The organism is Pseudomonas sp. RA_35y_Pfl2_P32, from assembly GCF_963970735.1.
In the GTDB taxonomy this organism is placed as follows: domain Bacteria; phylum Pseudomonadota; class Gammaproteobacteria; order Pseudomonadales; family Pseudomonadaceae; genus Aquipseudomonas.
This window is the reverse complement of record NZ_CAXAQF010000035.1, coordinates 1-40,564: the sequence shown is the minus strand read 5'-3', so window position 1 is coordinate 40,564 and position 40,564 is coordinate 1. Positions and strand designations below refer to the sequence as shown.

Below are 40,564 nucleotides of genomic sequence, written 5' to 3'. Positions count from 1 at the left end.
GAAAGGAGTTTTTACCCAGGTCGATGGCGGCGATAGCTACGTTGTTCATGAGAATGGTCTCCGATGGGCCCCTTGCGAAAGCTTAGTGAGCTATCGCAAGGGGCGGTGGGGGTAACCATTTCATTAGAGATACTCCAACGATAAAAAAGCAGGCCGGCCGGTAGGCCGCCTCGCCCGCCCTTACCACTCAGGCCGACCGGCAGGTCGCCGTGCTCTGGCTCTTGATCTTGATCCACCCGCCCCATCGGCAGGCTGAGCGAAGGTGTCCATCAGGGGGAGGCGCGTAGCGCCGTGCGGCGAAGCCGCACACATCGAGAGGAGGTGCAGCGAAGCAAACCGGAGGCGATGCCCCCGGATGGGCACCGTAGCGAAGGTACCCCGAGCCCTAGCGAGGGGCCGTACGTCAGGGGCAAAGCGTTTTGCTTCCTTTTGGGCGTTTGCAAAAGGGAGTCGCCGTAAGGGCGAAACCATAAGTAGCCGTTACCGCAGCAACGGATACACCCACAAAACCAAGATCAAAAAACCGCAACCTTCAGCCCCCCCAAACTCACCCTAGACCACCGACGACAGCACAAACGAGGTCACGGTGTTTTCCACGCCAGGCAGTGCCGATATCTGGTTCCAGACTTTGTGCACCCGCTCGGGGCTGGCGGCGCCGACGCGGAGCATCAGGTCGAACTCGCCGCTCATGACGTCACACTGGATGACTTCCGGGATGGCCCGTAGCGCCTGCAGCACTTCGGCGCCGCGCATGCGGTCGTAGCGGTAGACAAAAATCACCGCATTGATCTGCGAGGCGCCGGTATGCCCCTCCCCCGTGCGCACCGTGTATCCCTGGATCGCACCGTCACGCTCAAGCCGTTCGATGCGCTGGCGCACGGCATTGCGCGACAGGTTGACCTTGGCCGCCAGCTCCGCATGGGCGGCCCGGGCATTGAGCCGCAGCTCGGCGATGATGCGTTCATCGAGGGGATCGAGAATACGTTTCACCAGGCCTCCCGTGGCAGCGCGCTCAGGCGTTGCTGAAGTGTTGGCAGATCATCCGCCTCGATCCGACACTCCCTGCCGCCACCCTGCTCCACCTTCGGGGCAGGCACCATCGGCAGCACAATCCCCAGTTCACCGAGCAACTGCGCCGACTTGCCGGGCGCGATCTCGCCCAGGGTCACCATCGGCGCCACCAGGCTGCGGCGATAGAGCCGGGCCGCGAGCACGCCGGTGGCCGTGTGAGGATCGATGACGTAGCCGGTGTCGCGGTGCAGCGCGCTGATTTCCTGCACCGTCTCGGCATCGCTGACCGCGTAAGAGTCGATGATCATCCGGGCCTGCAACCAGCATTCGTTGGCCATGCGCATGTCGCCACTGGCCTCGAACCCGGCCATCAGCGCACTCACCGCCTGGCCATCGCGCCCGTACAACGCCCAGAGCAGACGTTCCAGGTTGGAAAAAATCGACAGGTCCATGGCCGGCGACAGGGTTTTGTTGGCGTGCGAGCGGCCATAGTGGTTCTTCAGGAACAACTGGTGCAGGGCGTCATTCTGGTTGGTCGCGACGATAATCTGGGTAATCGGCAGCCCCATCTTCTGTGCAATGTACCCGGCATACACCTGGGCAAAGCTCGCCGCCGGCACGCTGAAACTGATGGGCCGCTGGCCCCCACCCAGTTGCAGCACCCCATGGAAATAGAACACCAGTTGCGCCAGCACACTGACCCAGTTGCTGGAGTTGAAGCTGACCGCCTGCAAGTCGGCGCACGGCCACTGCTGGAATAACCGGCTGACCAGGGTCTGGCACTGGTCAAAGCTGCCGTTGACCGCAAACCGGTGGACCCTGGGCCGGTTCACCGCCTGCAACTGCTGCCACTGCTGCGGCGCCACGCCGGTCTGCGGGTAGAGCAGCACCACGTCGACTTCCGCGCAGTGCTTGAACGCCTCGATGGCCGCCAGCCCGGTGTCGCCATTGGTGGCGCCCAGTACCACGGCCCGGCGCTGGCGCTGGCGCAGGAAGTGCTGCACCAGTTGCGCCTGCAGTTGCGCGGCAAAGTCCTTCGAGGAGCCGGTGGGCCCGTGGAACAGTTCCAGCACCCACTCGTTGCGGTCGACCTGGTGCAGGGGCGCGATGGCCCGATGGCTGAAACCGCGGCAGGCGGCCTTGAGCAACGGCCGCAAATCCGCTTCGGCAATCGCCTCGCCGATAAACGGCTGCAACACCCGCCAGGCCAGTTCGTCATAGGCCAGGGTCGACCAGTTGGCGATGTCCTGCGGGCTGAAGTGCGGAAGGTCGACGGGGACGAACAGCCCCCCATCGTCGGCCAGTCCGGATAACACGACTTTTTCGAAGTCAGCCTCTACGGCTGAACTGCGGGTACTGACATAACGCATGGTTGGCTCCGGCCATTCATTTGTGACGATGTGCCTGCTCCACCAGCCAGGTGGCAAACATGATCGCGTCGGGGTGTTCCTCGGTGCCGGCACCGCGCACCAGGTAGAACGACTCGCTGGCTTCGATGCGCTGGGCGAAGGGTTCCACCAGGCGGCCGTCCTCGAGCATTTCGAGCACCATCGAGGAGCGGGCCAGGGCAATGCCCTGGCCCAGTTCGGCCATGCGCAGGGTGGAAATCAGGGTGTCGAACTGCATGCCGGTGGAAGAATCGACGCTGTCGGCGCCGACCATCTTCAACCAGTAGCCCCACCCTTCTTCGTAGCCCAGCACGTGCAGCAACGGATGCTCGGCGACATCGGCGGGGACCTTGAGCGGCGAGCGCGCCATCAGTGCCGGCGAGCAGACCGGGAACAGGCTGTCCCAGGTCAGGCGCTGCGCCACCAGGCCAGGCCAATGGCCGTGGCCCCAGCGAATTTCCATGTCGTCCTCGCCGTCCAGTTCCTTGACCCAGATGTTGCTGATGTAGCGGATGTCCACATGCGGATGAGCCTGACGGAATCCCACCAGCTTGGGCGCCAGCCAGTGCACGAAAAACGACAGGCTGCCGCGCACCTTGATCGGCCGGCGCGTGTGCTGGCCGAAAATTTCGTTGGTGCCCACCGCCAGCCGGGTGATCGCGTCCTGCACCACGGGCAGGTAGGCCTGCCCTTCCTCGGTCAACCCCAGGCCACGGGGCAAGCGCTTGAACAGCGCCACCCCCAGATGGCTTTCGAGCTGGCGGATCTGCTGGCTGACCGCGCCCTGGGTCAGGAACAACTCGTCGGCGGCGTGGGTGAAGTTCAGGCAGCGGGCAGACACCTCGAAGGCCCGCAACCAGTTCAACGGGGGTAAGGTTTTTTGCTTCATGGCCTGGACCTCTGTGACACCCCCGCACCGAGCGAATCTGCCCAGCCCGTCGACGCTGGCTAGAACGCATCGGACGGTTGTGCCAAGGGGGCAAGCGCCAAGCGGCGCTCACGACTTTTGCGGGTAATGTAATACACGAAGTAGCACCAGGCGATGAAGGGCAGGCCGAAGTACAGGGCCACGCGCTGCTCAGGGTCGAAAGCGATGCCGACACAGGCCAGGCTGCAGCAGACCAACGCTCCCAAAGGCACCCACGGATAACCCCGGACCCGGAACTTGAGGTCGCGGATATCACCGCCGTTGGCCACGTAGTGCCGGCGAAAGGCGATCTGGCTGGCGGCGATGCTCATCCAGACCACCACCACGGCCAGACCGGAAATCGACACCAGGGCCAGGTAGATGGTGTCGGCGGCAAACACGCTGCTGAGCAGGGAAGCGGCGCCCCCGGCCATGCTCACGATGATCGCGTTGAGCGGCGTGCCCATGCGGGTCAGGGCCGAGAATTGCTTGGGCAGGTGCCCCTGGTCGCTGAGGGTCCAGAGCATCCGCGAGGCGGCGTACAACCCGGAATTGGCTGCCGACAGCAAGGCCGTGATGATCACGAAGTTCATGATGTCGGCGGAGTACGGAATGCCGATGTAGGTGAACACCGTGACAAACGGACTCTCCACCAACCCGGCCTGCTCACGGGGCAACAGGGTCGCGAGGACAAAGATGGTGCCGACAAAAAAGATCGCCAGGCGCAGCACGGTGGTGCGGATGGCCCGCGGCACATTGCGTTGCGGGTCCTTGGTTTCGCCGGCGGCGATGCCGATCAACTCGGTGCCGGAGAAGGCAAAGGCCACTGCCAGCAAGGTCATGGCAATCGGCATGAAGCCGGTGGGGAACAAGCCTTCCCGGGTGAAATTGCCCAGGCCGATGCTGTGCACCTGGTCGATGTTCAACAGGCCGAGAATCGCCCCGCCGCCAATCACCAGGAACACCACCACCGTGATCACCTTGATCAGCGACAACCAGAATTCGGTCTCGGCAAACAGGCGCACCGAAACCACGTTGGTCAAAAACACCACCCCGGCAAACAGGGCGCTCCAGATCCACACCGGGGTGTCCGGGAACCAGCGCGTCATGAGGATGCCGGCGGCGGTGAACTCCGAGCCGATGGCCACCGTCCAGGTCAGCCAATAGAGCCAGGCCACCGTGTAGCCGGTGCCCGGGCCGAGGAAGCGCGTGGCGTAGGTGCTGAAGGAGCCGGTTTCCGGCATCTGCACCGCCAGTTCGCCAAGGCACATCATGACCATGTAGACCATCAGCGCGCCGATGATGTACGCAATCACCGCCCCCAGCGGGCCGGCCTGGTTGACGGTGTAGCCGGAGGTGAGGAACAGGCCGGTGCCAATCACGCCGCCCAAGGCCAGCATGACGATGTGGCGGGTCTGCATCTCCTGTTTGAAACCGGAACGCGGGTCGAGTTGTTGTTCTTTTATGGACATGGTTGTTCTCATGAAAGGGGTTAGAGCACGCACTGGCGCCTGCGCTCGGTTGCCCGGCACAGACGCACCCAGGTTTTATTGTTATGGCTCTTCATGAATCCCCACCGGCGGTCTCGCCGTGGGGCGGGTGACGCGCAATCGTCAGCCTGCGACCTCGGCGCAGGACGCAAGGCTGGTCAGGTCTGCCCGGGATGCGGACGGCGCCTCCCGAACGTGCCGGACATAGGCAAACGCCTGCTGCAGATCCGCGAGCAGGTCATCGGTGTCTTCGATGCCGACCGAGACCCGCACCAGCCCTTCGGAGATCCCCAGGGCGAGACGCTCCTCTAGGGTGTTCTCGACGTGACTGGTGGTGCGGGCCGGGCCGTAGATGGTTTCCACCGCCCCCAGGTTGCCCGCGCAATGGGCAAACCGCAGGCGCGGCAGCAGCACTTTGACGGTGTCCATGCCCCCCACCAGCACGAAGCTGACGATGGCGCCAAAGCCGCGCATCTGCGCAGCAGCGACACTGTGGTTCGGGTGGCTGGGCAACCCGGGGTAGTTGACCGACTCCACCAGCGCTTCGGTACACAGGTAGTCCGCCAGGACGCGGGCGCTGTGTTGCTGTTGGCGCATGCGCAGCACCAGGGTCTTGATGCCACGGATGATCAGGTAGGCCGAGAACGGGTCGAGGGACGCGCCGTTGATTTCCCGGTAGTGCCGGACCTGGGCCATCAGGGTTTCGCCGCCGCACACCAGGCCGCCGAGCACGTCGCCATGGCCGCTGAGAAACTTGGTCGCGCTGTGGATCACCACATCCACGCCCAGCGCCAGGGGATTCTGGTTCAAGGGGGTGGCAAAGGTATTGTCGGCCACCACCAGCGCACCGACACGTTTGGCCGCGGCGACCAGACGCTGGATGTCGAGAATTTTCAGGGTCGGGTTGGTCGGGGTTTCCAGGTACAGCACGCGGCAGCCCTTGGCGATTTGCGCTTCGATCTCGGCGTGATCGAAGGTCTCGCACAAGGTCACCTGCACCCCCATGCGCGGCAGGAATTCTTCGAAGATCTTGTTGGTGCCGCCGTAGCTGTCCTTGGTCGACACCACCCGGTCACCGTTGGCCAGGAAGGTGTAGAGCACGCTGCTGATGGCCGCCATGCCGCTGCTGAACGCCACCGCGGACTCGGCCTGTTCCAGCTGGCGGATCTTCGCTTCCAGGGTCTCCACCGTCGGGTTGCTCATACGGCTGTAGATGAAGCCGGGGGCCTTGCCCAACGCCACGTCGTACCAGACATCGATGTCGTCGTAGGCGTAGGCGGCACTGGCGACGATCGGCGTTTGCGTGGCGTTGTAAGGATGCCCGCCCTGCTCCCCGCCCCAGACCGCACGGGTCCCCGCGCCGGCATGGGTGAGTCCTGCGCTGTCAGGTTTTTTATTCATAGAGACTTCTCGCACTAAGGATGGCGAGCGTTCAGCCACTCACCGGGTATGGCGGCCAATATAGGGAAATACGCCGCCCCCGAGAAACGATGGAATCGGTGGCAAAGGGGCGGTTTTTTTAATGGCTGGGCAGGTGCGAACGGCAAAACAAAAACTCAAAGGAGGATGCCCGCGCACCCTCCTTTGAGCCCATGGTCAGCGTGCTCGGAACAAAACGCGGGCGTCAGCGCGCCGGTCTGATGACCTGGTTGCCCAGGCTGCGCTTGCGCCAGTGTGAGAGTTGATAGGCCACGGCCAGCCAAATGAACCAGGCGGGCATCACGCACAGCGCCAGCCGGGTGTCGGGCCGCAGGGCCAGCAATGACAGGACAAAGGCCAGGAACGCCAGGGAAAACCAGGCCATGGGCACCCCACCCGGCATCTTGTACCGGGACTTGGCGTGCAGGTCGGGCCGGGCTTTGCGGTAAGCAATGTAGGACGCCAGGATGGTCGACCAGGTAAAGATCACCAGGATCGCCGACACCGTGGACACGATGGTGAAGGCGGTCATCACCTCAGGGATGATGAACAGCAGCAACACCCCCAGCAACATCAGGAAGGTGGTGAACGCCAGACTGATGAACGGAACGCTGTGCCGGGACAGGCGCCGGAAAATACCCGGGGCATTGCCCAGGTCGGCCAGGCCGAACAGCATGCGGCTGGAGGAGAACACCCCGCTGTTGGCCGACGATGCCGCCGAGGTCAGCACGACAAAGTTGACGATGCCGGCGGCGGCAGGAAAACCGGCGATCAGGAACAGTTCGACAAACGGACTTTTGTTCGGCGACACCTGCTGCCAGGACGTCACGGCGATGATGCAAGCGAGCGCCAGCACGTAGAACAGGATAATCCGCAGCGGGATGGAGTTGATGGCCTTGGGCAGGGTCTTCTCCGGCGACTGGGTCTCCGCCGCGGCGGTGCCAATCAATTCGGTACCGGCAAAGGAAAAAATTGCCATCTGGAAACCGGCGAAAAATCCGAACAGGCCATTGGGAAAGGCCGCCTGCTGGTCCAGCAAGTGCGTCAGGGAGGCTGTCACTCCGGTCGGAGAGACGAAGGAGCTGGCGATCAGTACCACGCTCACGCCGATCAGGGTCACGACGGCAATGATCTTGATGATCGCGAACCAGAACTCCACCTCACCGAACAGCCTGACGGTCAGCACGTTCAAGGCGAAGAGGGTCAGCATCATGCCGACTGCCGGCATCCAGGCCGGAACGTCGGGGAACCAGTATTGAAAGAACCCGCCGACGACGACCGCATCCCCGACTACGGCCACACTCCAGCTCAACCAGTAGGACCAGCCGAGGAAGAAGGCGGCACGAGGACCAAGGTAGGCCCCGGCAAAGTCGGCGAAACTCTTGAAGTTGAGGTTGGATAACAGTAACTCGCCCATGGCGCGCATTACAAAATAAACAAAAAGACCAATGATCATGTAGATCAGGATGATCGAGGTGCCGGACAGCGCAATGATCTTGCCCGAGCCCATGAACAGCCCGGTGCCAATGGCACCGCCCATGGCCATCAGTTGTATATGGCGATTACTGAGCGTGCGCTGCAGTTCCGGCCTTTGAGTTATTCCAGGCGTGGTTGTCTTCATCACAAAACCTCTTGATCTTATGTTTTTGAGTTTTGGCAGAAAGGAAAGGCGTGTTTTTCAGCTCTGAGGCTGGCACCGGCAAGCGTGCTCGGCGCCATGGGTTGGCTGAATGTGCGGGTAACCGACGATCAACGCTGCCGGCTCTCGAAACCATGCAGGACGTTGACCGCATTGATGCCAATTTCATCCACCATGTAGCCGCCCTCCATGACAAAGAGCGTCGGTACACCCACGCTGGCGATCACTTCACCGATGCCGACAAAGTCCTGGCTTTCCAGAAGGAAGTGACTGATAGGGTCGTCCTTGAACGTATCGACCCCCAGGGAGATCACCACTACATCCGGCGAGAAGTTGCGCAGGTTGTTGCAGGCGTGGACCAGGGCAGCCTGATAGCTCTGCCAGGTGGTGTTTTTCGCCAAGGGATAGTTCAGGTTGAAACCTTCACCCGCCCCCACCCCGCGCTCCGAACTGAATCCCGAGTAATAGGGGTAGGAAACCGCCGGCTCTCCGTGCAGGGACGCGAACATCACATCGCTGCGCTCATAGAAGATGTTTTGCGTGCCGTTGCCGTGATGGAAGTCCACGTCCAGCACCGCGACACGTCGGGCGCCTTGGGTCACCGCGTGTTGGGCGGCAATCGCGGCGTTGTTCAAGTAGCAGTAGCCGCCCATGTATTCCCGGGCGGCATGGTGTCCGGGCGGACGACACAAGGCAAAGGCGCTGCGCTGGCCTTCGTCGATCAACGCCAGTGCGGTGAGTGCGATATCGGCGCTGGTCCTGGCGGCGTCCCAGGTGGTGGCGGTAATCGGCGAACCGGCATCCATGGCAAAGAAACCGAGTTTGCCATCGATGAATTCGGGTACCTGCTCATTGGCCAGGTCGCGTACCGGCCAGACCAGGGGCAAGGCATCATGGCTGCGGCCGGTGGCGGTCCACTCGCTCCATGCGGTTTCCAGAAAGGCCACGTAGCGCTCACTGTGGGCGTTGACGTAGCAGGAGCGGTCAAACGGCCGCGGCACGATGATGTCGCCCAGCCCCACATGCTGGACCCGGTCACGCACGGTATCGGCCCGGCTTGGCTGCTCGAAGGAAGGCTTGAGCACCCCGTCTTTCAACTCGGTGCCATGGTGCAATCGATGGGAATCGCTGAAAACAGTAAGCATTGCTACGCATCCGTCAGTGTGATCGTGATACGCATTTTGTTCCGACCCGACCGGGCTTTCTTTGCTTTTAATTCTCGCCAAACTAGAATCTTGGGTAATATTTTTCTGATAAAGCCGCCATGACGAAAATAAAATCCAATCACGTTGTACTCGATGACACCGACCTGGCCATCCTCGCCCTGCTGCAGGAGGACGCGAGCATTTCCAACGCCGAATTGAGTGAACGCCTGTCGTTAAGCCTCACGCCTTGCTGGAGGCGGCGTAAACGCATGGAAGAAGAAGGCGTGATCAAGGACTACCAGGCCAACCTGGATCGGCGGATGCTCGGCCTGGACATCATGGCCTTCGTGCACATTCGTTTTTCCACCCATACCGATCACACCCCGGAAGCCTTCGAAGCGGTGATCATGCAGCTTCCGGAAGTCTTGTCGTGCCACAAGATCACCGGCGACGCCGACTACCTGTTGCAGGTACTGGCCCAGGACCTGGACAGTTACAGTGACTTCGTCGAGAGCGTGCTGAGAAGGCAGCTGGGGATCGCCTCGATCCAGTCGAGCCTGGCCTTGCGCGAGGTCAAGACCACCAGCCGCATCGCGATACCAGGGGCACCGGCCAGCCAGCCGCGGCGCAACAAAATCGAGGCGCCGGCAAAAATACGCTAGAACCCGCTTGCTGAAATCGCCCGCCTTTTATCCGCTCTGCCCGCTTGCACACGCTTGCCCTGCGCGGACAACACAATCAATTGCGCTCCCGCCAGCATGCGGTAGGACGGTGCTTCGTGAACAACCACCAGGCGCAGGCGATGGCGTAGACCCCTACGCCACCTTCACGCTCACACCTGATCCATCGCCTCGACCACGCCCTGGTCCTCCCCCAGAAACCCGCCGCTTTGATGCTGCCAGAGTCGCGCATAGACGCCGTTTTTGCCGAGCAGTTCGGTGTGGGTGCCCTGTTCGATGATGTGCCCGTCATCCATGACGACGAGTCGGTCCATGGCCGCAATCGTCGACAGCCGATGGGCGATGGCGATCACCGTCTTGCCCTGCATCATGTCATCGAGGCTTTCCTGAATGGCCACTTCGACTTCCGAATCCAGTGCGCTGGTGGCCTCGTCCAGCAGCAGGATCGGGGCGTTCTTGAGCATCACCCGGGCAATCGCGACGCGTTGGCGCTGGCCGCCGGACAGCTTGATGCCCCGCTCGCCCACCAGGGTGTCGTAGCCGGTGTGGCCCTGCCGGTCGCTCAGTTGGTTGATGAACCCGTCGGCCTGGGCACTGGCCGCGGCGCTGCGGATCTGCGCATCGGTTGCATCGGGACGGCCGTAGGCGATGTTGTCGCGAATGGAACGGTGCAGCAGGGACGTATCCTGCGTGACCATGCCGATGGAGGCACGCAGGCTGTCTTGCGTCACGTGTGCGATGTTCTGGCCGTCAATGCGAATCTCCCCGCTGTCGACGTCATAGAAGCGCAGCAGCAAGTTGATCAGCGTGGATTTACCCGCGCCAGAGCGGCCAACCAGGCCGATTTTTTCGCCCGGGCGGATGCTCAGGCTCAGGCCATCGAGCACTTGGCGTTCGCCGTTGTAGTTGAAGCTCACCTTGTCGAAGGTGACCGCCCCACCGCGGGTCACCAGCTCGCTGGCACCGGGTGCGTCCTGCACCTGGGTGCCCAGGGTCAGCGTCGCCATGCCATCTTGTACGGTGCCGATGCTCTCGAACAGCGAGGTCATCTGCCACATGACCCAATTCGACATGCCATTGATACGCAGCGCCATGGCAATGATTGCTGCCACGGCGCCTGCGCCGACCTCACCCTGGTGCCATAGCCACAGGGCATAACCACCGGCTGCCATGATCAACGCCACCACCAATGCCTGGTTGACGATCTCGAACTGGCTGACCAGGCGCATCTGGCGAAAACCGGTCTGCTTGAAATCCTCCATCGCTGCACGCGCGAAGTGCGCTTCACGATTGGAGTGGGAGAACAGCTTCACCGTCGTGATGTTGGTGTAGGCGTCCGAGATACGCCCGGTCATCATCGACCGCGCATTGGCCTGTTCCTGCCCGACTTTCCCCAGTCGGGGCACGAAGTACCACATGGCCAGGCCGAACAACACGACCCAGGCAACAAAAGGCAGCATCAGTTTCAGCGCGAAACCGCCGGCCAGCGCGATGATCGCAATCAAGTACACCCCGATCCCGGGTGCGATCTCGATCAGGGTGAACAGCACGTCGCGCACCGCCAGGGCCGTTTGCATCACCTTGGTGGTGACTCGGCCGGAAAACTCATCGGAAAAAAACGACAGGCTTTGCCGCAGCATCAGTCGATGGAAGTCCCAGCGCAGGCGCAACGGCAAATTGATCGCCAAGATCTGGTGCTGCACCATGGTGCGCAACGCCACCAGAGCGACGCTGGTCACCATGACGATGCCCATGCCCCACAACACGCGACTTTCCTGTGCCGCCGCCTCACCGCCTGCCTGCCAGGTCGAGAGCAGGTCCACGACCTGCCCAAGGAAAAAAAACAGCCAGGCTTCGTAGATCGACACACCGGCACTGAGCAGCGCAAGCGCCAGGATGTAACCGCGGGCACCCCGCGTACAGGCCCACAGGAAGCGGGCCAGGCCGTTGGGTGGCGGGGGGACCTCATCAGGAGGAAAAGGGTCGAGCCGGCGTTCAAACGCACCAAGCATGGTGTTCTCCAACATCATCAAGTTGAGGAGATTCTGCCATTGAATGGTTGCCTTGAGGGTTTTGCAAAGTGGAGGCCCGGCGCTCGACTCGTCTTCACCATGACACCTTTAGACCAGCAGGCCCCTGATGGGATGGAAAGAGCGGCAGCACGTCTTCGGCCAGTTCCTGGACGACCTCTGCGGCTGGTCGCTGGGAAAACTGGATGCCCAAGGCCGCATGGTTGACCCCGGCAGCGCGCCACTCACCCAACAGATCAATCAGCCCTTTGCGCCCGGTGCGCAGCACATACCCCCCCTGCAACGGTGTGCGGGGGTGGTTGGGATCCTCCACCAGATCGAGCCACTCATTGGTCATATGGGGCCGGAACCCGCCGTCTGGAATCAACGTGCGCCAGGCCTGGATCTTTGCCGCCAAACGTGTGGGCCCTTCAGGTGTGTGGGTCGCTTCGGGAAAGGTCAGCCAGCCATCCGCCTGCTCTGCGATCCAGGCCAGGGACTGGCGGGACGAACCGGTCACCATCAAGGGAATGGCACCCGCCACCGGTTGGGGCAAAAACTCGGCACCGGCGATGCATCCCAAGGGCGAATCGATGACGGCGGCTTGCCCACCGGTGAGCTGACGAAAATACGCCACCGCCTGCGCAAACCGCTCGCCACGCTCGGCATGCTTGAGACCGTAGGCGGGAAACTCAAGCGGCCGGTCACCCGATGCAATGCCCAGGACGAGGCGGCCACCGGAGAGTTGGTCGATCGTCGCCGAGGCCTTGGCCAGGTCAATGGGATGGCGCAGCGAAAAAATCGCACTGCCGGTTGCCAACGCAATCGTCTTCGTCTGGGCGGCCAGAAACGCCAAGTAAGTGAAGGGGTCGAACACCTGGCCGGCATCACCGAACGCCGGATCAAACAGCGGAACGTCCCTCACCCAGACGGCGGCAAAACCAAGGCGGTCAATGTCCCGGACAATCTGCGCCTGCCCGGCCAGCACCGCCATGTCACCTTGATAGAAGCGCAAGGGCAGGAAAATCCCCAGCGTCAATTCCTGGGGCGCGAACATGCGCCGGTAGCCGGGATGGCTGGCGAAAGCCAAAGCGGATTGTCCGCCACGGTGATCGATGCAATTCATGGTCGCTCTCCGGGCTCAAGCGCCTGCAGTGGGAAGGAGGATGGGCCAGCCGACTTGCCCGGCAGGATGAGCGCGGCACAGACCACACCGATCACCACCATGCCGGCGGACACCAAAATGGCGTAGCTGAAGCCTTGCGCCGCGCTGCCACCCTCGGCCAGCACGGCGATGCTGACTGCCACCCCCATCGCCAGGCCCACGGCGGAACCTACCTCTTGGGTGGTGGTGAGCATGCCGCCGGCCAAGCCGTGGTCGAGCGCATCAACGCCCTCGATCCCGGCCACCGTCCAGGCGGGAAACGCGACGCCGTAGCCCATGCCCGCCAACAGGGTGCCGGGAAGTATGGAAGCGGCCCAGGAGGCGTCCGCGGCCAACGAGCTCCCCAGCAGCGCCAGGCCGCTGATGAACAGGATCAAGCCGCCCAGGATCACCGGCTTGGTAGTGACCTTGGCGATCAGGGTCGGTCCCACCCAGGCGCTGGAGAGCGTGAAGGCAATCGCCATCGGCAGCAGCCCCAATCCGGTCTGGGTGGCGCTGAAGCCGAGGATTTGCTGCATGTACAGCGCCACGACCACAAAGGTCGGGCCCAGCGCGGTGTTCGCCAGCAGCGAGACCAGGTTCGCCCCGCCGGTCAGGCGCCGCCAGAACATCGGGATCGGCATCAACGGTTGTTTGACCTTGCTTTCGACCCAGACAAACAAGGCCAGCAAGCCCATGGCCAGGGCGATCAATCCATACGTGATGGGCGACGCGAGGCCAACGTGCTCGCTGTTGGCAAAGGCGAACACCAACGTTGCCGCACCCGCCGCGACCAGCACTGCACCGCCGGTGTCCAGGCGACCCGCGGCCCTTGCACCGTCGCGCTTGCCCGCAGGGAGATGACTGGCCAGGGCAATGACCAGCACGCCAACGGGCACGTTGATCCACAGCACCCAGCGCCATCCCATGAGGTCGGTGATGATGCCTCCCAGGATCAGGCCCGCGACGAACCCTGTCGCGGCCACGGCCGTCCAGGCCCCCAGCGCTCGATTGCGCGACGTCTCATCGGTAAACAGCGCCAGCAATAACGAAAAGGCCGCAGGAGAAAACAACGCCGCACCAAAGCCCTGCAGGGCCCGGGTGAAGATCAGCATCGCCGGGCTCTGTGAAAAGCCACCGAGCAACGAGCCAAGGGTAAAGATCACCAATCCGATCAGAAACACGCGGCGCCGGCCAAACAGGTCGGCAGCTCGCCCCCCCAACAGCAGGAACCCGGCAATGGCCACACCGTAGGCATTGATGACCCACTGCAAGGCGCCGGGGGTAAAGCCCAGGCTGTGCTGAATCTGCGGCAAGGGAATCATGGTGATGGAGAAGTCGAGCAGTGCAACGAATTGGGTGGTGCACAGCAATATGAGGCACAGCCGCCAACGTGGGTTGTTCATACAGGCATCCTGATTGATATAGTTTTACTAAAGCTTCTTAGTCGCGCTAAACGAACGGTATAATCGCCGCCGTCCTGCTCCAGCGGAAACGATCATTTCTGCGCACTGACTTTAGGAAAACTAAACTTTATGGCGACCTCACTGCCCCTGCTCGCCCTGCGTACCTTCGTCGAGGTTGGCCAACGCGGCAGCATCAAGGCTGCCGCTCAAGCGCTGAGCGTCACCTCCGGTGCGGTCAGCCAACAGATCCGCCTGCTGGAAGATCGAATCGGCCTGGCGCTGTTCACCCGCCAGAGAAGCGGCTTGCGCCTGACCGAAGCAGGAGCCCGCGTTCACCCTTCCCTGCTCCAGGCGTTCGAGCAAATGGAGCAAGCGCTGCAGTCGCTGGAACAGATCAAGTCTCGCCAGACCCTGACGGTCAGTACGGTCGCAACGTTCGCCGCGTCGTGGCTGGTGCCGCGCCTGGGGCGTTTCAACCTGCGCCATCCGCACATTGAAGTACGGGTCGAGGCGACTTCCGCGGTGGTCGACATGCGCCGCGATCATGTGGATGTGGCACTGCGACACGGCTTGGGGGTCTACCCCAACCTGCACGTGACCCACCTGATGGCGCCTGTCCTGGTGCCGGTGGCCAGCCCCGGGTTCATGGCCGGGCGCTCCGGGCCTGGAGAGCCGGAGGAGTGCCTCGACTTTCCCCTGTTGCACGACTCTGAACGGGCAGACTGGCCCTTGTGGCTCACGGCACATGGGGTGGCAGAAGACCCACGCGCAGAACGCGGGACGGCGTTTGAAGATGACTTTCTGCTGATTCGCGCAGCGGAGGCCGGCCAGGGGCTGGCCCTGGTGCCCGTTGAATACGCCAGGGACGAAATCGCTGCCGGCCGCCTCGTGCAAGTCATGGATAAACCTTGGCCGGCTCGCTTTGCCTACTACGTCGTGACTCAACCGGATGCGATGCGGCGCGATGAGGTCAAGGCGTTTGTGGAGTGGGTCATGGAAGAAGCACAGGGCATGGCCTAGCCCCCCCTGCGGCTATCGCACCGGGTGCCTGGGCATCTGAAATGACTGTGTGTGCCGACACATTGGCTGATATCTTCCCCGCGCACCGAATCGCGTCCACTCGACGCCGACCCCATCAAGGAAGATGAAAACCATGAACGTAGTGTTCATCGCTTCGCTAGCAGCCTTATCGCTCGTTCAAACATCACTGTCCTTCGCGGACAATGCCAATGGGAAAAATCTCTATGTACAGAGATGCTCCATGTGCCACGGAACGGATATCAAAGGAACGGGGCCACTGGCAAACAAGAGCAATCCCCCTACCCCTGACTTGACAAGCGCCACGTTCAAAAAACGCTTGCATGATTATCCGGGCGTTATTGTCTCCTCGATAATCCTGCGCCCCAATGGCGACTTGATTCCCAGGACCTTGCGCGAGAACGGCGTAAAGCTGGTGCCGCACGCTTGGAGCGTTAACGATTTTCGCGATTTGAATCAATACATGAGCGGTGTGATTTCAAGAACCCGATGACTGCGAGATATGACGTGGATGGCTCTCATGTGGATGTCTCAATCATTCTGAACGGAAAAAGACTACGGTTTTACCGCTGGGCGTATTTACATCGCTGCGCCTTCAACAGGCCAGAGCAGCGCGTTAGGGCAAGGTAAAGCAGATGGCCGCGCGGATGTTATTGCGGCGTTGACGCACGTATCGTAGTCACTCGAAACCGAGCCGGTTTCCCCCGTCGTCTGCTGGCAAAAGGATGAGCACCATGACCCGCACCCGCCATATCCACCTACTGGCGACCTACAACCAGTGGATGAACACAAAGCTGTATGAGGCCGCCAGCAGCCTGTCAGATGAAGCGCTCTGCGTGGATCGGAAAGCCTTCTTTGGCTCAATTCTCGGGACGTTGAACCACCTGGTGGCCGGCGACACTGTCTGGCTGCAGCGATTCGCCACCCACCCAGCAAACTACCTGACCCTGGGACCGATTCGCCAACTTCCCGTCCAGCGCCTCGATCAGTTGCTGTTCCCGGATATCCGCAAACTGTCGGCACATCGCGTGTGGCTTGATCAGCAAATTGTCCAGTGGTCTGGCTCCATTGCAGAGTCGGACCTGGATCACACCCTTCATTACACCAGCATGAAGGGAGTACCCGCTGACAAGAACTTCTATGGGTTGCTCACGCATTTTTTCAACCATCAGACCCATCACCGCGGACAAGTGACGACCCTGCTTTCACAAGCGGGTGTCGACATAGGGGATACGGATCTGGTCGTGCTTATTCCATCCGAGCCTTGCGCTCTGGATAGCGCCTCCACAATGATGTAATGGCGTTATCAAGGAAGACACGCCATTGAAAATAGCTTGTGGCGCCCTGCTGTTGACCGGGCTGACGAGAGCCCTGTGGGTTTTCACTCTTGCACACGGGTGGACTCGCCCCCCTTACCCTGGGCGCTTGGCGCCTGAACATCGTCAGTCCTAGTCGAACGGTGAATCAATGTTTCTGAGCCTTGAAGTTCGCAGCTACGCGGGGGAAAGCCCTCACCACCAACATGACCATACTCAATTGGTCCTGCCGATTTCTGGCCGAATGGATATTGACGTGGACGGTCGCGGCGGCTGCATTGATCAGTCATTGGCAGCGCTGGTGACACCTGGCTCGGTGCATTCGCAGCAGACTCAGGTCGATAGTCGCTTTTTGGTTCTGGACTGTACGCCGACGACCTTGGAAACACTCCAGATCGGGCGTCTTGCTCAGCAAACATATGTGCCTATTCCTCCAGCGACACGTCGGCTGATCGAGTTCGCTGAGCTCATAGGCAACGCGCAACTCGCCATCGCGGCCTCACAGTTGGGGCCTCTGTTGTTGTCGTCCCTCAGCCCGGATACCTGCGGTTACTCAGACCCCATGGAGCAGTTGATCGCCCGTCTTCGGGCCAATCCTGGCGCTGACTGGAGTAACCCACTCATGGCTCAAGTCGCCAACATGAGCATGAGTCAACTGCACCAGCGATTCCGGCAGCTGTTCGAGATGAGTCCTCAAGCCTGGTTGACCGATTTACGCATACAAGAGGCCCAACGATGGTTGCGCGGCACCTCATTGCCGATCGCCGAGATTGCATTGCGTGCAGGTTTTTCCGACCAGGCCTCGCTGACGCGGACCATGCAGCGTTTGAGCGCCACAACCCCGGCTGTTTATCGTAAAGCGCAAAAACAGCCGCGGTAAAAAATCCCGCAGTTACCGACAATACGCCCGCGAGTCAGACGCTCCAGACTTCATGCTTTACGCTGTGGAGCGCGGGTGAAATGGTTGCTGATCGATCACTGGTGAAAGGCAGTGCCTACGGCATATGCGCAGGCCTCTGTTGGGGAGTGATTTTCCTGGGCCCGCAGCTAACGCCAGGCTTGAGCGGTTTGCAATTCGCCGTCCTCAGATTTCTCTGCTATGGCGCAATCTCGGCAGTCTTGCTTATGCCGCGCTGGAGGCGCGTTTGCGCCCATCTCACTCTGGCCGATTGGACGTCACTGTTCTGGCTTAGCCTGATAGGAAACCTCATCTACTACGCCTTGGTGGGCACCGGTGTGCAGTTAGTTGGCATTGCCACCACGTCCCTGATTGTCGGGCTCATCCCGGTACTCGTCACGTTGGCCGGTCGGCATGACGTCAACGCCGTTTCTTTGCGCAAGCTCCTGCCCTCGCTGTGCTGCGCGGTGGGTGGCGTCGTGCTTATCAGTTGGCATGCCCTGATCACTGGCGACCGACCCGATACGCTGACAACCATCGCCGGGATTTTATGCGCGACGGGCGCATTGGTGACATGGAGTTGGTTTGCGGTGAGCAACGCTCGACGGTTGGTTCAGGTAGCCAGCGTTTCCTCCCATGACTGGGCACTACTGACAGGGGTCATGACGGGCGCTCAGTCACTGCTGTTGGCGGCGCCGGTCCTGGGTTTTCAAGCGGGAACCCATGGCAGCGCCGAATGGCTGGATTTTTTCCTGGTGGCCGGTGGCGTAGCCCTTTTATCTTCGGTTGTCGGTGGCGCCTGCTGGAATCAAGCAAGCCGCCTTCTACCGTTGGCACTCAGTGGACAAGTGCTGGTGATTGAGACGTTGGCGGCGCTGGTTTTTGGATTTTCATGGGCGCATCGGTTACCCGACGCGTATGAAACGGCGGCGATTGCACTGCTGGTCACCGGTGTCCTCTGGTGCCTGAACTGTCATCGTCCTCCCCTCCCCTGTCGCCAGCAAAGTCGTCGCACGCCCGCTTGCCGTTCCAAGGCTCGGTGAGTGTTCTTCTCGCCTGGCGCGAGCCATCTGCGCCGGCGCCTCATCAGTGTGCAAAGGTGAGCTCGTCGATGGTTACCCCAATGTGAACCCAGATAACAGGCCGCTTACATCCGGTGATGTTCCAACAAGAAATCCACGAACAACCGCACCCGCGCCGGCATTGCCGAGCCACCGACGAACACCGCATGAATCGGTTCTTGGTCGCCAGGGTTCCAGGCTTCCAGCAGCGGTATCAGGTCGCCGCGCTGCAGGTCCTCGCTCACGCTGAACTCGCCGATACGCGCAATGCCGGCACCGACTCGCGCCAGTTGTGCCAGCGCTTCACCACTGCTGCATTCGATGTTGCCGCTGACCTTCAGGGAAAACTCACTGCCGTCGCGGATGAACGGCCAATTGGGTTCGGCACGCCGGAAGTTGAAGCGCAGGCAGTTGTGCCGTAGCAGGTCTTCCGGTTCCTGGGGGGTACCGTGGCGCTGCAGATACTCGGGCGATGCCACCACGACCTGGCCGGTGTCGCCGAGCCGGCGCGCGGTCAGCGGGCTGTCCGGCAGATGGCCAAAGCGCACCGCCACGTCGGCCTGGCCGCCGAGAATGTCGACGACTTCGTCGCCGAGGGTGAGGTCGACGACGATGTTCGGGTAGCGAGCGCTGAATGCTGCCACCAAGGGCACGATGGCCAGCCGCCCATGGCCAAGGGCGGCGCTGACCCGTAATCGGCCCCTGGGTACGCCCTGGTCGGCGATGGCTTCTTCGACCTCGGCCATGTCGGCCAGGATACGTCGGGCGCCGCGCAGAAAAGCCTCGCCCTCTGCGGTGAAGGTGATCGCTCGGGTGGTTCGCAACAGCAGACGGGTACCCAGACGGTGTTCGGTACGCGCGATGATCCGACTGACCGCCGAGGGTGTCAGCCCCAATGCACGCGAGGCAGCCGACAGACTGCCTTCCTGCGCCACGGTGGCGAACACGGCCATCTCACCTGACTTGCCGCTGAAGTCCATTTGTGCCCCTTACGCAAAGGTGATTGCCAGAAATGCTATCTACCGCCTGAAAAGAGTGGATCGTAGCATTAGCGGCATAGATAAGGAGCCCTCCATGCGTATCAATCCACCACTTGTCGCACTCGCCATTGGTGCCTTTGGCATCGGCGTTACCGAGTTCGCCCCCATGGGCATGTTGCCGGGTATCGCTGCGGATCTCGGCGTTTCCATTCCCGCCGCCGGCCTGTTGGTCAGTGCTTACGCCCTGGGCGTACTGCTCGGCGCGCCGCTGATGACCCTGACCACCGGCAGGATTCCCCGGCGCTATCTGCTGATCGGACTCATGGCGATTTTCACCCTGGGTAATCTGATGTCAGCCCTGGCGACCGATTACTACAGTCTGATGGTCGCCAGGGTGGTGACCTCACTGAACCACGGCGCGTTCTTTGGCGTTGGCTCCATCGTCGCCGCCAGCGTGGTCGCCCCAGAGAAACGTGCCGGGGCGGTTGCGGCGATGTTCATGGGCCTGACCCTGGCGACCATCGGCGGTGTGCCGCTTGCAGCCTGGTTTGGCGAACTGTTCGGCTGGCGCACCGCCTTCTGGGGCATTACCGGCCTCGGCGTGGTGACCATGGCCGCGTTGTGGTTCGCCCTGCCCAACTTGCCGGCGCCGCAAAGCGCCGGTGTACTGGCCGAAATCCGGGTACTGGGTCGTGGCCCGGTGCTGGGGGCGTTGGCCCTGACCGTCGTCGGCTCGGGCGCAATGTTTACTGTCTTCACCTACATCGCGCCCATCCTCAGCAGCGAGACCCACGCGTCCAGCGCTTACATCACGGCGATGCTGGTGCTGTTTGGTGTGGGGTTGACGCTGGGCAACATGTGGGGCGGGAGGGCCGCCGACCGCTCGATAGATCGCACCCTGATCGTTTCGCTGAGCGTACTGATTCTCGTCTTGCTGGCGTTCACCGTACTGATGCGTTGGCCGCTGCCGGCCGCCGTTGCCATCTTGATATGGGGTATCGCCAGCTTCGCCCTGGTGCCGCCGCTACAGATGCGCGTCATGGAAGCTGCCAAGGACGCGCCCAATCTGGCCTCGGCGGTGAACATCGGCGCCTTCAACTTCGGCAACGCGATTGGTGCGGCACTGGGCGGAGCGGTGATCAATGCCGGAATGGGTTATCCGGCGATTTCCCTGGCCGGAGCGGCTATGGCGGGTCTGGGGCTGCTGATGGTGTTGGCTTATGCCTGGCGTTCCCGAGCGACTGCAGCTGCGGTTGTGTGACGATGATGAGTGACGGCTAGCGGCCGATTCTGTTGAAAAAGTCGACTTCTGTTCCTACGGCAGAAAAGTACGCGTTCGAGATTGAAATTCGTGCGTTGCGCAGAGGGGGCAAGGCTCAGATTTGACGTAGCGGTGTGCAAAAATGGCATTTTCACCGTTCGATAAATAGGTAGCTCGACCGGGTCGACTTTTTCAACACAATCGGCCAAAAGCAGTCCTTCGGATGACAGTCACTACTGAGAATCAACGAGCTTTGCTTGGACGAAAGACCACCACGCTCGCCGCCACTAGCACCCACGCAGCAATACCGCCATATAGCATCACCCAGCCAAATCCGTCCGCCAAAGCTGCCTTGGCGACATCGATCGCAATCGTAGTCCCCTGGCCTGTCTGCGCCAACAGGGCAGAGTTGCCGACTGAAATATGCTCCGCCAGCAATCTCAGTTGCACATCATCGGGCGAGCCATTTAACTGATTGCGCAGGGAAGACAGGATGCCTTCCACCAAGATGAATCCCATCAGCGCGATATTGATGGCAAGACTGATCATACGAGCGCTGATATCAATGCCCGATGCCATGCCAGCACGCTCACTGGGCACCGACCCGGTGGTGGTATTGGTCACAGGCGTGTTGGTCAGCCCCAGTCCGATCCCGGCGATCAGGCAGCCAGGAAGCATCGTCAGCCAGCTGGCATGCGTAACACTGCTGCCCCATTTCATCAGCAGGAACCCCAGACCTATGGTGAACAAGCCCGCGGGAATCACCACATCAGGTCGATAACGCAACGCCAAGCGTTCGCCCAACGGCGGGATAAACAGCGTCGGCAGCGTATACGCCAGAAGCGCCAGACCGGTGCCAATACCGGCGTAGCCCAGGCTATTTTGAAAGTACAAAGGCAGGTAGATCATGAAGGGCCAGAAGCTGAAGTTCATGCCTGCCGACCCTAGCAACGCCCCCGAGAAACGGCGGATGCGAAATACAGAGAAGTCGAACATGGGATCGACATAGCGTCGCTGGGAGATGACAAAAACAATGAAGCTGAACATTGCCACACTCAGGCTGATGATGGCCGAACCGCTAGAGAAGCCCTCCCCTGCTCCCTGAGTGATGAACCAGGAAAGGCCTAAGACTGCCAGCGATAACGAAATAATGCCCAGCACATCCAGCCTGCGGCGCTGCGGATCACGTGACTCATCGACACCGACGAGCACCAGTACCAGCGCAAGCACGGCAATGGGCGCATGCACCAGGAACACCCATTTCCAACTCGACAATGCCGCGATAGCGGCGCCGATAATCGGACCGAACCCCAAACCGATGCCGAACACGATCCCCCAGGCACTGAATGCTTTGCCGCGCGCAGCTCCCGACTGGAATCGGTGAGACAGCACTGCCACCTGGCAAATCAGCATGGCACCACCGGACATACCTTGCAGAAATCGGCTTGCGACCAACACGCTGGTGCTTTGCGCCCATCCGCAGCTCAGAGAGGTAATGCCGAAAAGTACCAGGCTAATGACAAACACTCGCTTGCGCCCATACCGATCCGCCAGTATGCCGGTGGCCATCAGCACCATGGTGCAAGCGATGGTGTAAGCATTCATGATCCACTGCATATCGTTGAAATCGCTGTGCAGAACCGATTCAAGCGTGGGCAGGATTGCCGGCACGCTCGAGATTTCCAGGCCGAACATCAGCGAGGCCAAGCAAACGGCGGCTATTGTGAAAATATCTTTTTGCGAAGAAGAGAACGGCATCGTGATCTTCCAGATCAAGTTGATGGGCACTGGCAAGAGCGCCCCAATGGGAGTTGGCGCAATCGCCTCACCAGCGTCACCTGACATAACGCCAAGTGACCGGCCGCATTCTGGAAGTAATTAAAAAATGACAGAAATGATTTAATTTCGTAAGTTTTATTAATATTCATCATGAGTGGACTCAATGGACTTCGACCCAGCGCTGTTGCGTGCTTTTGTCGCGATCAAGGAGACCGGTAGTTTCACTCGTACCGCAGAGCGGCTGCACTTGAGCCAGTCAGCGATTAGTCATCAGATCCGGCGTTTGGAAGAACAGGCCGGTACCGCGCTACTGGTGCGCACCACCCGACGTTTGACGCTGACAGAAGATGGCGAAGATTTTCTGCGCCATGCCGAACACGTCCTGAGAGCGCAAGACGCCCTCTCCCGGCGTTTCGAAGCGTCATCGGTATCCGGCGCCGTGCGCTTCGGTGTACCAGAAAACTTTATCGGCGATGGCCTACCGCCATTACTGACTCGTTTCGCCCGACAATTTCCCGCCGTACGTCTGGATGTAACCGTCGGCACCTACCTCGACCTGCGTGCGCTGGTCGATGTCGATGGGCTCGATCTCGCCGTGGTCATGGCATTACCGGGCAGTCAGTTCGGCGGCACCGTGCTGCGCGAAACCCGGTTTGTCTGGGCCGCGGCGCAAGGGTTCGACTTTGCCGGCGGCGCCCCTTTGCCGCTGGCGTTTGCACCAGCGCCCTGCGTGCATCGCCAGGTGGCAGTAGCGGCATTGGAGAGTTCCACCGTGGATTGGCGGGTCGCCTTTACCTCTCCAAGTCAACAAGGACTGCGGGCGGCGGTATTGGCAGGACTTGCCGTCACCGCTCTACCGCTGGGAGATCTAGAGCCCGGCATGGTGGTGATTGACGGTCAACATGGCCTGCCACCGCTGGTGGATGCTGATTTCAGACTGATATGGAGTGTCACAGGAAAGACCCCTGCGGCAAATGCATTTGGGCAACTGCTGGTGGAGATGTCTGAATCGCCATCGATTTAGACAAGCTGGCTGCTATTTGAGGGTCAGTACCCTGTTGAATCCACAGCCACAAGCGGACATTCGAACCACACATCAATCCGGCGGGCTTGGCAATCTACTAGGCGAAAACTGGGATCGACCCATAACGCGTAAAGCGCTACCTGTGCCACACGACATCTTTCCAGCCTGTTCTGATTTTTAGCTGAGTGGGCACCCTTTCATGACAGACGGTTGCGGCGAAACTTTACAGTTTGTCTAGCTTTGGATATTGTGTCTGAAAGAGCCACTGTGCCAGGCGCGTAAAATGTCCAAGATCGAAATGCTAAAACTACTGGATAGGGACAGTGTCAATGCCCTAGTGCTACCCGAGCAGATCCTCTTCGCCGTTCGCGAAGCCTTCTCCCTGCATAGCGCAGGAGATGGCCAAGTCTTCCCCGTTGTTCGCGAAGCGCTGAGTAGGGGTGGCATCTTTGGAATCAAATCCGGTGGTATCACCAAGCAGGGCGTGCTCGGATTCAAAGCAGCCGGTTTCTGGCCCACTAACCGTGCGCTGCAAGGTGAGCCGCATCAAGCGACCATCCTGCTGATTGATCCTGCGACCGGACGGCCACTGTGTGTGATTGATGGCAACGCCATTACCACACTCCGTACAGGTGCTGCCGGGGCCTTGGGTCTGGAAATGTTTGCTCGTCGAGGCAGCTCGCGACTCTGCGTTTTCGGCACCGGCGTACAGGCCGGCATTCAAGTGGACTACGCGCTTCGCGTGATGTCCGGCATCAAGCATGTCACCTATCTGACGGCAGATGGCGTGCCGAGTGCCCAGTTTGAATCGCAGTTTTCAGAACGTGTTTCCATGCGCCACAGCGCATCGGCAAACGATGCCGTATCCAAAAGTGATGTCGTTATCACAGCGACGCCCGGAGGGCAGGTGCTGTTTGACCTGGACGCCGTCCAACCCGGTACGCACTTCAACTGCGTGGGTGCAGACACCAAGGGCAAAAGGGAAGTGCCGGAAGGGCTTCTGCCCAAGGCCAAAGTCTTTGTCGACGATAAAGCTCAAGCTTGCCAGCTCGGCGAAACGCAATGGGCGCCGGCTTCACCCGTAACCGAAATCGGTGACCTGCTGACAGGGCAAGTCGAATTCATACGCAGTGCCAATGACATCACCCTCTTCGACATGACGGGGTTGGCGCTGCAAGACCTGACCGTTGCTCAGCTTCTGTTTAAGCACGCCAATATCGAAGGTATTGGCCACGATATTTCTTGGCCGTGGTAAATCTCTAAGGACATTTTGCTATGCACATCACTCTGCCAACTTATCAAGACGTAGTGGACGCGGCTACGCGACTTGAGGGAGCAGCCAACGTCACGCCCGTTCTGACCTCTCGTACGATCAATGAGGAAGTCGGTGCACAGGTATTTTTCAAATGCGAAAACTACCAACGTACAGGTTCCTTCAAGTTCCGAGGGGCATACAACTCGCTCGCTAAATTCAGCGAAGAACAACGTCGAGGCGGTGTTGTAGCGTTCTCTTCTGGGAACCACGCACAAGGCATCGCTTTGGCGGCCAAGCTGTTGAAGATTCCGGCCACCATTGTGATGCCAACTGATGCTCCTGCAGCCAAGGTCGCGGCGACTAAAGGCTATGGCGCCGAGGTTGTGTTCTACGACCGCTATACCGAAGACCGCGAGGCGATCGGTCGGGCTCTGGCCGCCAAGCATGGCATGACGCTGATCCCGTCCTACGATCATCCAGACGTTCTGTCCGGCCAGGGTACTGCCGCCAGGGAACTGTTTGAAAGCGTCGGTCAGCTGGACGCCTTGTTTGTAGGCCTGGGTGGTGGCGGCATGCTGTCGGGAACCACCTTGGCGACGCGCGCACTGGCACCAGAGTGCACGCTGATCGGCGTTGAGCCTGAAGCAGGTAACGATGGGCAACAATCTTTCTATTCAGGTGAGATTGTTCACATCGACACCCCTGACACCATCGCTGATGGCGCTCAAACTCAGCATCTTGGTAATTACACCTTCCCCATTATTTTGAATGGTGTGAACCGAATTGTAACGGTCACTGACGAAGAACTGATTTCTGCAATGAAGTTCTTTGTTCAGCGCATGAAAATTGTGGTCGAGCCCACGGGATGTCTGGGGCTTGCGGCAGTAAGAAAGTTCAAGGATGAGCTCCAAGGCAAACGAATCGGCGTCATGATTACAGGCGGTAATATTGATATCGACAAGTTTGGAAAGCTTCTCCAGTCCTAAGAAAAGCTAGCGTTAGCTACTGAAAACATCAGGCGCTCAACAGCGCCTGACGGCACCGTCTTGCCGAAATCTAATGCACATACATTTAGCCCAGACAATATGGCCAAAAAAAATTTGGCCACTATAAAAAGAGGTGCACATGAAAAGCCGCCTTCTCGTTAAAGCGATAGTTATCGCGATGATTTCCGGCGTAGTCCTAGGAGGCACGCTCCACAGTCAGCTGGACGCTGCGGCCGCAAAAGAAATTTCCGGATACCTGAATCTGGTCACTGACGTGTTTTTACGTCTGATCAAAATGGTTATCGCACCCTTGGTGCTTGCCACCTTGGTGACCGGCGTTGCCAGCATGTCAGGAAACGGTTCGATGGGCCGTGTCGGCTTTAAAGCCATCACCTGGTTCCTGATTGCCTCCCTAGTGTCCCTGTTCATCGGTTTGCTCTTCGCCAACATTTTCCAGCCAGGTGTCGGTCTGAATCTGACTGTGAGCGGTGAAGCCGTGAACACGGGCTTGAACACTTCCGGCTTTAGCCTGCCGATCTTCCTCACCCATGTATTCCCTCGAAGCATTATTGAGGCAATGGGTACGAACGAAGTGCTGCAGATCGTTGTGTTCTCCCTGTTCTTCGGCTCCGCACTGGCGTTCGTCAAGGGCAAAGGCAAGTCGATCATCGTGGACATGCTCGAAGAACTGGCCAATGTCATGTTCAGGGTCACCGACTACGTGATGTATGTGGCTCCACTGGCTGTATTTGCAGCCATCGCCGCCACCATCACCGTGCATGGTCTGGAACTGGTCCTGACCTTTGGCAAGATGGTTGGACAGTTTTTCCTGGGTCTGGCACTGCTTTGGTCGTTGATCACGTTTGCCGGCTACCTGGCCCTTGGCCCACGCATCAAAGACCTGTTCAAGCATATGCGTGAGCCCATTCTGATCGCTTTCTCCACGGCGAGCAGCGAAGCCGCGTATCCGAAAACCATTGCCGCCATGGACAAGTTCGGCGCCAACAAGCGCGTAAGCAGCTTCGTACTGCCGTTGGGTTACTCATTCAACCTGGACGGCTCAATGATGTACCAAGCCTTCATCGTGATGTTCATCGCCCAGGCGTACAACATCGAAATGACCCTCTCCCACCAGATCATGGTGCTGTTGACCCTGCTGGTTATCAGCAAAGGTACTGCAGGTGTAGCGCGAGGCTCGCTGATCGTCCTGGCTGTGGGACTGCCGATGATCGGCCTTCCGGAAGCAGGCCTGCTTCTCATACTCGCCGTTGATCCAATCCTGGACATGGGACGCACCGCCACCAACGTTTTCGGCTGCGGTGTCGCAACCGCTGTCATCGGACGACACGGTAATGAAATTGAGGACGTTGAAACAGCAATCGATGCTGAGAGAAGTCCTCAAGCCGTTTAATCAACACATAGTTCTAACAACAATAAGAGAAGCGACAAATGATTTTGGTCGGCTCGATGTGGCCGGCCACCGGTTTGAGCACTGATGGCCCGGCCAATATCTATGAAGCGGTTCAGGTGGCAACGGACCAACAATCGAAAGGCCGCGGCGTCCTGGTTGTGATGAACGAACAGATCGATGGGTCGCATTGCACCGCTGGCACTGCCTCAAGGCCCGGCTCTACCACGTGTCGACATCATCTACAGCCACGCCAACATGGATGCCAAGCAAATTGAGCAGGCCATTGAAGACAAAGCCAAGGGCACCATTTTGGCTGGCAAGGGCGAAGGCGACACATCCAAGAGCTGACGCCGTGGGCATCGCCTGCAGCGTCGGCGCCACCCTATACAAGGTCACTTATGAAAATTGTTAGCACCGATGCGGCTTCCCAACCGGCCGGTCACTACTCGCAAGCGGTTGTTCACCAATGCTCGCTGTACATTTCTGGCCAGCTTCCCGTTAGTCCGGACGGCACTCACAACATTGAGGCGTCGTTCACCGAACAGGCACAAGTTGCACTGAACAACCTGCTGGCCATTCTGCATGCCGCAGGCTGCGATGCCTCCGACTTGGTCAAAGTCACCGTGTACGTAGCAGGCGTGAAGCACTGGCCGGCCTTTGACCGGATCTACTCCGACATGTTGGGCAGCCACCGCCCCGCTCGCGCTGTTGTACCGGTGCCAGAGCTGCACCATGGCTATCTGGTTGAAATTGAGGCTATCGCACGTATTGTGACCAACGCCGCTTGAAGCGCTGAAGGTACGTCCATTTCTGGCATTTCAGAGGAGATCGATGATGCTCAACGCGTTGCTAAGGGCCAAAGGCTGCCCCGTTTGATCAAAGCGTAACGGGGTGTTGATCACCTCGTGTCGCTATACACCGTTGCGCGAGATACACCCAGGTGAGAAGCCACCGTGTCCATGGCCTTTCGGATTTCAAGCAAACCAGACTCCTTCAGCTCTTGAAGCAAGGCTCTGCGGTCAGCGGCCTTCAGGGCACGGGGGGTGGTGGCCAGGCGCGCCGCAAAGTGATCTATCCTCGCCCGTATCGTGTCCGCGCCGCTTGACTCAAGCGACTCATTTGGGCGGTCGCTGCTGAACGAACCGAACTGATCAAGCATCCCTTGCAAACCTCTGAACAAGGTGAGGTCAACGTTCATGCAGAGCGCTGCCACATACCGTCCGGTGGAGTCCTTGATGCCAATGGATGTGCTTTTGGCTTGGCGCCCATCTTTGAATTGGTTTGGGTAGTTGGCGATGATTTGTGGGTAAGCAGGATCTGCGATCCTCGCAAGTCCGAGCTCCGTGGCGGGTTGCCCTACTTCCCTTCCTGAAAGATTGTTATGAAGGGCCAAAATTGCGTGCTCTGGATCTCGTAGATCGTGTAATACAACCTCACAGAACGGACTGAAGGTTTGACTTAAGCCGTCTGCAATTTGCTCCAGCTGACTGATCAGCGCTTGTTGCTCGGGGGTCGTTTTTTTCATATTGAAGATATCCAGCAAAAGTAGAAGGTTTCAATGAGAGGACGATAACAGCCTATGAACGGCTTTTTTCAGTGCCTTTCGTTTTGAATGATTCACTCAAGAAAGAAGTAAGAGCCTGTATTTTACGGGATCTGTTTTTTCTGTTCGGTATCAGCAAAAGAATCGGAGCGATCTCGAATTCCCAGTCCGCCATCACTCGGATCAAGGCTCCCTGGGCAATCGAATCAACCACGTCCCATTGCGAACGCAGAACTAAACCAAGATCCTGTTCTGCCCATCTGCGCGCCACTGCGCCATCATTGCTGACCATGCTCGCAAAGATTCGGACAGCTCTGCTCTCGTTGTCCATGCGCAGGTGCCAGTATGTCGCGTGTTCATCATTCTCACGAATACAAATACACCGGTGAGCCGCTAGGTCTTCAGGAGCTATCGGGGTTCCATGCTCTTTCAGATACAGCGGGCTGGCACACAACCATCGTTCATTGGATGCCAACACTTGAGCAGTCCATGAGCTGTCGCTGATGGAGCCAATGTGGATTACCGCATCGCAATTGCTCCGATCTGGCCAAGGGGTTTCTCGCAGGTCAAGCTCGATTCTTAGTTTAGGGTGAAGCTTGGCAAACCTTGCCAGTAAGGGCGCTAAACGCAACCGCCCAAAGCCGAACGGCGCAGATAGGCGGATCACTCCCTGAAGGCGCTCGTCGTCAGCCACCATTGAGTCTGACAGCTCCTCCAACGCCTGCAGCAACCGTCGTCCTTCCTCGGCCATGCGCTCTCCATCCTCGGTCAATACCAAGCGCCTGGAGTCTCGGCTGGCGAGCTTCATGCCCAATTCCGCTTCGAGTTTTCGCAGTCTCATCGAGAGGGCTGCCGGGGTGACCCTCAGCTTGCGAGCAGCCTCGCTCAATGAGCCGGAAACAGAAATTGCCGTAACCAGTTCGAGATCGGAGAACGTAATCATTAAGTAATTCTTAACATTTGTTTAAGTGACCGTTAACCAAAAATATACCGTACTGCGTAGAGTTGCAAACACACAGACCCCTGACGATTGTCACTGATAGCGCTGCAGGCGCGAGAGCGATCACCGACTTTTGCCGCACCCATGGTGAGCGGTTTGAGGTTTTCATCGAAATCGACAGTGAGCATCACCGCTCGGGTGTTCGTAGTGACGACCCAGTGCTGATCGAGATCGCCAGAATCCTTCATGAAGGTGGCGCTGTGCTCAAAGGCGTGATGACTCACGCCGGCGAAAGCTACAAGCTGAACACCCTTGAGGCGCTGCAGGAAATTGCGGAGATTGAACGTTCAGAATGCGTGACGGCTGCTGAGGCCATTCGGTCGGCGGGCTTGCCGTGCCAGGAAGCGAGTGTCGGCTCAACGCCCACCGCATTGTCCGCCGTTCACCTCGACGGCGTCACCGAGCTCCGTGCCGGCGTGTACGTTTTCTTCGATCTGGTCATGCACAATGTTGGCGTATGCCAGCTGGATGGCGATGAGTCGCGACCGGGGCACGCAGGCCCAGCAATGCGATTTCGGCTACGGCCTGGTGTGCGATGCTGAGGGCAAGCTCATCGACGGCTTCAGGTGCGCTCAGCCAACCAAGAGCACGGTGTGGCGTCTTTCGAGGAAGGCCAAAAGGTAGACATCGAGCAGCAGTTTCCTATTGGAACCCGGCTGCGTATTCTGCCCAACCATGCCTGCGCCACGGGTGCTCAATACCAAGCCTACGAGGCTTTGGAGGAAAATGGAGAGATCAGCCATTGGTCTCGCCTAAACGGATGGTGAGGATCAATTACACAGAATGGAGGCCGCCCCGAGTCGACCTCAATTCAAGCGTCCCCGCTCGATACCCTGCCTTCTGAACCTTTCCTAATGGTTCGCGCTTACCGCGCGTTACCCTCACGTTCCAAGCAATGGGCCACACTCATCAAGCCGGTGCGAGCACTTGATAACGACTCTGAACAAATCCGTTTTCGGATACCGATGAGTCAATCAGGCGCAAAACCCGCTCATCACCCAGTTGGCTGAACAGTGGAATCCCTTTGCCCAACAACACTGGAATGCGCGTGATAACAATCTCGTTGATCAATCCCGCGCAGAGGAATGCTTGAATGGTCTGCCCCCCATCTATGTAGAGATGCTTGAGACCTTGCGCCGCCAGGTGCGCCACGATGTGTAGTGGATCGCCGGCCAGTACATCGACCTTGCCACTCAGTGTTTGCGGCAGCGCCACCTGCCCATGGGAGAGCACTACGACCGGCGTGTGCTCGTAGGGCCATTCGGGAAAGGACAGCACCTTGTCCAGCGTCTTGCGCCCCATAACGATTGCATCAACCGTGGTCATGAACTGGTCATAACTGAGCCCTTTTAGTGCAGAGCACTCGTACTCAGGTCGATGCAGCCACTCAATATCGCCATCATTCCTGGCAATGAAGCCGTCAACACTTGCCGCGATGAAGACCGAACATTTCGTATCCATGGTCTGGAAGCCTCCTGTTTGGGCAGCGTTTATAGCATCAACTGAAGCCCTGAGCTCACAGGGGAAGTCGCTTGATCACGAGCTCGCTCGGTAGTGACCTCAACGAGGCTTGTCCACCAAGTGCCCGCGCGCTTCCAAGACCCCGCACAAAAAGTCCAGCGCTCGACGAAAAACAGGATGGCAATCGCCATAAGGCAAGTGGTCGAGCGAAGCCCAGAAAAACGCGAAGCGGTGACCCTGGTCATCGAGTGTCTGATGTGACCATTGTTCAGGTGTGGGTCCACCCACCTGGCAAAGGTGAAACGACCAGATCTGACCGTGATGACCGGAGTCCCAACACCCGAGATCGTCTACGATTTCGGCGGCGCTTATACCCGACTCTTCCGCCAGTTCACGCAGGGCAGCTCGACCCGGCGTTTCCCCTTTTTCAATGGTGCCCTTCACCAGTTGCACCCCGGCTTGAGGATGCAGGAACAAAAGGATCCTGGGTGGCCACGCAGAAGAAAGAACGACTGAGCAGGCCTTGTCAGGGCGCATGGCGATTTCCTTATCGGTAACGAAGGCGCGCCATCATACGCTTTCAGCAGGTGCCTTGAGCAAACGCGGCTAGGCGCGTTCACGCCGCTATAGTCGACTCTATTGACGACCGTACTTCCAGGAGCTTTTCCAGTGTCTGACATGCCGACCCATTTCGCTTACACAAAACGCTTCAACGCCGTGCTCGCCTACATTGATGCCAATCTCGAAGGTGACTTGTCGGTGAAGACGTTGAGCCGTGTGGCGAACTTTTCGGCATTTCACTTCCATCGACAATTCACCGCGTTCGTTGGCGTGCCTGTCTCACGTTATGTGCAACTGATGCGTCTGCGCCGCGCGGCACATTGCCTGGCGGCCCGCGCTGATCACTCGGTAATGGACGCTGCACTTAATGCCGGCTTTGAAAGTCCCGAGGCATTTAGCAGGGCGTTCAGGCGGGCGATCGGCATGACGCCGAGTGCGTTCAGGAAGGAACCCAACTGGCAGGTCTGGAATGCGGTATTCGCAATCCCTCACTTCTCCAGGACCATCATCATGCAAGTAAGAATCGTAGATTTCCCTGAGGTCAAGGTCGCAGCGCTTGAGCACCGCGGGCCAGCCGGGCTCGTCAGTGAGAGTGTGCGCAGGTTCATCGAGTGGCGCATGCACAGCGGACAATCGCCGCAGGCATCGAGTCGCACCTTTGGCATTCCCTATAACAACCCCGATACGACACCTGCACACGCATTCCGGTTCGCCATCTGCGGCGAGATTCATGAGGCGGTGGCGCCGAATGAGTTCGGCGTACACGAGATCGTCATTCCTGGCGGTCGCTGCGTCGTGGTGCGACACGCGGGATCACCGGATCACATTGGTGAAACGATCTATCCGATCTACCGCGACTGGCTTCCTACCAGTGGCGAGGAACTTCGTGACCAGCCACTGTTTTTCAATTATCTGAGCGCCTATCCCACGACACCGTTGGATCAATGGCAAACAGATGTATACGTTCCGCTGCAATAGCGCGGTAACAGCTTTCGACCCTGAGCGGGCGTTGACGAGCGCCCGCTCAAGGTCGACTTCAGTCGGTCGTGACAGGCAGAAAACAGCCATACGGACGTCAAAAGCAGTTAAACAAATATGCCCCTTAAGCGCTCCAAGCAAGTTTCGGAATGAAAAAAGCTGCCAAAAGGCAGCTTGCTACCCTTCATTGGCTCACGCTTCGTAAGCAATGGCGTAGCTGTTACCGGAGCGCTTGATATGAGCAAAGCCAAGCGAGCCCAAGTGCATGCCAGCAACCATCAAGTTGTCTGAACTAGCAACATCCAGCAATCTCGTTCGCGTGGCCGCCGATAGCAGCGGGTCCTGGTCGAATGCAATCGTGACATCGGGGCGCGCAATCTGAATCTCAGGAAAGTGAACGATATCACCCCACACCAGCAGGCTGCCCACCCCGGACTCGAAGCAGTATCCGCAGTGCCCGACGGTATGCCCAGGCAACGGCATCGCGCTGATGCCTGACAATACGTCATTGGCGGTGAACGGGCGCAGATTTTTCCGGTACCGCTCGAACACCCTTCGTGCAAACAGAAAGTTTCCGCGGGCGCGTTCACTGGCCTGGCCAAGATGGCCATCGTCCTCCCAGAACATTAGCTCTCGCTCGTGCACAACCAACTCAGCATTGACGAATGCCATTTCTCCCACTGCGTTTAATAAGCCACCGATGTGGTCGGGGTGCGCGTGGGTCAGCAGAATCGTGTCTATTTCGCCGGGTTTCACGCCAGCCAATGCAAGATTGGCCGGTAACTCGCCGCCCCATTGTTTGAAGCCACCGGCCCCGGCGTCGATCAGAATCGTGCGGCCACGCCCACGTACCAGATAACAATTGATATGGATTGAGGCTGGATTGCTGATCCCGGCAGCTAACTGAAGTCGGGCCGCCTCCGTTGGCGTGATGTTGGCTAGAAAATCCAGGCTAGCACCCAAGTAGCCGTCGCTGATGGCTGTGATTGAATAATCGCCAATGTGCTGGCTGGGAAGTCTCCCACGATGTATGTCCACGTTACTCATGACTGTAACTGCACAGTCATTGCACGATACACATTCAGTCCCGGCAGATCGATGGCCCTGGCCTGAGCGCAATCCAGTTTGGCCAGCCAGCGGTGCGCAGGGGTACTGTCCAAAGCAATGGCGTGTAGCGCTATAGGTGTAAGGCCTAACTCAATCAGTACTTGAGGGCCTTGTTCACTGACCAACAGGAATTCGTCCGCGCCCACGGCAACTGCTCGGTCCGGGCCGGCGTAGAGGTTGCGTCTCCAATCAGTGATGTGCGACTGCCAACGGGAAAAGTTGCCGCCCCCTTTTTGGCGGTACTGATCGCTCTGCAATACGGCAAGCGTGTCGACTGAATGTAGGGCCAAGTAGGCCGGATAATCGCCGCTCAAGGCTTTGAATCGCTGTGAGGAGCTAAATCCACTCACCGAGATCAACGCGGGCAGTTTTTCCAGGCTGTAAAACGCATTCCACTCGGCTTCGCTGGCGGGATCAGCGTAGTTGCATTCGACTGTGTAAATCATCATGGCACTTCATTTGTTGATGTTTCATCATGCTAGCTGCACGCCAAGCAGCCATAAAACGACTTTTTGGCACCCGTCAGTGACTAAAAATCAAGGTCGGTGCTTTGACTTGAACCAGGAAAGCCCATGCGTCGAAAGCTCCCGAGTAACGCTGCCCTGATAGCCTTTGAAACAGCAGCCCGCCATGGCAGTTTTGCCCGTGCCGCAAACGAATTGGCCTTAACCGAAGGTGCCATCAGTCGGCAGATAGGCCGCCTGGAGGCCTTTCTCGGCGTCACGCTATTCGAGCGCGTTGGCAACCGTGTGCGGCTCTTACCTAATGGTGAGCGCTACGCTGCCCAAGTGCGCGAACTACTCGACCGACTCGACAGGGACAGCCAGTATTTGATGGGGCAGCCCAGCGACGGCGCAAGCCTTGATATTGCCGTCAGTCCAACCTTTGCCCTGCGCTGGCTAATTCCTAGGCTGTCTGGCTTTGGCGAGCAACACCCGAATATCTGCGTGCACCTCTCGGAGCGTATGGAGCCATTCGTGCTTGCCGGTAGTGGCTTTGATGCCGCCATCCATTTTGAGCACCCGGCCTGGACAGGTATGCACACGCACTGCCTGTTGAACGAAGTGTTAATACCGGTTTGCCACCCTTCCCTCCTGAATCCCGGCAAGCAAGCAACTGCTCTGGATTCACTGCCGCGATTACACCGACGACAGAACCCGGATGCGTGGCAGCGCTATGCCCTGGAAACCGGAATTGTCCTGAGCAACGCAGCGATGGGCGCGCGCTACGATTTGCACGCGATGTTGATCGAGGCTGCACTGGCGGGGCTCGGCGTGGCACTCGTACCGCACCTGTACGTGGAAACAGAGTTGGCGCAAGGTCGGCTGGTTGCGCCATGGCCCCAGGAGAAGAATATCGCCAAGACGTTTTGCCTCGTGTTACCCGAACCCCTTGAGCTAAGCCGCGCTCCCATCCAGGCATTTGCGCATTGGCTGTTGGAGGAAGCGCACGTGAAGTAGGGGCATGCAGTGGTGCCCGTACCGGATCGGTTTCGTATGCCACACGAATGCTAATCCCCCGATGGTAAAAGTGTCGGTGCGCGACCGGTTATTCAGTGGGTAAGTGATGAAAATGTTGCGGTGGCTTTTGGCCGATTTTCGCCTTCCACCGTCAGCTTTGGGTCGACTCTGTTGAAAAAGTCGGTTCTTCTGGACTGTCTACATACTGACCACTGAAAACGCCTTTTTTGCGCGCTGCTACGCGAAATCCGAGTCCGCAATCCTCTGCTCAATGTAAAGATTTCAATCTCAAGCGCGTACTTTTCTACCGTGGAAACCATGGCCGACTTTTTCAACAGAATCGGCCAACAGTGGACATTCAGAATCATTTTTCCAGGCCCACTGGGAGCAATTGAGACGGATGTGACAGTACGACCCGAGTAGAGCTTTTCGTTGAAAGCAGAGCCCCTCAGGCCCAATGATAGAATCCCGTTTTTGAAAAAGGAGTTTCATCTGTGGAGGCTGGAAAAAAGAGTTGCCCATACTGCGCGGAAGTCATCATGGCTGAAGCCATTTTATGCCAACACTGCCAATCTGATCTAAGGCAGAAAAAACAAGGGCCACTCCCCTCAGAAAAGAGAATGGGCCCTGTCAGCAAGGGCCTTATCGGAACCATTATCGCCATCACCTTGTATTTGGCGTTTGGTTTGTTTGTCAGTAACCGCTCGCAAGACAAGGAAATAACGCAGGCCCGAGAGGCCACCGAACTATGCCGCCAGGAAGTCAACAGCTATTCCGGAGCGGAAATCGGGAAGAAAATCGTTGAAGACACGTGTCGAAAACTTGAAGGCGAATTCCGCAAGAGTTTTGGTCACGAGCCGTAGGAAAAGCCGATTATGAAGTTGGGTCACTGGCAAACTCGCGATCAGCCAAACAACTCAAGACGCGCGCACAATGAATTGCTGATGCCTGCGACAGGCTCGCGTCCGGCAAGAAGCACGTTTGCTGTTTCGACCAGTCCGGTTATTACAGCAAGGCCTTCCGTGCGCCCGAGGCAGAGAACTTCTAAATGGAACAGTGCGCCCCATTGCTGCCGCTGACCACAGGCAGCATTCGCCCCTTCACGACAGGCCGCCAGCCACCTCGGACAATCGCCTGCCCTCAGGCCTCCAACCCGAACGGGTCGTCTATGCAATGGCTCGGCTGGGTAAACCAGCGTGGGCCAGCGGCGGTCATGTAGAAATGATCCTCCAGGCGAATGCCGAACTCGCCCGGCACACAAATCATCGGCTCATTGGAGAAGCACATGCCCTCGGCCAGCGGCGTCTGGTCACCCCGCACCAGGTAGGGCCCTTCGTGAATGTCCAGGCCGATGCCATGTCCGGTGCGGTGCGGCAGACCGGGTAACGCGTAGTCCGGGCCCAGACCCGCGGCTTCCAGGCTAAGCCGCGCGGCGGCATCTACCACCTGGCAGGGTTCGCCCAGGACCGCGGCGTCGAAGGCGGCCTGCTGAGCGGCCTTTTCCAGGTTCCACAGGGCGCGCTGGCGGTCGTTCGGGGTGCCGAACACGTAACTGCGAGTAATATCCGACTGGTAGCCGTGGAGCAGGCAGCCCGTGTCGATCAGTACCATGTCGCCGTCCTTGAGCACCTGCGCGTGCTTCACCCCATGGGGGAAGGCGCTGGCCTCGCCGAACAGCACGATGCAGAAGGTCGAACCCGGCGCGCCCACCTTGCGGTGCGCCTCGCGGATGAACTCGGCAACCTCGGTGGTGCTGATGCCGGCGTGCAGGATGCTGGCGGCAGCCTTGTGCACCTGCAAGGTCATGTCTTTGGCGCGCTGCATCAGCGCCAATTCGGTAGCGGACTTGTGATAGCGACACAGGTTTGTCACGCAAGAAGCGTCTATGAACTCAAAGCTCGATCCGAGGCGGCGGATTGCCTCGAACATGCAGAACGCCAGGGACGGGCACAGGCCCACCACGGCGTCGGCAGCGACGCCCATTGCAGCGAGCATGTCGAGCAGCAGGCGGTAGGGACTCTCGTGCTCATGCCAACCATGGATAACCCCATCCACCTCGCGGAAGTCGCGGATGGTGCCCTCTTCGAAGGCCGGGGCGATATAGGCCAGCGGGCCGTTGGCGGGCAGCACGGCGCCGACCAGGCGTTCGCTCGGGCTCCACTTCACTCCGGTGAAGTAGTAGAGGTTGCTGCCAGCGTTCAGGTAAAGGGCTGCGATGCCCTGCTCGCGCATCAGGCGCTGGGCCTTGGCAATGCGTAACTGGTATTCGTCGAGGCCGATGGGCTCCATGCCCGCGGTCATCTTCGCCAGGCCGGCCAGCGCCTGTTCCGCAGTTTTGCCACCTACACCCACTGTCATCTCGTTCTCCCGAATTACATTGCAGTGCTGGAAATTTAAGCCCGACTTAAACCAGCGTCAACACCTATTTTCAGTGCAGCTTAATTTTTGTCAGGCGAAAAGCCTTTTCTGCGATGCGCCGCCCGCTATACTGGCGCCTTTCAGATTTCGAGCCACGCCAATGTCCGCAGAACAGATCGGGGAACGGTTGCGCCGCTGCCGCCGCGCCGCCAACAAGACCCTGAACCAAGTCGCTACTGAAACAGGCCTCACCGCCAGCTTCCTGTCCCAAGCGGAACGTAACCTCACCGGCGTGTCCATCTCCTCGCTGGCGAAAATTGCCAAGGCCTTGGGCGTTGCGCTCAACAGCCTGTTCGACCAACCCACCCAGCCCCAGCCCGACTCCCACCAGGGCCAGCGTGTGCGGTACTCCATCGGCAGCCAGCCGCTGGTCTACGAGCGCCTGTCCAGCAACTTCCCTGGCAACCTGATCAACGCGATGAAGATGTCCATGGCGGTGGGCTACCAGTCCGAGCTCATCTCCCACGAAGGTGCCGAGTTCAGCTATGTGCTCTGCGGGCAAATCGTCTACACCATCGAAGGCCACACCTACCCGCTCGGCCCGGGGGGATCGGTGCATTTCGACTCCACCAAGCAGCATTCCATCGCCAACGCTGGCGACGATGTTGCCGAAGTGCTGGTCGTCACCACCATGGGTGGGCTGCTCGACGACCACCCAGCGACCTGACGGGCCGCTGGCAAAATGTAAGCCTCACTGAATTTAAGTTGTAATTAATTTTAGAATCACTTAAGTTTTGCCTCGGCCGGTGGCGGTGCGAGCCCCCTCTCTCCCCTTCAGCACTACCGCCCGAGCCAGGACGTCGGCCTTCGGCTTCCTGTTCAAATGACGGGCAGCCTACAGCCCGCAAAGCCGCAGGGTCAGGTGCATCCCCCTGGAATGAACGACCTGATCTGCCGCCCTCAAAATAATAACAATGAGGTTCGCATGCGCAAAAAAACCACGCTCAAGACCCTGATTGCCGCCAGCCTGATCCTAGGCTGCGGTTTCACTCACGCCGCCAGCAACCTGGTGTTTTGCTCCGAAGGCAGCCCAGCGGGCTTCGACCCAGGGCAATACACCACAGGGACCGACTTCGACGCCTCAGCCGAAACCGTGTTCAACCGTCTCTCGCAGTTCGAACGTGGCGGCACCAAGGTCATACCGGGCCTGGCAACCCGCTGGGACGTTTCTCCCGATGGCCTGACCTACACCTTCCACCTGCGGGAGGGGGTCAAGTTCCACACCACCGACTACTTCAAGCCGACCCGCGACTTCAGCGCCGACGACGTGCTGTTCACCTTCAACCGCATGCTCGACAAGAACATGCCGTTCCGCAAAGCCTACCCCACCGAATTCCCCTACTTCACCGACATGGGGATGAATGAAAAGATCGCCAAGGTCGAAAAAGTCGACGGCCATACCGTCACGTTCACCCTCAAGGGGGTCGACGCAGCCTTCATCCAGAACCTGGCCATGAGCTTCGCCTCTATCCAGTCAGCCGAATACGCTGACCAGTTGCTCAAGGAAGGCAAGGCCAAGGACATCAACCAAAAGCCGATCGGTACTGGCCCGTTCGTGTTCAGCAAGTACCAGAAAGACGCGCAGATCCGCTACAAGGGCAACAAGGATTATTGGAAGCCTGAAGACGTCAAGATTGACAATCTGATCTTCGCCATCACCACCGACGCCTCGGTGCGCATGCAAAAGCTGAAAAAGAACGAATGCCAGATCACCTCCTTCCCGCGCCCGGCCGATATCAAGCCGCTGCAGGAAGACAAGAACATCAAGATGCCTAGTCAACCAGGCTTCAACCTTGGCTACATCGCCTACAACTTCACCCGCAAGCCGTTCGACACGCTTGAAGTGCGCCAGGCGCTGGACATGGCGGTCAACAAGCAAGCCATCATCGAAGCCGTTTACCAGGGCGCCGGCCAGTTGGCCGTCAACGGCTTGCCGCCGACCCAGTGGTCCTACGACGAAACCATCAAGGACGCCGGCTACAACCCGCAGAAAGCCAAGCAATTGCTGGCGGCTGCAGGCGTGAAAGAAGGCACCGAAATCACCCTCTGGGCCATGCCGGTGCAGCGCCCCTACAACCCCAACGCCAAGCTGATGGCCGAAATGCTCCAGGCCGATTGGGCCAAAATCGGCATCAAGGCCAACATCGTCAGCTACGAATGGGGCGAGTACATCAAGCGCGCCCATGCCAGCGAGCACGACGTCATGCTGATCGGCTTCACGGGCGACAACGGTGACCCAGACAACTGGCTGGGCACCCTGTACACCTGTAACGCGGTCAACGGCAACAACTTCGCCAAATGGTGCAATGAGGACTACGACAAACTGGTGAGGGCCGCCGGGGCCACCGCCGATGTGGATAAACGCACCGCGCTGTACAAACAAGCGCAGCATGCCCTCAAAGCGCAGGTGCCGATCACCCCGGTCGCCCACTCCACGGTCTACCAGCCGATGCGCGCCAGTGTGAAGGACTTCCAGATCAGCCCCTTCGGACTCAGCAGTTTCTACGGCGTCTACAACGCACAGTGACCGGCAGGGGCCGGCCAAGCGGCCCCTTCGCCTTCCTCGAGCCGGAGCCTTTCCCTTCGCAGCCTGAACGGCTGAGAACGGCCAGCACGATGACCGGCATTACAAAAAAATAAGGAGTGAGTCGCCCAAATGCTGAGTTTTATTGCCCGCCGATTGGGGTTGTTGATCCCCACGTTCTTCGGCATCACCCTGCTGACTTTCGCGTTGATTCGCATGATTCCCGGCGACCCTGTGGAAGTCATGATGGGAGAACGCCGGGTCG

At 59.2% G+C, this 40,564-nt stretch carries 37 protein-coding genes and 4 pseudogenes; 22 read left to right on the top strand and 19 right to left on the bottom strand.

Going from position 1 to position 40,564, the window contains the following annotated elements:
• Positions 1 to 552 precede the first annotated feature (552 nt).
• The 7 genes from AACY45_RS25770 to AACY45_RS25740 all read right to left on the bottom strand — a co-directional run bounded on the left by AACY45_RS25770 (position 553) and on the right by AACY45_RS25740 (position 8,999).
• Complete coding sequence (locus tag AACY45_RS25770; RefSeq protein ID WP_339548224.1) at positions 553 to 990, bottom strand: Lrp/AsnC family transcriptional regulator; 438 nt, start codon at positions 988 to 990, stop codon at positions 553 to 555.
• Positions 987 to 2,381, bottom strand: coding sequence for a threonine synthase (gene thrC, locus AACY45_RS25765; RefSeq protein ID WP_339548223.1), 1,395 nt, complete (start codon positions 2,379 to 2,381; stop codon positions 987 to 989). Before thrC ends, AACY45_RS25770 begins: the two co-directional genes overlap by 4 nt.
• Positions 2,382 to 2,397: 16 nt before the next feature.
• A complete protein-coding gene (locus tag AACY45_RS25760; RefSeq protein ID WP_339548222.1) occupies positions 2,398 to 3,288 on the bottom strand; it encodes a LysR substrate-binding domain-containing protein in 891 nt (296 codons plus the stop codon).
• Between the two features lie 59 nt (positions 3,289 to 3,347).
• Entirely contained in the window at positions 3,348 to 4,778 is a 1,431-nt protein-coding gene (locus AACY45_RS25755) for an amino acid permease (RefSeq protein ID WP_339548221.1), read from the bottom strand.
• A gap of 141 nt (positions 4,779 to 4,919) precedes the next feature.
• Positions 4,920 to 6,197 carry a cystathionine gamma-synthase family protein gene (locus AACY45_RS25750; protein WP_339548220.1) on the bottom strand — a complete coding sequence of 426 codons (1,278 nt, stop codon included), beginning with the start codon at positions 6,195 to 6,197 and terminating at the stop codon, positions 4,920 to 4,922.
• A gap of 223 nt (positions 6,198 to 6,420) precedes the next feature.
• Positions 6,421 to 7,836 (bottom strand): amino acid permease, encoded by a 1,416-nt coding sequence (locus AACY45_RS25745; protein WP_339548219.1) that lies wholly within the window; start codon positions 7,834 to 7,836, stop codon positions 6,421 to 6,423.
• 128 nt (positions 7,837 to 7,964) lie between these two features.
• Positions 7,965 to 8,999: a histone deacetylase family protein gene (locus tag AACY45_RS25740; RefSeq protein ID WP_339548218.1), complete on the bottom strand. Its 1,035-nt coding sequence runs from the start codon at positions 8,997 to 8,999 to the stop codon at positions 7,965 to 7,967.
• A gap of 119 nt (positions 9,000 to 9,118) precedes the next feature.
• On the opposite strand from AACY45_RS25740, the gene AACY45_RS25735 reads away from it, so the two are divergent.
• Positions 9,119 to 9,661 (top strand): Lrp/AsnC family transcriptional regulator, encoded by a 543-nt coding sequence (locus AACY45_RS25735; protein WP_339548217.1) that lies wholly within the window; start codon positions 9,119 to 9,121, stop codon positions 9,659 to 9,661.
• A 170-nt stretch (positions 9,662 to 9,831) separates the two neighbouring features.
• Here AACY45_RS25735 and AACY45_RS25730 read toward each other — a convergent pair whose 3' ends face one another.
• From AACY45_RS25730 to AACY45_RS25720, 3 genes are all read right to left on the bottom strand, one after another.
• A complete protein-coding gene (locus tag AACY45_RS25730; RefSeq protein ID WP_339548215.1) occupies positions 9,832 to 11,691 on the bottom strand; it encodes an ABC transporter ATP-binding protein in 1,860 nt (619 codons plus the stop codon).
• Between the two features lie 94 nt (positions 11,692 to 11,785).
• Complete coding sequence (locus tag AACY45_RS25725; RefSeq protein ID WP_339548213.1) at positions 11,786 to 12,814, bottom strand: LLM class oxidoreductase; 1,029 nt, start codon at positions 12,812 to 12,814, stop codon at positions 11,786 to 11,788.
• A complete protein-coding gene (locus AACY45_RS25720) occupies positions 12,811 to 14,238 on the bottom strand; it encodes an MFS transporter (protein ID WP_339548211.1) in 1,428 nt (475 codons plus the stop codon). The genes AACY45_RS25725 and AACY45_RS25720 overlap by 4 nt, the downstream gene beginning before the upstream one ends.
• 129 nt (positions 14,239 to 14,367) lie before the next feature.
• Between AACY45_RS25720 and AACY45_RS25715 the strand changes: the two genes are divergently transcribed.
• The 5 genes from AACY45_RS25715 (at position 14,368) to AACY45_RS25695 (ending at position 18,533) form a co-directional block, all read left to right on the top strand.
• Positions 14,368 to 15,258 (top strand): LysR substrate-binding domain-containing protein, encoded by an 891-nt coding sequence (locus tag AACY45_RS25715; RefSeq protein WP_339548209.1) that lies wholly within the window; start codon positions 14,368 to 14,370, stop codon positions 15,256 to 15,258.
• Between the two features lie 133 nt (positions 15,259 to 15,391).
• A complete protein-coding gene (locus AACY45_RS25710) occupies positions 15,392 to 15,769 on the top strand; it encodes a c-type cytochrome (protein ID WP_339548207.1) in 378 nt (125 codons plus the stop codon).
• A 241-nt stretch (positions 15,770 to 16,010) separates the two neighbouring features.
• Entirely contained in the window at positions 16,011 to 16,574 is a 564-nt protein-coding gene (locus AACY45_RS25705; RefSeq protein WP_339548205.1) for a DinB family protein, read from the top strand.
• A 169-nt stretch (positions 16,575 to 16,743) separates the two neighbouring features.
• Positions 16,744 to 17,472, top strand: a complete 729-nt coding sequence (locus AACY45_RS25700; protein ID WP_339548203.1) for an AraC family transcriptional regulator — start codon at positions 16,744 to 16,746, stop codon at positions 17,470 to 17,472.
• Positions 17,473 to 17,552: 80 nt separating this feature from the next.
• Positions 17,553 to 18,533, top strand: coding sequence for a DMT family transporter (locus AACY45_RS25695; protein ID WP_339548201.1), 981 nt, complete (start codon positions 17,553 to 17,555; stop codon positions 18,531 to 18,533).
• Positions 18,534 to 18,637: 104 nt separating this feature from the next.
• Here the strand turns inward: AACY45_RS25695 and AACY45_RS25690 are convergent, their stop codons facing one another.
• Positions 18,638 to 19,531: a LysR family transcriptional regulator gene (locus tag AACY45_RS25690; protein WP_339548200.1), complete on the bottom strand. Its 894-nt coding sequence runs from the start codon at positions 19,529 to 19,531 to the stop codon at positions 18,638 to 18,640.
• 94 nt (positions 19,532 to 19,625) lie between these two features.
• On the opposite strand from AACY45_RS25690, the gene AACY45_RS25685 reads away from it, so the two are divergent.
• Positions 19,626 to 20,792: an MFS transporter gene (locus tag AACY45_RS25685; protein ID WP_339548199.1), complete on the top strand. Its 1,167-nt coding sequence runs from the start codon at positions 19,626 to 19,628 to the stop codon at positions 20,790 to 20,792.
• A 243-nt stretch (positions 20,793 to 21,035) separates the two neighbouring features.
• Here the strand turns inward: AACY45_RS25685 and AACY45_RS25680 are convergent, their stop codons facing one another.
• Positions 21,036 to 22,550 (bottom strand): MFS transporter, encoded by a 1,515-nt coding sequence (locus AACY45_RS25680; RefSeq protein ID WP_339548197.1) that lies wholly within the window; start codon positions 22,548 to 22,550, stop codon positions 21,036 to 21,038.
• Positions 22,551 to 22,734: 184 nt separating this feature from the next.
• On the opposite strand from AACY45_RS25680, the gene AACY45_RS25675 reads away from it, so the two are divergent.
• The 7 genes and pseudogenes from AACY45_RS25675 (at position 22,735) to AACY45_RS25645 (ending at position 28,035) form a co-directional block, all read left to right on the top strand.
• Positions 22,735 to 23,595 (top strand): LysR family transcriptional regulator, encoded by an 861-nt coding sequence (locus tag AACY45_RS25675; protein ID WP_339548196.1) that lies wholly within the window; start codon positions 22,735 to 22,737, stop codon positions 23,593 to 23,595.
• A 283-nt stretch (positions 23,596 to 23,878) separates the two neighbouring features.
• Positions 23,879 to 24,850, top strand: coding sequence for an ornithine cyclodeaminase family protein (locus AACY45_RS25670; protein ID WP_339548195.1), 972 nt, complete (start codon positions 23,879 to 23,881; stop codon positions 24,848 to 24,850).
• A gap of 20 nt (positions 24,851 to 24,870) precedes the next feature.
• Positions 24,871 to 25,836, top strand: a complete 966-nt coding sequence (locus tag AACY45_RS25665; RefSeq protein ID WP_339548193.1) for a threo-3-hydroxy-L-aspartate ammonia-lyase — start codon at positions 24,871 to 24,873, stop codon at positions 25,834 to 25,836.
• A 139-nt stretch (positions 25,837 to 25,975) separates the two neighbouring features.
• Complete coding sequence (locus tag AACY45_RS25660) at positions 25,976 to 27,247, top strand: dicarboxylate/amino acid:cation symporter (protein WP_339548192.1); 1,272 nt, start codon at positions 25,976 to 25,978, stop codon at positions 27,245 to 27,247.
• A gap of 38 nt (positions 27,248 to 27,285) precedes the next feature.
• A pseudogene (locus tag AACY45_RS25655) lies at positions 27,286 to 27,411 on the top strand (asparaginase domain-containing protein); the annotation flags it as partial.
• Between the two features lie 13 nt (positions 27,412 to 27,424).
• Positions 27,425 to 27,595 carry a hypothetical protein gene (locus tag AACY45_RS25650; protein ID WP_339548228.1) on the top strand — a complete coding sequence of 57 codons (171 nt, stop codon included), beginning with the start codon at positions 27,425 to 27,427 and terminating at the stop codon, positions 27,593 to 27,595.
• Between the two features lie 50 nt (positions 27,596 to 27,645).
• Positions 27,646 to 28,035, top strand: a complete 390-nt coding sequence (locus AACY45_RS25645; protein WP_339548191.1) for a RidA family protein — start codon at positions 27,646 to 27,648, stop codon at positions 28,033 to 28,035.
• 110 nt (positions 28,036 to 28,145) lie between these two features.
• Here the strand turns inward: AACY45_RS25645 and AACY45_RS25640 are convergent, their stop codons facing one another.
• Both AACY45_RS25640 and AACY45_RS25635 read right to left on the bottom strand, forming a co-directional pair.
• Positions 28,146 to 28,772, bottom strand: a complete 627-nt coding sequence (locus AACY45_RS25640) for a helix-turn-helix transcriptional regulator (protein ID WP_339548227.1) — start codon at positions 28,770 to 28,772, stop codon at positions 28,146 to 28,148.
• Between the two features lie 52 nt (positions 28,773 to 28,824).
• Positions 28,825 to 29,733: a LysR family transcriptional regulator gene (locus tag AACY45_RS25635; protein WP_339548189.1), complete on the bottom strand. Its 909-nt coding sequence runs from the start codon at positions 29,731 to 29,733 to the stop codon at positions 28,825 to 28,827.
• Between the two features lie 80 nt (positions 29,734 to 29,813).
• On the opposite strand from AACY45_RS25635, the pseudogene AACY45_RS25630 reads away from it, so the two are divergent.
• A pseudogene (locus AACY45_RS25630) lies at positions 29,814 to 30,557 on the top strand (alanine racemase); the annotation flags it as partial.
• A gap of 142 nt (positions 30,558 to 30,699) precedes the next feature.
• Here AACY45_RS25630 and AACY45_RS25625 read toward each other — a convergent pair.
• Both AACY45_RS25625 and AACY45_RS25620 read right to left on the bottom strand, forming a co-directional pair.
• A complete protein-coding gene (locus AACY45_RS25625; RefSeq protein WP_339548188.1) occupies positions 30,700 to 31,251 on the bottom strand; it encodes a dihydrofolate reductase family protein in 552 nt (183 codons plus the stop codon).
• Positions 31,252 to 31,350: 99 nt separating this feature from the next.
• Positions 31,351 to 31,788, bottom strand: coding sequence for an NUDIX hydrolase (locus tag AACY45_RS25620; RefSeq protein WP_339548187.1), 438 nt, complete (start codon positions 31,786 to 31,788; stop codon positions 31,351 to 31,353).
• A gap of 132 nt (positions 31,789 to 31,920) precedes the next feature.
• Between AACY45_RS25620 and AACY45_RS25615 the strand changes: the two genes are divergently transcribed.
• Entirely contained in the window at positions 31,921 to 32,790 is an 870-nt protein-coding gene (locus AACY45_RS25615) for an AraC family transcriptional regulator (RefSeq protein ID WP_339548186.1), read from the top strand.
• A gap of 192 nt (positions 32,791 to 32,982) precedes the next feature.
• Here AACY45_RS25615 and AACY45_RS25610 read toward each other — a convergent pair whose 3' ends face one another.
• Both AACY45_RS25610 and AACY45_RS25605 read right to left on the bottom strand, forming a co-directional pair.
• A complete protein-coding gene (locus tag AACY45_RS25610) occupies positions 32,983 to 33,837 on the bottom strand; it encodes an MBL fold metallo-hydrolase (protein WP_339548184.1) in 855 nt (284 codons plus the stop codon).
• Positions 33,834 to 34,343 (bottom strand): sugar ABC transporter, encoded by a 510-nt coding sequence (locus tag AACY45_RS25605; RefSeq protein WP_339548225.1) that lies wholly within the window; start codon positions 34,341 to 34,343, stop codon positions 33,834 to 33,836. Before AACY45_RS25605 ends, AACY45_RS25610 begins: the two co-directional genes overlap by 4 nt.
• Positions 34,344 to 34,469: 126 nt before the next feature.
• Between AACY45_RS25605 and AACY45_RS25600 the strand changes: the two genes are divergently transcribed.
• The 3 genes and pseudogenes from AACY45_RS25600 to AACY45_RS29370 form a co-directional block, all read left to right on the top strand.
• The gene (locus AACY45_RS25600; RefSeq protein ID WP_339548182.1) at positions 34,470 to 35,357 is read left to right on the top strand and encodes a LysR substrate-binding domain-containing protein; all 888 of its coding nucleotides are present in this window, start codon (positions 34,470 to 34,472) and stop codon (positions 35,355 to 35,357) included.
• Positions 35,358 to 35,896: 539 nt separating this feature from the next.
• The gene (locus AACY45_RS25595; RefSeq protein WP_339548180.1) at positions 35,897 to 36,220 is read left to right on the top strand and encodes a hypothetical protein; all 324 of its coding nucleotides are present in this window, start codon (positions 35,897 to 35,899) and stop codon (positions 36,218 to 36,220) included.
• A 41-nt stretch (positions 36,221 to 36,261) separates the two neighbouring features.
• A pseudogene (locus AACY45_RS29370) lies at positions 36,262 to 36,405 on the top strand (YdeI/OmpD-associated family protein); the annotation flags it as partial.
• Between the two features lie 92 nt (positions 36,406 to 36,497).
• Here AACY45_RS29370 and AACY45_RS25590 read toward each other — a convergent pair.
• Entirely contained in the window at positions 36,498 to 37,715 is a 1,218-nt protein-coding gene (locus AACY45_RS25590; protein ID WP_339548178.1) for a M24 family metallopeptidase, read from the bottom strand.
• A gap of 160 nt (positions 37,716 to 37,875) precedes the next feature.
• On the opposite strand from AACY45_RS25590, the gene AACY45_RS25585 reads away from it, so the two are divergent.
• The 3 genes and pseudogenes from AACY45_RS25585 to AACY45_RS25575 all read left to right on the top strand — a co-directional run.
• Positions 37,876 to 38,442 carry a helix-turn-helix domain-containing protein gene (locus AACY45_RS25585; RefSeq protein ID WP_339548177.1) on the top strand — a complete coding sequence of 189 codons (567 nt, stop codon included), beginning with the start codon at positions 37,876 to 37,878 and terminating at the stop codon, positions 38,440 to 38,442.
• Positions 38,443 to 38,700: 258 nt separating this feature from the next.
• Positions 38,701 to 40,302: an ABC transporter substrate-binding protein gene (locus AACY45_RS25580; protein WP_339548175.1), complete on the top strand. Its 1,602-nt coding sequence runs from the start codon at positions 38,701 to 38,703 to the stop codon at positions 40,300 to 40,302.
• A gap of 129 nt (positions 40,303 to 40,431) precedes the next feature.
• A pseudogene (locus AACY45_RS25575) lies at positions 40,432 to 40,564 on the top strand (peptide ABC transporter permease); the annotation flags it as partial.

Bases quoted from the DNA above. Each gene is read 5' to 3' on its own strand.
- thrC (WP_339548223.1), bottom strand. From the start codon at position 2,381: ATGCGTTATGTCAGTACCCGCAGTTCAGCCGTAGAGGCTGACTTCGAA.
- AACY45_RS25760 (WP_339548222.1), bottom strand. From the start codon at position 3,288: ATGAAGCAAAAAACCTTACCCCCGTTGAACTGGTTGCGGGCCTTCGAG.
- AACY45_RS25755 (WP_339548221.1), bottom strand. From the start codon at position 4,778: ATGTCCATAAAAGAACAACAACTCGACCCGCGTTCCGGTTTCAAACAG.
- AACY45_RS25750 (WP_339548220.1), bottom strand. From the start codon at position 6,197: ATGAATAAAAAACCTGACAGCGCAGGACTCACCCATGCCGGCGCGGGG.
- AACY45_RS25745 (WP_339548219.1), bottom strand. From the start codon at position 7,836: ATGAAGACAACCACGCCTGGAATAACTCAAAGGCCGGAACTGCAGCGC.
- AACY45_RS25740 (WP_339548218.1), bottom strand. From the start codon at position 8,999: ATGCTTACTGTTTTCAGCGATTCCCATCGATTGCACCATGGCACCGAG.
- AACY45_RS25735 (WP_339548217.1), top strand. From the start codon at position 9,119: ATGACGAAAATAAAATCCAATCACGTTGTACTCGATGACACCGACCTG.
- AACY45_RS25730 (WP_339548215.1), bottom strand. From the start codon at position 11,691: ATGCTTGGTGCGTTTGAACGCCGGCTCGACCCTTTTCCTCCTGATGAG.
- AACY45_RS25725 (WP_339548213.1), bottom strand. From the start codon at position 12,814: ATGAATTGCATCGATCACCGTGGCGGACAATCCGCTTTGGCTTTCGCC.
- AACY45_RS25720 (WP_339548211.1), bottom strand. From the start codon at position 14,238: ATGAACAACCCACGTTGGCGGCTGTGCCTCATATTGCTGTGCACCACC.
- AACY45_RS25715 (WP_339548209.1), top strand. From the start codon at position 14,368: ATGGCGACCTCACTGCCCCTGCTCGCCCTGCGTACCTTCGTCGAGGTT.
- AACY45_RS25710 (WP_339548207.1), top strand. From the start codon at position 15,392: ATGAACGTAGTGTTCATCGCTTCGCTAGCAGCCTTATCGCTCGTTCAA.
- AACY45_RS25705 (WP_339548205.1), top strand. From the start codon at position 16,011: ATGACCCGCACCCGCCATATCCACCTACTGGCGACCTACAACCAGTGG.
- AACY45_RS25700 (WP_339548203.1), top strand. From the start codon at position 16,744: ATGTTTCTGAGCCTTGAAGTTCGCAGCTACGCGGGGGAAAGCCCTCAC.
- AACY45_RS25695 (WP_339548201.1), top strand. From the start codon at position 17,553: ATGGTTGCTGATCGATCACTGGTGAAAGGCAGTGCCTACGGCATATGC.
- AACY45_RS25690 (WP_339548200.1), bottom strand. From the start codon at position 19,531: ATGGACTTCAGCGGCAAGTCAGGTGAGATGGCCGTGTTCGCCACCGTG.
- AACY45_RS25685 (WP_339548199.1), top strand. From the start codon at position 19,626: ATGCGTATCAATCCACCACTTGTCGCACTCGCCATTGGTGCCTTTGGC.
- AACY45_RS25680 (WP_339548197.1), bottom strand. From the start codon at position 22,550: ATGCCGTTCTCTTCTTCGCAAAAAGATATTTTCACAATAGCCGCCGTT.
- AACY45_RS25675 (WP_339548196.1), top strand. From the start codon at position 22,735: ATGGACTTCGACCCAGCGCTGTTGCGTGCTTTTGTCGCGATCAAGGAG.
- AACY45_RS25670 (WP_339548195.1), top strand. From the start codon at position 23,879: ATGTCCAAGATCGAAATGCTAAAACTACTGGATAGGGACAGTGTCAAT.
- AACY45_RS25665 (WP_339548193.1), top strand. From the start codon at position 24,871: ATGCACATCACTCTGCCAACTTATCAAGACGTAGTGGACGCGGCTACG.
- AACY45_RS25660 (WP_339548192.1), top strand. From the start codon at position 25,976: ATGAAAAGCCGCCTTCTCGTTAAAGCGATAGTTATCGCGATGATTTCC.
- AACY45_RS25650 (WP_339548228.1), top strand. From the start codon at position 27,425: ATGGGTCGCATTGCACCGCTGGCACTGCCTCAAGGCCCGGCTCTACCA.
- AACY45_RS25645 (WP_339548191.1), top strand. From the start codon at position 27,646: ATGAAAATTGTTAGCACCGATGCGGCTTCCCAACCGGCCGGTCACTAC.
- AACY45_RS25640 (WP_339548227.1), bottom strand. From the start codon at position 28,772: ATGAAAAAAACGACCCCCGAGCAACAAGCGCTGATCAGTCAGCTGGAG.
- AACY45_RS25635 (WP_339548189.1), bottom strand. From the start codon at position 29,733: ATGATTACGTTCTCCGATCTCGAACTGGTTACGGCAATTTCTGTTTCC.
- AACY45_RS25625 (WP_339548188.1), bottom strand. From the start codon at position 31,251: ATGGATACGAAATGTTCGGTCTTCATCGCGGCAAGTGTTGACGGCTTC.
- AACY45_RS25620 (WP_339548187.1), bottom strand. From the start codon at position 31,788: ATGCGCCCTGACAAGGCCTGCTCAGTCGTTCTTTCTTCTGCGTGGCCA.
- AACY45_RS25610 (WP_339548184.1), bottom strand. From the start codon at position 33,837: ATGAGTAACGTGGACATACATCGTGGGAGACTTCCCAGCCAGCACATT.
- AACY45_RS25605 (WP_339548225.1), bottom strand. From the start codon at position 34,343: ATGATTTACACAGTCGAATGCAACTACGCTGATCCCGCCAGCGAAGCC.
- AACY45_RS25600 (WP_339548182.1), top strand. From the start codon at position 34,470: ATGCGTCGAAAGCTCCCGAGTAACGCTGCCCTGATAGCCTTTGAAACA.
- AACY45_RS25595 (WP_339548180.1), top strand. From the start codon at position 35,897: ATGGCTGAAGCCATTTTATGCCAACACTGCCAATCTGATCTAAGGCAG.
- AACY45_RS25590 (WP_339548178.1), bottom strand. From the start codon at position 37,715: ATGACAGTGGGTGTAGGTGGCAAAACTGCGGAACAGGCGCTGGCCGGC.
- AACY45_RS25585 (WP_339548177.1), top strand. From the start codon at position 37,876: ATGTCCGCAGAACAGATCGGGGAACGGTTGCGCCGCTGCCGCCGCGCC.
- AACY45_RS25580 (WP_339548175.1), top strand. From the start codon at position 38,701: ATGCGCAAAAAAACCACGCTCAAGACCCTGATTGCCGCCAGCCTGATC.